The organism is Actinomyces urogenitalis, assembly GCF_002861525.1.
In the GTDB taxonomy this organism is placed as follows: Bacteria; Actinomycetota; Actinomycetes; order Actinomycetales; family Actinomycetaceae; genus Actinomyces; species Actinomyces urogenitalis.
On the sequence record NZ_PKHA01000008.1, the window covers coordinates 57,241 to 113,572 of the forward strand.

A 56,332-nucleotide genomic window follows, 5' to 3' on the forward strand; every position below is an offset into this window, starting at 1 on the left:
AGGGGACGGTAGACGACGTCGACCTCGGGCAGGTCGATCGGGTCGCCCAGGCCCCGCAGCTTCTCCACGTCCGCCTGGGTCAGGGGCAGCGGGGCTGAGGAGGCCAGGGCCCGCCACTGGTCGCGGGAGAGCTCGATGAAGGGGGAGGGTGCGCTCACGGCTCCAGTGTGTCCTATCGGGGTGCGTGACGCCTAAGCCTGCCCGCCACGCTGACAGCGCAGTGCGTTGATCGATGCCCTCGAGCGTGGTTGCATCGCTCCCATGTGCGGAATCGTCGGCCACACCGGTCCCCTTGCAGCCTCTGACCGCTCGCTTACCGTCCTGCTGGACGGCCTGGGACGCCTGGAGTACCGCGGATACGACTCGGCTGGGGTCGCGCTGGTCGGTCCGGGCGGCCTCGACGTCGTCAAGGCCGCCGGCAAGCTGGACAACCTGCGTGCCGCGCTGGCTGCTACCCCGCCTCACCCGGCCTCGGCCGGCATCGGGCACACCCGCTGGGCCACCCACGGCGGCCCGACCACCGAGAACGCCCACCCGCACCGCGCCGGCAGTATCGCGCTGGTGCACAACGGCATCATCGAGAACTTCCGCACCCTGCGCGCCGAGGTCGAGGAGGCTGGCCGCGTGCTGCTGTCCGCCACGGACACGGAGGTCGCGGCTCATGTGCTGGACATGGACTTCACTGCACGCCTGGCCCAGGTCCAGGCCACCGGAGAGGAACCGGGGGCTGACGTCGTCGCCGGTCTCCTCGTGGAGGCGATGCAGGCGGTCACCAAGCGGCTGGAGGGCGCGTTCACGCTGCTGGCGGTCACGCCCCTGGCCCCCGGCGTCATTGTGGCCGCGCGTCGCTCCAGCCCGCTGGTCATCGGCCTGGGGGAGGGGGAGAGCTTCCTGGGCTCGGACGTGGCCGCCTTCGTCGCCTTCACCAAGAGGGCTGCCGAGGTCGATGACGACCAGGTGGTGCTCGTCAGCGCTGACTCGGTGACGGTATGGGACGCGCAGGGCCGCCAGGTCACTCCGCGCACCTGGGAGGTGTCCTGGGACGCCTCGGCCGCGGTCAAGGGCGGTTACGAGACCTTCATGGACAAGGAGATCCACGAGCAGCCCACCGCGGTGGCGGACACCCTGCGCGGGCGCGTGGACGAGCGCGGCGAGATCGTCCTGGACGAGATGCGGATCGATCCCTCCGTGCTGCGCAGCGTGGACAAGATCATCGTCATCGCCTGCGGAACCGCTGCCTATGCGGGGCACGTGGCCAAGTACGCCATCGAACACTGGTGCCGGATCCCGGTGGAGATCGAGCTCGCGCACGAGTTCCGCTACCGCGACCCGATCGTGAGCGAGAAGACGCTGACGGTGGCCATCTCCCAGTCAGGGGAGACGATGGACACGATCCAGGCGCTGCGCCACGCTCGTGAGCAGGGATCCAAGGTCCTGGCGATCGTCAACACCTACGGCTCCACCATCGCGCGCGAGGCGGACGCCGTGCTCTACACCCACGCCGGCCCTGAGGTCGCGGTGGCCTCGACCAAGGCCTTCCTCGCCCAGATCACGGCCTGCTACCTGCTGGGCCTGTACCTCGCCCAGCTGCGGGGCAACAAGTGGCCGGACGAGGTGGCCGACTACCTGGGCAACCTCGGACAGATCCCGGCCAAGATCGAGCAGCTTCTCGACACCCAGGAGGACAGGATCAAGGCCCTGGGGGCTGAGCTGTCTGATCGCAGCTCCTTCCTGTTCCTGGGACGCCACGTGGGCTACCCGGTGGCCCTGGAGGGGGCGCTCAAGCTCAAGGAGCTGGCCTACGTGCACGCCGAGGGCTTTGCCGCAGGCGAGCTCAAGCACGGACCGATCGCCCTGGTGGAGGAGGGGCTGCCGATCTTCGTCATCGTCCCCACCCCGCGCCGCCCTGTGCTGCATGACAAGGTCATCTCCAACATCCAGGAGGTGCGTGCCCGCGGTGCGCGCACGATCATCATCGCGGAGGAGGGTGACGCCGCGGTGGACGCCTATGCCGACGACGTCATCCGGGTCCCGCGTACGCCGACCCTCATGTGGCCGTTGCTCACGGTGGTCCCGCTCCAGGTCTTCGCCGCCGCGCTGGCCGGGGCCAAGGGGCTGGACGTGGACCAGCCACGCAACCTGGCCAAGTCCGTCACGGTCGAGTAGGAGCTGGCCAGGAGAGCCGAGTGCTCCACTGTGCAGGTCGGTGGGTGAGGGTGCAGGACCGCGGTGCACACCCACCCACCGACCTGCACACTCGCGATGAGAGGGAAGCGGGCAGGCTCAGCCCTCGGCCAGGACGACGGCGGTGGCGGCCCCGCCGTCGTGAGACAGGCTGAGGTGCCAGCGTGAGGCGCCGAGCTCGGCGGCGAGCCCGGCGACGACGCCGTGCAGCGCCAGGCGCGCAGGCCTGCCCGGGGCGCTGACGACCTCGATGTCCCGGTAGCTCCAGCCGCTGGGGGCCTGGCGACCGCGCTGGGCGAGTGCGGAGCCGAGGACCTTGAGCACCGCCTCCTTGGCCGCGAAGCGGGCGGCCAGCGAGTCGGGGCGGGCGGCGCAGGCCTCGCGCTCGCGGTCGGTCAGGACCCGCTTGGCCAGCGCCGGCACAGCGCGTAGACGCGCCTCAAACCGTGCCACGTCCACCAGGTCGGTACCGATTCCTACGATCACCGCTCCAGGTAACCAGGTCTAAGGGTGTAGGCCAAGCGATGGGTGGGCTGTCTACGGGCGCCAGAGGGCTTGGTAATGTTATCAGCGCCGGCGCACCTTGGTAAACTTACCAACATGAGACGTCCCCTTGACTCGCCGTTCAGCCCAGGATCGGACACCGTCCCCCAGGTCTGGGCCGGCCGGGCCGCGCAGCTGAGCGACTGGCGTGACGTCCTGCGCCCGCGCAGGCTCGGTGGCATCGCTGAGCGGGGTCGCACGATCCTGGGCGAGGCGGGCACAGGCAAGTCCTCGCTCGTGCGCAAGATCGCGGCGGACGCTGCGCAAGGCGGGGACTGGGTCACCTCCCAGCTGCGTATCCCGGCTGGTGCTGATCCCCTTAAGCGGGTAGCCGTGGCCCTGATCGACCTGGCGCGCGAGGCGGGCCTGGCTGCGGCGCGGGAGGAGCGGATCAAACGTCTGCTCGGTCGGGTTGAGGCGGTCGCGCTCTCAGGCGTGTCCGTCTCGCTACGGGAGGCAGCCGGACCGGATCCCTACACCAGCCTCAGCGAGCTGCTCATCGAGATCGGGCGGGAGGCAGCCCGGCACAAGGACCGCATGGTCCTCCTCCACGTCGACGAGGTGCAGAACATCACCGACGACGCGGTGCGCTCCCAGCTGCTCATTGCCCTGGGGGACGCTCTCGTGCACGAGGAACGGCGCCAGGTGCCAGGCGGGGTTGAGCTCAGTCCTGCGCTGCCGCTGTCGGTCTACCTCACCGGCTTGCCCGAGTTTCAGGACACGGCGGGCTCCCGGACGGGCGCTACCTTCGCGCGCCGGTTCCAGACCACGACGCTGGGAGCCCTCGACGAGGCCGACCTGGCCCTGGCGCTGCATCCCTTCGTTGACGAGGGATGGGTCATCGCTGATGCGCACGGGCACAACCAGCGGATCCGCATGACGCCTACGGCCTGCCGCGCCCTGATCGACCTGTCCTGCGGCGAGCCCTTCCTGTTCCAGCTGGCGGGGGAGCGCGCCTGGTTCGCGGGGGTGGGGGACATGATCACGGCTGAGGAGGTCCATGAGGGCTGGCGCAGCGCCGCGGCGGAGGCCGAGACCCATGTCCAGCGCGTCCTCGCCCGCCTACCGGCCCGGGAGGAGCGGTTCCTCCGGGCGATGGCGGCACTGGACCCGCACGAGCGCACCCTGACGCAGATCGCGCGTCAGATGGGCCACGCGCATGCCAGCGAACTGGGAACGACGGCGCAGCGCCTGGACCTGACCCGCGGGATCGTTGAGCGCGGGCGTCCCTACACCTTCCGCCACCGGGCGGTCGAGGCCTTCCTCACCAGCTCGTGGCCCTGGGTCTAGCCCCTGCCAAGACTGGTGGCGGCCAGAGCCTGCCACAGCCTCACGTGAGAGGGGAGGATGAGCAGGTGCGTGAAACCTGCCCGACCCTCCACCCGATCACCGCCTACCCGGCCTCCGCCATCGCCGAGGCCGAGGCGCCGCTGACGGCGGGCACCGACCGCTACATGCGCGCCGCTGCTCACTACCTGTTGGCCGCCTCCAGGCAGGAGCTGGCGGCCCAGGCCGCTGGCGCCGTGCAAGCCGGTAGCGCCGTTCACAGGCTCGGCGGAGCCGCTGGCGCCGGGGTGGTCCTGCTGGTGGGCGGCGGACACAACGGCGGCGACGCGCTTTTGGCAGGCGCCGCACTACAGCGCGCCGGCGCGCGCGTGACCGCCCTGCTGGCCACCGAGCACCCGCACGCCGCTGCCCTGGCCCAGGCGTACGCCGACGGCGTGACGGTCCTGGCCGGGCAGCAGGCAGCCTCCTGGCTGCACGATGAGACCGCACTGCGCGGTCCGCTCTCCTTCCGGCTCGTCCTGGACGGACTGACCGGCATCGGCGCCACCGGAGCCCTGCGCGCCGAGGCGGCTGCCCTGGTCGAGCCCCTGATCGCCCGCGGAGGTCGCGGTCAGCGTGGTTTTCGCGTGCTCGCGGTGGACCTGCCTTCGGGGACCGGCGTGGACGAGGGCACCGTGCCTGGCCCGGTGCTCACCGCTGACCGGACCGTCACCTTCACCTGCCTGCGCGGAGCCCATCTCCTGCCGCCGGCAGCCCAGCACGTGGGTGAGGTCGAGGTCGCCGACCTCGGCCTGCCGGTGCCAGCCGGCGCCCCTCTGGTACAGCGGCCCAACGAAACCACGCTCGCCAGGATGGTCACGGTGCCCGGCGACGCTGACCACAAGTACACCCGCGGCGTCGTCGGCCTGTGGGCAGGAAGCCTGACCTATCCAGGCGCCGCTGTCCTGACCGCGAGCGCGGCGGCGCGCACAGGGGCCGGCATGGTCCGGCTCATCGCCCCACGCCGGGTGGAGGACCTCGTGCTCGCCCGTCGCCCGGAGGTCGTCCCGGCGGACGGTCGCTGCCAGGCGCTCGTCATCGGGCCGGGGACCGACCCGGGCGACGAGGAACGGATGGCCCAGCTGGCAGAGGCGCTGGAGCGCTCCGTTGACCAGGACCTGCCTGCCGTCGTGGACGCGGGGGCCCTGACGCTGGTGCCGTCCGTGCTGGCGGCCGGGACGATGGCGCCCGGCGGGCTGGGTGAGCGCAGGGTACTGACTCCCCACGCCGGCGAAGCCGCAGCGTTGATCAGCGAGCTCGGTGTGCGGCGCACCCGCCAGGAGGTCGAGGCGGCTCCGGCTGCCGCAGCCCGACAGCTGGCGACGCTGACCGGTGCCACGGTGGTGCTCAAGGGGACCCCGACGCTCGTGGCACGTCCAGCAGGGACGGATTTGGGGGCGACCGAGGCTGGGCTGCTGTCCCTGGACGCTGGTCCCGGCTGGCTGGCCACGGCCGGCAGCGGCGACGTCCTGGCTGGGGTCCTGGGCACCGTGCTCGCGGCTCGGGGAGCGCAGGAGGAGCAGGGCGGACAGAGGCTGGACCCCGCAGCCTGTGCCGCGCTCGCGGTCCGTCTTCACGCACGCGCCGGCTGGGCGGCGAGCCTGACCCGACAGGGGCTGGAGGCTGATGGCGAGTGCGAAGGCGCGCACGGAGGGCCGGTGACGGCCCTGGACGTCGCTGAAGCACTGCCTGGTGTCCTGGCGCGAATGGTTGCTCACAGCCTGACCCCCTGACGGCTCGCCCGTGGCGAGAGTGGAACAATGCCGTTCATGACTGTCGCGTCCTCCGCTGACTCATCCGCACCACAGACCTCAGCGCGCACCTGGGCGGCTGAGGTGAGGGCGCCCGGGGCTGCAACCGCCTGTGCCCTCATCGACCTGGAGGCCCTGGCCCACAACGCTCGCGTTCTTGCCAGTAAGGCCGGACGCGCATGGATGGCCGTGGTCAAGGCCGATGCCTATGGCCACGGTATCGAGGCGGTGGCGCGGACCTGTCTGGACGCCGGTGCCAGCTGGCTCGGCGTCGCCCAGCTCGATGAGGCGCTGCACCTGCGCGGTCTGCTTGACGCGGCTGGTGTCGCGCGCCCGCGCTCGGCCGACGAGCCTGCCTCCAGCCAGGCGCCACGCTTGCTGTGCTGGCTGGTACCCGTCCTGAGCCCGCAGCAGGCTGCCAGGGAAGGCTCGCCCCTGCGGGAGGCGCTGGCAGGAGACCTTGACCTGTCAGTCTCCACGCTCACGCAGCTCCAGGCCGTTCGCGCCGCGGCGCGTGCCCAGGGCGTCGTGGCCCGGATCCACGTCAAGGTGGATACGGGGATGTCCCGCGCGGGGGCGGTGCTGGAGGACCTGCCGGCGCTGGCACGCGAGGCCAGGGCCGCGCAGGACGAGGGGGAGGTCGACGTCGTCGGCCTGTGGTCCCATCTCTCGCGGGCTGACGAGCCGGACAGCGGGTCCACCGAGGACCACCTGGCGCGGTTCCGGCGTGGTGAGCAGATCCTCAACCAGGCGGGTCTGCACCCGGGCGTGCGCCACCTCTCCGCCACCGGCGGGCTGGAGTGGCACCCGCACGCCCGGCTGGACCTGGTGCGCATCGGCATCGGCCTGTACGGCTTCTCGCCCGAGCCTGCCGTCGCCACCTCCCAGGAGCTGGGGCTACGCCCGGTCATGCGCCTGCAGGCGCCGCTTGTCCAGGTCAAGCGCATTCCCGCTGGACAGGCGGTCTCCTACGGCGGGACCTGGAGCGCTCCGACCGACCGCTGGGTAGGCCTGGTGCCGCTGGGCTACGGCGACGGGATCCCGCGTGCCGCCGCCAGCACCGGCCCGGTCTGGGTGGCGGGCAGGCGCACCACCGTGGTGGGCAAGGTGTGCATGGACCAGGTCGTCATCGACCTCGGCCCGGCCACTGACGCCGCCGGTTCGCCGTTGCCCGTGCCGGCCGCGGCTGGCGACCTGGCGATTGTGTGGGGCGACCCCGACCGTGACGGTGAGGGGGTCCCCACCGCCGAGGACTGGGCGAGGGTGTGCTCAACGATCAGCTACGAGATCCTCACCCGCCTGGGGCCGCGTGTCCCGCGTGTCCCGGTCAGGTGAGGGCGGCTGGCCGCGGGACGCCTAGAGTGGAGCCGCCGGCAGGCCCGCCGAGCAGCCCGAGACCTCAGGAGTGGTGATGACCTCTCACGCAGCCCAGACCGTGACCGTGACGACGACGGACGCGGACGGCACCCGAGCCCTGGGTGCGCGCGTGGCCGCCTTGTTGCGCCGTGGCGATCTCGTCATGCTCTCGGGAGGGCTCGGGGCCGGCAAGACGACCCTGGCCCAGGGCATCGGCTCCGCCCTTAACGTGCGCGGACGAGTGTCCTCGCCCACCTTCATCATCGCTCGTGTCCACCCCGCCCTGGGAGAGGGGCCGGACCTCATCCACGTCGACGCCTACCGGCTGTCCAGTCTGGAGGAGATTGATGCGCTGGACCTGGACTCCTCCCTCCAGGAGTCCGTGACCCTGGTGGAGTGGGGCGAGGACAAGGTCGAGGCCCTGAGCGCCGACCGCCTGGAGATCGCCGTGGGACGCCCGCACGGTGGCCTTGCGCGCCCTGGCGGTGCGGAGGCCGACGGGGGACAGGAGACGGCGCCCTCGGACGCGGCTCACGGGGTCACTGACCTGGCCGAGGTCGACGACGGACGACGCACGATCACGCTCACCGCGGTGGGCCCGCGGTGGGCAGGTGTCGATCTCGACAGCCTCCTGGCCTGAGCGTCTGAGTCCGGCAAGGGCCTAGGCTGGGTCCCGTGCGCATTCTTTCCATCGACTCCTCGCTCGGAACCCAGCTCCTTGTCTGCGACGCGGACCCTGCCGGCCAGGCCCCTGACCAGGCCCTGCGCCTGACGGTTCTGGCCTCGCTCGACCAGGAGGACTCACGCCACCACGCTGAGTCCCTGGGCCCGATGCTCTCCCAGACTCTGTCGACCCCCGGCGTGGCGAACCAGCCCCTGGACGCCGTCGTTGCCGCGACAGGCCCGGCTCCCTTCACCGGGCTGCGGGCGGGGCTGGTGACTGCACGCACCGTGGGACGCGCCCGTGGACTGAGGGTCTACGGCATGCCGAGCCTGGACGCCGTCGCCCGCCGCGCCCTTGACGAGCTGGTGCAGGCTGAGGGCGAGGAGGCTGCCAGTCAGGCGGTGGTCCAGGTGGCCACCGACGCCCGCCGCAAGGAGGTCTACACCGCGCGCTACCGTGCCAAGGGTGCCGACGACGTCGAGCGGCTGGGCGAGATCGGCGTGATGGTGCCGGCTGAGCTCGCCGGCGTGCTGGAGGCTGACGCGGTGGCTTATGTGGCCGGATCTGGCGTCGGGCTTTACCCCGAGCTGGCTGAGGCTCGCACGGCGCTGGCGCCGGTCTCCGGTGACGCGCTGGCCCAGGTCCGTCTCGCGCTGGTGCGGCTCGCCCAGGGGCGTGAGCTGCCCACTGAGCCTCTCTACCTGCGCCACGCCGACGTCCAGATGCCCACCGCCACCAAGCGTCACAGGTGAGCCAGGTCACCGGCCCCGACCGGGGTGAGAGCCTCGCGCAGGCTCATCTGCGTGCGATGACGAGTGCTGACCTTGCGCAGGTGGCTCGCCTGGAGGGCGAGCTCTTTGGCGGCGAGGCCTGGAGCTCTCAGCTGGTGGCAGACGAGTTCGCCGCGGCCCAGGGGCCGCAGGCGGACCGTCGCTACGTCGTCGTCGAGGATGCAGCCGGTGGCCTGCTGGGGTACGCCGGCCTGTGGCTCGGCGACGGTCGCGGGGAGGCTGACCTGCTCACCATCGCCACCGTGCCGGCCGCACGACGCCGTGGCGTGGCCACGGTGATGCTCGCCGATCTGGTCGAGGTGGCGCGCGGTCGTGGCTGCCGCGCGGTGCTGCTGGAGGTGCGGGCCTCCAACGAGGCGGCCCAGCGCCTGTACGCCGGGCACGGATTCCGCCCCCTGGGTGTGCGCCGGCGCTACTACGTCGCACCGGTGGAAGACGCCGTGGTCATGCGCCTGGACCTGCGCGGTGGCCTGGGAGCTGTGGGCGCGGAGACATTTGGTGCGAGTGGTCTGACGAAATGATGCAGGACGTGAGGTCTTTTGACCTGACGAATGAGGCTGGCTCGCAGTGCGTATGAGGCCGGGCAGGGCCGGGAAGCACCGTCATGACGCCAATCTCGGATCAGGATGCTGAATCGGGGACATCGAATAGGACTATCGGCGCACTCACCCTGGATACGCTTCCGCCGTGGCCTCACAGACTGTTTCACCCAAGAAGAAGCGGACCGCCTTCTCGACCACTGTCTTTATGAAGCGCCTCATGGCGTGGTCGGGCATCGTCTTCCTGCTCTTCGTCATCTTCCATGCTTACGGCAACACCCACTACTTCCAGGGCGAGATTGCCTACGATCACTACGCGGTGTTCCTGCGGACCTTACTCCAGCCGCTGCTGCCCTACGAGGGCTTCCTGTGGATCATGCGCATCGCGCTGGTGGTGCTGCTGCTCGCGCACGCTGGCAGCGCCTTCCACCTGTGGCACCGCAACAAGAAGGCGCGCGGCAGTGACAAGTACGCCGTGAAGAAGCCGGGCGCGGAGTACTTCGCCTCGCGCTACGCCATGCGCACCATGCGCTGGGGCGGCGTCATCCTGCTGCTGTTCATCATCTGGCACATCCTGCAGTTCACCACCCTATCCGCCACTCCGGGCGGTGAGTACGTGCACGGTCGCGCGTACCAGAACATGTACTACGGCTTCCAGCTGTGGTGGGTCTACCTCATCTACCTGGTGGCGCTGGCCGCCCTGTGCCTGCACGTGTGGCACGGCGTGTGGTCGGCCCTGCAGACCGTCGGTGCCATGCGCGGCAACGTCATCCCCTTCGTCCGCGTCATCGCCTTTGTCGTCGCCTTCGCGCTGTTCGCCTGCTTCATGGCAGTGCCTACGGCGATCCTCTTCGGCTGGGTTGACGCGCCCATGGCCGCTGCCGACTACTACCCGCAGTTCTGCGACGCGATCGGCTCGGCTGCCGAGCAGTTCGCTGACCACTGCGCGGCCGTCGCCTACTGACTGATCGAGAGCGAGTGAATGATGACTGAACTCATCGAGGGCCTCTACACCGAGGGCGAGAAGATCGCCGATACCAAGGCGCCCCACGACGTCCCGATCGCCAAGCGCTGGGAGCAGCGCAAGTTCAACGCCAAGCTGGTCAACCCCGCCAACCGCCGCAAGCTCGACATCATCGTCGTCGGCTCCGGCCTGGCTGGTGGCGCTGCTGCGGCGTCGCTGGGCGAGCAGGGCTACAACGTCAAGTGCTTCTTCTACCAGGACTCCGCCCGCCGCGCGCACTCCATCGCGGCCCAGGGTGGTATCAACGCGGCGAAGAACTACCGCAACGACGGCGACTCGATCTACCGCCTCTTCTATGACACGGTCAAGGGCGGTGACTACCGGGCGCGTGAGGACAACGTCTACCGCCTGGCCGAGGTCAGCGCCAACATCATCGACCAGTGCGTGGCCCAGGGCGTTCCCTTCGCCCGTGAGTACGGCGGTCTGCTGGACAACCGCTCCTTCGGTGGCGTGCAGGTCTCGCGTACCTTCTACGCCCGTGGCCAGACGGGTCAGCAGCTGCTGATCGGCGCCTACCAGGCCCTGGAGCGCCAGGTGCGCGCCGGCACGGTCAAGGAGTTCCGCCGCCACGAGATGGTCGAGCTCATCATCGTGGACGGCAAGGCCAAGGGCATCATCGCCCGTGACATGGTCACCGGCGAGATTGAGACCCACCTGGCGGACGCCGTCGTGCTGTGCACCGGTGGCTACGGCAACGTCTTCTTCCTGTCCACCAACGCCATGGGCTGCAACGCGACCGCCATCTGGCGTGCACACCGCAAGGGCGCCTACTTCGCCAACCCCTGCTACACGCAGATCCACCCCACCTGCATCCCGCAGTCTGGTGACTTCCAGTCCAAGCTCACCCTCATGAGTGAGTCCCTGCGTAACGACGGACGCATCTGGGTGCCGAAGAAGGCAGAGGACTGCAAGAAGGACCCGAAGGACATCCCCGAGGAGGATCGCGACTACTACCTGGAGCGCATCTACCCGGCCTTCGGAAACCTGGTCCCGCGTGACATCGCCTCCCGTCAGGCCAAGAACATGTGCGACGAGGGTCGCGGCGTGGGCCCGGCCATCAAGGAGAAGGCGCCCGACGGCACCGAGCGCATGGTCTCGCGCGGTGTCTACCTCGACTTCTCCGAGGCCATCGAGCGCCTGGGCAAGGAGCAGGTCAGCGCCAAGTACGGCAACCTGTTCGAGATGTACCAGCGCATCACCGGTGACGACCCCTACGAGACGCCGATGCGCATCTACCCGGCCGTCCACTACACGATGGGTGGTCTGTGGGTCGACTACGACCTGGAGTCCAACATCCCGGGCCTGTACGTGGCTGGTGAGGCGAACTTCTCCGACCACGGAGCCAACCGCCTGGGTGCCTCGGCGCTCATGCAGGGTCTGGCGGACGGCTACTTCGTCCTGCCGGACACGATGAACGACTACCTGGCGGACATGCTCCGTGAGGGCAAGGTCGACCCCAACGCCCCGGAGATCGAGGAAGCCCGCAAGAGCGTCGAGGAGCGGATCTCCCGGCTCATGGCGCTGCGCGGCACCCGGTCCGTCGATGACTTCCACATGGCGCTGGGACGCATCATGTGGGAGTACTGCGGCATGGAGCGTCGCGACGAGGGTCTGCGTGAGGCCATCAAGCAGATCCGTGAGCTGAAGGAGGAGTTCTGGCGCGACGCCCGTATCACGGGCGAGGCGATGGAGCTCAACCAGACGCTGGAGAAGGCTGGCCGCCTGCTCGACTTCTTCGAGCTGGCCGAGCTGATGTGCATCGACGCGCTGCACCGCCGTGAGTCCTGCGGTGGTCACTTCCGCGCCGAGTCCCAGACTCCTGAGGGCGAGGCCCTGCGCCACGACGATGAGTTCCTGTACGTGGCCGCGTGGGAGTGGGGCGGCGAGAACCAGCCCCCGATCCTCCACAAGGAGGACCTCATCTACAAGGACATCGAGCTCAAGCAGCGGAGTTACAAGTGAACATCAAGCTCAAGATCTGGCGTCAGAAGAACCAGAACACCGAGGGGCACTTCGAGGAGTACTCCATGTCGGGTATCGAGGAGCACATGAGCTTCCTCGAGGTCCTCGACCTGCTCAACGAGCAGCTGTTCCAGGAGGGCAAGGAGCCCGTCGCCTTCGACTCGGACTGCCGTGAGGGCATCTGCGGTCAGTGTGGTGTGGTCATCAACGGACAGGCCCACGGGCCGATCCGCTCCACCACCTGCCAGCTGCACATGCGTCACCTGGCCGAGGACCCCTCCTTCAAGGACGGCGACACCATCACGATCGAGCCCTGGCGCTCGGCGGGCTTCCCGATCCTCAAGGACCTGGTGGTCGACCGTTCCGCCCTGGACCGCATTGTCCAGGCCGGCGGCTACATCTCGGTCAACACCGGTGCGGCCCCCGAGGCCCACTCGGTGCCGGTCCAGAAGGAGAAGGCTGACGCTGCCTTCGAGGCTGCGGCCTGCATCGGCTGCGGTGCCTGCGTGGCGGCCTGCCCGAACGCCTCGGCCATGCTGTTCACCGGTGCGAAGATCTCCCACCTGGGTCTGCTCCCGCAGGGTCAGCCCGAGCGTCTGTCCCGTGTGGTCTCGATGCTCAACCAGCACGACGCCGAGGGCTTCGGTGGTTGCACGAACATCGGTGAGTGCGCGGCCGTGTGCCCCAAGTCGGTGCCGCTGGAGGTCATCTCGCGTCTGAACCGCGACCTCGGCCACGCGCTGTGGAAGGGCCAGCACGCTCACGTGTGAGCCTGGCCAGGCGGGCCCCAGGCCCGCCTGACGGATCTGAGACGGCGGGGCCGTCACCCTCACGAGGTGACGACCCCGCCGTCGTGCTCGGGGTATCCGGGCTGATGGGCGTAGGGACTAGGCTGGCGGGCGTGAGCGAACCTCTGATCCTGGGAATCGAGTCCACCTGCGACGAGACTGGCGTGGCGCTAGTGCGAGGCCGCGAGCTGCTGGGGGACGTCGTGGCGACGTCGATGGATGAGTACGCCCGCTTCGGCGGGATCATCCCCGAGATCGCCTCCCGGGCCCACCTGCAGTCCTTTGTCCCCACGCTGGACGCCGCCCTGACCAAGGCGGACGTGGACCTGTCTGAGGTCGACGCCATCGCCGTATGCGCCGGCCCTGGCCTCATCGGCTCCCTCACCGTGGGCATCTCTGCTGCCAAGGCGCTGGCTGCCTCGCTGGGCAAGCCGATCTACGGCGTCAACCACGTCATCGGTCACCTGGCCGTCGACGAGCTGGTCGACGGCGCCCTGCCTGAGCGGGCTATCGGGCTCATTGTCTCCGGCGGTCACTCCAACATCGTCTCCATCCGCGACATCGCCACCAACGTGCGTGAGCTCGGCGGCACCCTGGACGACGCCGCAGGTGAGGCCTTTGACAAGGTGGGCCGTCTTCTCGGTCTGCCCTACCCCGGTGGCCCCCACGTCGACCGCCTGTCCCAGGAAGGGGACCGCGAGGCCATCCGTTTCCCCCGAGGGCTGGCCGCCGGCAAGGACAAGGAGCGCCACCGCTACGACTTCTCCTTCTCCGGCCTCAAGACTGCCGTGGCCCGTTACGTGGAGTCCCTGGAGGATGATGGCCAGGAGGTGCCTAAGGCGGACGTGTGCGCTGCCTTCTCCGAGGCGGTCAATGACTCCCTGACTGGCAAGGCCGTCCAGGCCTGCCTGGACGAGGGCGTGGACACCCTGGTCATCGGCGGTGGGTTCTCCGCCAACTCCCGGGTTCGCTCGCTGGCGGCCGAGCGTTGCGAGGCGGCTGGGATCACGCTGCGTCTGCCCCCGCTGCGCTACTGCACGGATAACGGTGCCCAGATCGCGGCGCTGGGCAGCGCGGCCGTGCGCGCCGGCGTGGAGCCCAGCCCCATGGACTTCGCTCCTGACTCCGGGATGCCCCTGGACACCATCATCGCCCTCTGACCCGGAGCAGCTCCAGCCGGCAGGGCTGGCGGAGCCGGCCAACGGCCTGCGGGCCGACGCCGTGCCTCAGGCGCTGGCGAAACGATGGCGGTGAGAGGCCGGCAGGGTGGAGGGGTGGATCGTCGAGGCCGTGGAGAGGACCTCGGTGGGGCTCAGGGGCCTGCCCGCCCGCACCTCGGCCTGCATGAGCTTGACGGCCGCCTGGTTGGCGCCGCCGGCAGCGCTGACCGCGGCGAGCTGACGCTGGTAGGAGGCTCCGGCGTCGAGCGTGGTTTGGATCGCTACGAGCTCACGGACGCACCCCAGTTCCTCGGCCACTGGCATGAGCTGCTCGACCATCTGGGCCACGGTGTCGCTGACCAGCTCCTCCTCGCCGTCGGAGCCGGTGATGAGGATGGCGTCCATGCCGTAGCGCGCTGAGCGCCACTTGTTCTCATCGACGTACCAGTCAGGCATGGCGTCGAGCTCTTCACCCCTGTCCAGCGCGCGGGAGAAGCTCTCGACCAGGCACTGGGTGAGCGCCGCGATGCTGGCGAGCTCAGTGAGGTTGGTGGCGGCGTCGCAGGCGCGTACCTCGATGGTGCCGAGCCTGGGGGGGGGAGGGGCGCACGTCCCAGCGCACTTCGCTGAACTCCTCGATGACGCCGGTGTGGATCATGTCCCCGGCGTAGGCCTCCAGATCCGCCCAGATATCAAGCTGGTGCGGGGCACCTGCGGTGGGCAGCTGCTGGAACATCATCGCCCGGTTGTCCGCGTACCCGGTGGCCTCCCCGGCCCAGAAGGGAGACGAGGCGCTCAGGCACTGCAGGTGCGCGGTCCGGGTCAGCAGCGCCTTGAGGATGGGCAGGGCCTTGTCCCGGTCCTCCAGGCCCACGTGGACGTGAGTGCCGAAGATGAGCATCTGGTGACCCCACAGGCGGGTGCGGTCCACGAGCCGGGAGTAGCGCTCGGCGTCGGTGACTCGCTGGACCAGGGGGTCAGCGAAGGGGTGGGTGCCGGCACTGACCAGGTCCACGCGCAGCGGGTCGACCACCGGCAGCAGACGGTCGTAGGCGAAGGCAATGTCTTCGACGCACTCGGCGATGGTGTGACGGGCTCCCGAGACCAGCTCGATGGTGTTGAGCATCATCTCGCCGTGGATATTCGGGTCCTGGCCGACGGCGCCCAGGATCTCGGCGGCGCACTGGCACAGGTCGAGGGAGTCCCGGTCCAGGAGCTGAAGCTCCCACTCAATACCGACGCCGGAGCGCGGTGAGGAGGCAAAAGACAGCTCCTGGCGGTGGTGATGGCGGAAGCGTGGTGCCGTGGTCATGGTGCGCCCTTCGTCAGGAAGGGTGCCAGAAGAAGTCCGACCCGCCGCGGCGGAACCGGGCCTGTCTAGGCCGTCCGCGGTCAGTCTAGGCCTGCGCTGCGTCCGCCTGCTCCAGCTGCTCGACCACCAGGACCACGCCCTTGGGGCCCGAGGCCTTGCCGCGGCCACGCCCCGGCATCGAGCCTAGCCGTGTCAGTACCCAGGTCTCGCCGTGGGGACCCTTGGGACGCAGTGAGGCGCGCAGGGCGTCGGGGGAGACCTCAACGCCGCGGCGGTGGATCTCCAGTCGCCCGATCTCCTTTGTGCGCATCCGCGCCTTGAGGGCCTTGAGGTGCAGGGGCAAGACCTCCCGGATACGCCAGCTACGCAGGAAGGGACGCAGATGCTCGGGAGCGGGAGCCGAGCCCGTGAGGTAGGCGATGCGTGGAGCCAGGGGCCGCGCCCCCAGCTGCTCGGCGATGAAGGCAACCAGCCCCGCACGGATGGCTGCGCCGTCGGGCTCGTGCAGCAGGGGAGCCAGGTCATCAGCTCCGGCCACGGCATCGGTCTGGACGGGAGCGGTCGAGGGGTCCACACAGCCCGGGTCGGCCAGGACGTGGGCGGTGGGGCCGCCTGGGCGGTGCGGGTCCTCGGTGAGGACGAGGGCGGAGCGGCCAGGGCCCTCGGGGGCCAAGGGGCCGCACCAGATCCCCGCCTCGACGACTTCTCCGCCCACGCTGACCCACTGCACGTGGGAGTCGGCCGGCAGGGCCGCGTGCTCGATGCCGGGAGCGACCTTGATGCCCAGGGCCTCGACCTGGTCGCGCAGCGCCAGGACCTGGCTGAGCCGAGGAGACCACTGCTCGGGGTCGGTCAGGCGCCAGCCACCGGCCCTCCTGGCGGGATCAGCGAAGACGGCGTCGACGCCGTGGGCGGCCAGGTCCACCTCCAGCGCGTCAGCGCACAGGACCTCGGCGTGGGAGAAGGCCATGAGATTGACCGTGGCCAGTGCCGCTGTCGCCTCATCGCGCTCGACGGCGAGAACCGGCAGGTCCAGGCCGGCCAGTGCCACGGCGTCCCCACCGATGCCGCAGCCCAGGTCCGCCACGCGGCTCACTCCTGCCTTGGCGTAGCGGGCAGCGTGGTGGGCGGACACGGCCAGGCGCGTGGCCTGCTCCAGGCCGTCTGGGGTAAAGAGCATCTGGGAGGCGAAGGGGCCGAACTTGGCCGTGGCGCGCTCGCGCAGGCGCTGCTGGGTCAGGGCTGCTGAGACCAGCTGCGGGCTGTGGCCGGCCTCGCGCAGCTCCTCGCCCAGGCGCAGGGCGGAGTCAGGGTCGTAAGGAGGCAGTGAGGACAGCAGCTGCCAGCCCTGCGGGGTGAGCAACGGGGCGAGGGCGGCGGCGTCGGGCGCGGCGGAGCGGGAGGAAGAAGCCATCGTCACGATGATCGCACGCCGATGGCGAACCAGGGCCCTCCCTTTGGCACTCGCGTTGACTGAGTGCTAACGCCGCGCGTAGATTCTCTTCTGGACGCGGGGCCGGCGAAGGCTCCGCGGCACGCGCCCTCGGCGCTGGCGGACCGACCCCCGCGACGGCGGCCCGGCAAGTCAGGACGCGGACCACAACACCATCCGTACGCTGAACAAGCGAGAAGGGGAGGACACCATGTCGATCTCCATCAAGCCGCTCGAGGACCGCATCGTCGTCCAGACGCTCGAGGCCGAGCAGACCACCGCCTCCGGCCTGGTCATCCCGGACACTGCCAAGGAGAAGCCGCAGGAGGGCAAGGTCGTGGCCGTGGGCCCCGGCCGCGTCGACGACTCCGGCAAGCGCATCCCGGTGGACGTCGCGGAGGGCGACGTCGTCATCTACTCCAAGTACGGCGGTACCGAGGTCAAGTACGCCGGTGAGGACTACCTCATCCTCTCGGCGCGCGACGTGCTCGCCGTCGTCACCAAGTGACGTCACGCTGACCGCCCTGGTGCGGCCACAGGTGGGGGAAGGAGCTACGGTTCCTTTCCCCATCGTCGTGTCTGGACGGGTGACAGCGTGGCCCTGGGGGGGGGGCGGTCATCGCGTGCCTTGGGCGCCGTGGCGTGCGAGTAGGCGGGTGGCCAGCGGGCTCCAGACACCCAGAACCGAACGGGCGCGGTGGGGTGTTACGGCAGCCGGCGTCCGGCCAGGACCTGCCGGCGCTCCTCCTCGGTCATCCCGCCCCACACGCCGTAGGGCTCGTGGGTCGCCAGAGCGTGCTCGCGGCAGCGCGCAAGTACGGGACAGGCGCGGCACACGGCCTTCGCGCCGTCGTCACGCCGACGGCGCGAGCGTCCCCGCTCTCCGTCAGGGTGGAAGAACTGGGCGGAGTCCATTCCCAGGCAGGCGCCCTGGTACTGCCACTCCCACAAAGCGGTCACGGGACCAGGCTGCCGCGACCGCTCAGGCATGGATGAGTCCCTTCTCAGTGACGACGGCGGACCCTGCCGTCACACCCGTGTCTTAGGGAACATTAGGGTGCTTTCGGGAGAACGGCAAGCATTGGTGTACCACTGAAGGGGCTGGGCGGTCTCAGTCTGCGGGATGCGGCACCTGCGGGGCACGCGCGCGTGAGCAGCCCGACGCTGGCGCGGGGTGCACGGCAGGCTCGCGGGGTCCTACCATGCACACTGTGAGCGACTCGATCACCAGCCCTGACCTGTATGCACCGACCGGACTGACCTACGACGATGTTCTCCTGCTGCCCAGGCTGACCGACGTCATCCCCTCCGAGGTCGACACGGCCTCCAGACTGACCAAGAAAATCAGCCTGTCCACCCCGCTTCTCAGCGCCGCGATGGATACCGTCACCGAGTCCGAGATGGCGATTGCCATGGCTCGCCAGGGCGGTATCGGCATCCTGCACCGCAACCTGTCCATCGAGGACCAGGCCCAGCAGGTGCGCCGGGTCAAGCGCTCAGAGTCGGGTATGGTCTCCGACCCCGTCACCGTGGGGCCGGACGCCACCATCGCCGAGCTGGACAAGCTGTGCGGCCACTACAAGGTCTCCGGCCTGCCCGTGGTTGACGAGGGCGGCAACCTGCTCGGCATCATCACCAACCGCGACCTGCGCTTCGTGCCGGCGGACACCTGGGGCACCCTGCGCGTGCGTGACTGCATGACGCCGCGCGAGCGCCTCATTACCGGACCCACGGGTATCTCTCGCGAGGACGCCAAGGCGCTCCTGGCCGAGCACCGTATCGAGAAGCTCCCACTGGTTGACGCCTCCGGGCGCCTGACCGGCCTCATCACGGTCAAGGACTTCGTCAAGACCGAGCAGTACCCTCACGCCACCAAGGACGAGGAAGGGCGCCTCGTGGTCGGCGCCGCCGTCGGCTACTGGGGTGACACCTGGGACCGCGCCGGCGCGCTGGCGGATGCCGGGGTGGACGTGCTCGTGGTGGACACCGCGAACGGTGGTGCCAAGCTCGCTCTGGAGATGATCTCGCGTCTGAAGAAGGACTCTGCCTTTGCCGGCGTGCAGATCATCGGCGGCAACGTCGCGACCCGCGAGGGTGCGCAGGCGCTTATCGACGCCGGTGTTGACGCGGTCAAGGTCGGTGTGGGCCCGGGCTCGATCTGCACCACCCGCGTGGTGGCGGGCGTGGGCGTGCCGCAGGTGACCGCCGTCTACGAGGCAGCGCGCGCCTGCACCCCGGCCGGTGTGCCGCTTATCGCCGACGGCGGTCTGCAGTACTCCGGTGACATCGCCAAGGCCATGGTCGCCGGTGCTGACACCGTCATGCTCGGCTCTCTCCTGGCCGGCTGCACCGAGTCCCCCGGTGACCTCGTCTTCGTCAACGGCAAGCAGTGGAAGCGTTACCGCGGCATGGGCTCGCTCGGTGCCATGAGCTCTCGCGGCCGCAAGTCCTACTCCAAGGACCGCTACTTCCAGGCTGATGTCTCGGGTGACGACAAGATCGTTCCCGAGGGCATCGAGGGCCAGGTGCCCTACTCCGGCTCCCTGGCCGACGTCGTCTACCAGCTGGTTGGTGGCCTGCACCAGTCGATGTTCTACGTGGGTGCACGCACCATCCCCGAGCTCAAGGAGAACGGTCAGTTCGTGCGGATCACGGCTGCGGGTCTGAAGGAGTCCCACCCCCACGACATCCAGATGACCGTCGAGGCGCCCAACTACGCTGGCCGCAGCTGAGGCGCGATTGCTAGCGCAGGTCTGACCTGGCGCAAGCCTCGCCTGACGCAGGCCCGGCACTGGCACCAGGTGGTGCAGGTGCCGGGCCTGCGCTTTGGATGCTCAGGATTCTGAGGCCAGGGGCCAGGAGGGATCGACGTCAGCCGGACGGCCCTGCCGGCGTAGCCAGTCGTTGAAGGACTGCGCCCACGCGCGGTGGCTGGAGGCCTGGAAGGACTGCAGCTGGCTCAGGCTCATCTGGGCAAGCTCAGGGTAGGCGTGGGCCAGGGCCTCCAGGACGTCGAGGGTGGCTGCGACGTCGACCTCGGCGGTGTGGAGAGCCTCATCGACCTGGACGCCGTAGACCTGGCACATGGCGTCCAGACGACGCTTGCCCTTGCGGAACCGGTCCACGGCCCGGTCTAGCACCAGGGGGTCCAGGACAGGAGCGAGGGGACCACCCAGGCGCTCGCGCAAGGTGGCCAGCCCATGGCGCGCCAGCTCGTGCTCCATGAGCGTGAGGTCAAAGGAAGCGTTGAAGGCCACGACCGGCGTCCCCGCACCCATGGCCTGAGCCAGGCGTTGGGCCACCTCCTCCAGGACCTGCGGGGCAGGGCGCCCCTCAGCCTGGGCCCGCTCGGTGGAGATGCCGTGGACAGCGCTGGCGCCGGGCGGAATCGGCACCCCGGGATCGGCCAGCCAGGTCACGACCTCCTGACGACGTGTACCCTCGCCATGGCGAGGGCCGCGCATGACCAGGGCGGCGGTGACGAGCCGGTCCTGGCTCGGGTCGACGCCGGTGGTCTCGGTATCGAAGCCCAGGAAGGGGCCATCGGTCCAGCTTGGGGCGGTGTGCTGCTCGCTCATGACCATGAGTGTGCCACCAGGGTCTGACGCAAACTCACCCCCAGGGCGGTTGGCCTGCTCGGTGGCCTACCATCCGTCTATGAGCGCAGAGGTCGAGATCGGGCGTTCCAAGCGCGCCCGCCAGGCATACTCCTTCGACGACATCGCCCTCGTCCCCGCGCGGCGGACCCGGGACACCCGAGACGTGCGTGTGGGCTGGCAGGTCGATGCCTACCACGTCGACATGCCGGTGGTGGCCGCGCCCATGGACTCGGTGATGAGCCCGGACACCGCCATCATGGTGGGGCGTCTGGGCGGCATTGGCGTGCTCGACCTGGAAGGGCTGTGGACCCGGTACGAGGATCCCGAGCCCGCCCTGGCGCGTATTCGTCAGGCGGCGCCGGAGCAGGCCACCCGCGTCCTCCAGGAGGTCTACCGGGCGCCTGTGCGCCCTGAGCTCATTCGCGAACGTCTGGCTCACATTCGCAAGGCCGGTGTGGTGGTGGCCGGCCGGCTCAGTCCTGCCCAGACCCTGCGTCACTGGCGTACCGTCGTCGAGGCCGGGGTGGATCTGTTCGTCATCCGCGGCTCGGTGGTCTCGGCCGAGCACGTGTCAGGCAATGCTGAGCCCCTCAACCTCAAGCGCTTCATCTACGAGCTCGACGTACCGGTGATCGTCGGCGGGGTGACTACCTACACTGCGGCGCTCCACCTCATGCGCACTGGCGCTGCGGCCGTCCTGGTGGGCCAGGGCGGCGGTGCCTCCTCCTCGATCCGCCAGGTTCTGGGCCTCCACATGCCCATGGCGACGGCGGTGGCTGACGTGGCAGCGGCGCGGCGCGACTACCTTGACGAGTCTGGGGGACGCTACGTCCACGTCATCGCCGACGGCTCGGTGGGTAACTCCGGGGACGTGGTCAAGGCCATCGCCTGCGGTGCAGACGCCGTCATGCTCGGCGCCGCGCTGGCACGCGCCCAGGAGGCCCCGGGCGGTGGGTACCACTGGGGTGCGGAGGCGCGCCATGACGCCCTTCCTCGTGGCTACCGCTCCTACGTCGGCACCGCGGGCACGATGGAGGAGATCCTGTGCGGGCCCTCGGACCGGGCGGACGGCACGCTCAACATCGTCGGGGCGCTGCGCCGGACCCTGGCCACCACGGGCTACGCCGATGTCAAGGAGCTTCAGCGCGTCGAGGTTGTCCTGGCCCCCTACGACCCGAGCTGAGCCGCGTCCCTCGCTGGCGGCAGGTGTGGGCGTCCTGACGTGGCTCAGCGCGCCCAATCGGTGCCATGTTGCAGGCGAGTCGGGTAGTGTCTTGGTCAACGTCAGCGTCCCCGCTGATGACCGCAGTTGTTGTCGGGACCGCCACCCAGCAGATCCCTGACCGTTTAGAAGGAGTCACCTATGGCACAGGTTACTGCCACCATCGCCTCCAAGGTTGGGCTGCACGCCCGTCCCGCCGCTACCTTCGTCAAGGCCGTTGCCGACTCTGGTGTCAAGGTCACCATCGCCAAGGAGGGTGGCGCTCCTGTGGACGCCGCCTCCATCCTCGGTGTGATGACGCTGGGCGCCGCTCACGGCGACGTGGTTGTCCTGGAGTCCTCCGACGCTGACGCCGACAAGGCTCTGGCCGACCTCAAGGCCCTCCTGGAGACCGACCTGGACGCCTGATCCGCCTGTTTCATTTCACGCTGCAGGGGCGCTCCCATGACGGGAGCGCCCCTGCAGCGTGTCTGGGACCTGCTGGAGACGGCGCGGGGCAGATTGCGTTTCCTGCGCTGAGCTTGTGCTGGAGTGGTGGGTGAGAGCCGGGTTGTGGGCTCGGTGTGGCTGCCTAGGGGCGTCGGTTGAGGCCCTGAACCGTCGGATTGGTCATGGTGCGCTTCCTGGATACGTCGGTTTAGGTGCTGAACAGTCGGTTCGGGTGTGGCGGGGATGGGGTTCGACTGTTCAGGGCCTGAAGCGACGGAGACGCGACGGAGACGCGACGGAGATACGGTGGCGTGCGGGCCGGGGCGGGTGGCGTGCGGGGACGGTGCGATGGGCTTTTGGTGCGTGCTTTGGTGAATGTGACGGTCTCTAGGGGAGTGCTAGGGCACGTACCAATGGCGTATGCACGCACTCATCGGGGGTGGCACGTACCAACGGGACTGGGACCCGGAGCGGGAGTACGCAGCTATGGGTGGAGGCACGCATGCATCACTGGAAGTACGCCGATATCGGGGAGTACGCGCTTCAATGGGGCTGGGGCTCGGCTGGGGGAGCGCGCAGCTATGGGTGAAAGCACGTCCGCATTGGGGAGACACGTACTAACAGGGCTGGCGCCTGGGTAGAGAAGTACGCCACGACGGCTCAAGCATGCGGCCGGCGGGTGGAAGCCCGCCACTACGGCAGAAAGGCGCACGCATCGGGGGATGTGCGTTCGAGTGGGGGTGGTGGGTTTGATGGCTGCGTCGGTTGAGGCCCTGAACCGTCAGTTTGGGGCTGGCGTGTGGCCTAGGAGCGTCGGTTTAGGCGCTTAACAGTCGGTTCGGGTGTGGCGGGGATGGGGATCGACTGTTCAGGGCCTAAAGCGACAGGGGAGTGCCAGGGCGCGCAGCTATGGGTAGAGGCACGCACTCATCAGGGGAAGCACGTCCCAACGGGGGCACTCTCAGAACCTGCTGTGCCCCGAGCCGAGAGTCAGGGCCTACTCCTCCTCAAAGGCACCATCCGTCCCGTGACCCAGGAGACCGCGGGCGCGCCTGGGCCTGGCTAAGACAGGCGCACCCGGCACCTAGCGTGAGGAGGCCAGGGCGAGCAGGATGATGCCGACCACGGCAAGGGTGATGCCAAGCGCGGTGGTGAGGGCCTCCCGCCGGGTCCGGGTCTCCCCAAGCAGGATGATGCCGCCCACCGAGGAGATGACGAAGGCGAGCTGAGACAGCGCGAGTGAGGTGGCCACACCGACCGTCGAGGTCGACAGCAGCAAGATGACGTTGCCAACGGCCCACAGACCGCCACCGATGGCGCTGGGGGTGAAGGCCTCGCCGACAAGCGGCTCCTCGCGCGGCAGGATGACGGTGAACACCGCGGCCCCCAGCAGCAGCCCGATTCCCATGGGGCCAACGGCGTCGGAGGAGGAGACGTCCACCAGGCGCAGCATGAAGGGGTAGATGCCGTAGAGCACGGAACAGATGATCGAGCAGATCAGCCCCTCGCGGTGCTGGGCCGGGGTGGGCCCGGACCCAGCACCCTTCTCCTGCCACGAGCACGAGGCAGCGCCAGCGATGATCGCCACGAGAGCCGTCAGCCCCAGCGGCATGGCGCCAGGGGCGCGCCACTCTCCCAGCAGGATGATGCCGGCCAGGGCGTTGATGATGATCTGTCCTGAGGCGTTGAGCGGCATCGTCCGGCTCACTCCCCAGGACTGGAAGGCGCGCAGGGTGAAGACGAGCGCCGTCGCCCACAGGACACCGGACAGCACTCCCCAGAACGTGGCGTGCAGGCTCCACGCACCACCGGTCAGCGGCGCGGCGACGACGCTCACGACTCCCGCACCGGCCAGGACTGCGACGTTCTGACGGCGTGGGCGAGCAGGCCAGGCGCCCATGATGAACTGCTGGGTGCCGAACAGGAAGCAAGGAAGGAGGGCGAGGAGGAAGGCCACGGGGTGACGTTATCCTCCCAGCGACCCGCGAAGAAAACTCGTTCGACCACGCGTGATCCCGGCTCGCTGCGTCGGCTGGCGCGGTGGGACCCGGAGGGCGGCGGGGCACCGTTAGGGTGGTGCCCATGACGATTATCGCGGCGGCGGACGGATCCGCCCTGGGCAACCCCGGCCCCGCTGGCTGGGCCTGGTACGTGGACGAGTCCTGCTGGGCGGCCGGAGGCTGGCCGGAGTCCACCAACAACAGGGGCGAGCTCACCGCCGTCCTGGAGCTTCTGCGTGCCACCGCCGCAGCGGGCCTGGCCGGCGAGGAGCTGCTCATTCAGGCCGACTCCCAGTACGTCATCAACTCCCTGACGAAGTGGCGCCACGGCTGGAAGAAGCGCGGCTGGCGCAAGGCCGATGGCAAGCCGGTGCTCAACGAGGACCTCATGAAGGCTCTCGACGCTGAGCTGGCGGGCCGCCAGGTGCGCTTCGAGTGGGTCAAGGGCCACGCCGGGCACCCGGCCAACGAGCGTGCTGACGACCTGGCTCGCGGCGCTGCCACGGCCTACCAGCAGGGAGGCTCCGTCCCCTCGGGACCGGGGTGGCCCGGCGTGGCCGACGGCGGCCGCAACGGGCAGGACGGGGACCTCGCCTCCCAGTCCTCGGGCGCTGCCCCGGCCTCGCCGCAGGCCCACGACACGCTTTTCTAACCGCTGACCGCTCACGCCGGGAAGGCTGTGAGCGGTCGCGCAGACGCAACGGCCCCCGACGATGCTCGTCGGGGGCCGTTGCTGTGGGGCGCGCCTCAGATGAGGGTCAGCGCCTGACGGGCGATGGCCAGCTCCTCATTGGTCGGGTAGACCGTGACGACGACGGCGGAGTCCTCGGTGGAGATGGTCGTGGGCTCCGAGATGCGCATCGGGTCCTTGTCCGGGTCGATCTTGATCCCCAGGTAGGCCAGGCGCTCGCACAGGCCCTCGCGCACGCCCTTGTCGTTCTCGCCGATGCCAGCGGTGAAGGTCAGGGCGTCCAGGCCGCCCATGACCGCGGTGTAGGCACCGACGTACTTGGTCAGGCGGTGGAGGTAGATGTCCATGGACTCACGCGCCTGCTTGTCACCGGCGTCGATGAGCTTCCAGACCTCGCGCATGTCCGACTCGCCGGTCAGGCCCTTCATGCCGGACTCGCGGTTGAACAGGTGGTCGATCTCGTCGATGCTCATGCCGGCCACGCGGGCCAGGTGGAAGACGGCGGCCGGGTCGATGTCACCGGTGCGCCCACCCATGATGAGGCCCTCCAGCGGGGTCAGGCCCATGGAGGTCTCCACGGCCTTGCCGTTCACGACGGCGGACACGGAGGCGCCGTTGCCCAGGTGCAGGACGATCTGCTTGAGGTCGTCACGGCCCAGGCGCTCGGAGATGGCCTGGGAGACGAACTGGTGGCTGGTGCCGTGAGCACCGTAGCGGCGGATGGAGTACTTGTCCGCGATCTCGCGGTTGAGGCCGTAACGGGCCGCCTCCTCCGGCAGGTCCTGGAAGAAGGCGGTGTCGAAGACGGCCACGTGCGGGACGTCGGACAGTAGCTTGCGGGCGACCTCGATGCCCTTGAGGTGGGCGGGGTTGTGCAGCGGGCCGAGCGGCACGAGCTCCTCGATCTTGGCCACGACCTCGTCGTCGATGAGGGCGGGGCCGGAGAAGTAGCGGCCGCCCTGGACCACGCGGTGGCCCACGGCCACGATGTGGGCGTCGGCCAGGGAGGGGCCGTGCTCCTCGAACAGGCGCAGGACCTCGGCCAGGCCGTAGCCGTGGTCGGGAACGGGCTCGTCCAGCTCGATCTTCTGGCCGGCGTGCTTGTGCGTGATAGCGCCGATCGAGTCGCCGATGCGCTCGACGATGCCCGAGGCCAGCGAGTCGCCGGAGTCGGGGTCCACCAGCTGGTACTTGATGGAGGAGGAACCGGAATTGATGACGAGGACGGTACGTGTGGTCATGGGGTGCCTTTCTGTGGGCGCTCGTGACGGATAGAAGGAGCGGGCGGGCAGCACGGGGACGCTGGTACGGACCGATCGGCCCGCGGCCAGCGCCCCGATGCCTCAGCCCTGTGCCTGGACGGCGGTGATGGCGACGGTGTTGATGATGTCCTCAACCAGCGCGCCTCGTGACAGGTCGTTGACCGGCTTGTTCAGGCCCTGCAGCACCGGGCCGATCGCCACGGCGCCGGAGGAGCGCTGGACGGCCTTGTAGCCGATGTTGCCGGCTGACAGGTCCGGGAAGATGAAGACGGTGGCCTTACCTGCCACAGCCGATCCCGGCGCCTTCTTGGCGGCCACGGTCGGGTCGATCGCGGCGTCGTACTGGATCGGGCCCTCCACGGCGAGCTCGGGAGCCTTGGCTCGCACGATCTCAGTGGCCTCGCGGACCTTGTCCACGTCCGCTCCCTTGCCGGAGGTGCCGGTGGAGAAGGAGAGCATGGCCACGCGGGGCTCGACGCCGAACTGGCGAGCGGTCTCGGCCGAGGAGATGGCGATGTCGGCCAGCTCGGCGGCGGTGGGCTCGGGGTTGACGGCGCAGTCACCGTAGACCAGGACCCGGTCCTCCAGGAGCATGAGGAAGACCGAGGAGACGATCGAGGTGCCTGGCTTGGTCTTGATGATCTGGAAGGAGGGGACGATCGTGTGGGCGGTGGTGTGAGCCGCGCCCGAGACCATGCCGTCGGCGTCGCCCATATGCACCATCATCGTGCCGAAGTAGGACACGTCCTGGACCTTCTCGCGCGCCTGTTCCAGGGTCACGCCCTTCTTGGCACGCAGGCGGGCGAACTCGGCGGCGTACTTCTCCAGCAGCTCAGGGTCGGAGGTGGAGACCACACGGGCGGCGACGATGTCCAGGCCCAGCTCGGTGGCGCGGGTGCGCACCGTCTCCTCCTCGCCCAGCAGGACGACGTCGGAGATGCCGCGGCGCAGGATGGCGTCAGCGGCGTGGAGGATACGGTCGTCGTCAGGCTCAGGCAGGACGATCGTGCGGCGGTCGGCACGGGCCCGCTCAACCAGCTCTGCCTGGAACATGATCGGCGTGACCACGTCAGAGGGCTCAACCTCCAGGGCGCTGAGCAGCGCCTCCAGGTCCGCCTCCTGCTCGAAGGTGGTCACGGCGACGTCGATCTTGCGGTCTGAGGCGTGGGCCAGGCTGCCAGTGACGGCGCCGGCGACCTTGGCGGCCTCGAAGGTGTCCAGGGCGGTGGTCAGTACTGGGATCGGCTGGTCCAGTCCCTTGAGCAGCTGCAGGACGTAGGGGGCCGGCTCGAAGCCGCCGTTGAGGACCAGGGCCGCCAGGTTCGGGAAGCCGGAGGCGGCGTTGGCGGCGGCCAGGGAGATGAGAACGGCCGAGCGGTCAGCCGGGGTGATGACGACCTGCCCCTCGACCAGGCGCTCCAGCAGGTGCGAGACGTCCATGGCCCCCACGAGCAGGGACTCGGCTTCGCGGTCCAGCAGGGCGTCGTCGCCGGCGATGAGGTTGGCGTCCAGGGCGGTGGCGATCTCACGCAGCGTGGGAGCGGTGAGGAAGGGGACGGCCGGCAGGGTCGTCGTCGTGACGCCGGGGACCTCGGCGATGGCGCTGGCCACCTCCTGGCGGGTCCCGGGCTGGCAGCGGTTGGCCAGCACCGCCACCGTGCGGGCGTGGTTCTCGGCGATCTCGGCGATGGAGACCTCCGCGGAGGAACGCACGTCAGCGGCGCTCTGGTCTCCAGAGACCACCAGCAGCACCGGGGCGCCGATGTTGGCGGCCACGCGGGCGTTGAGGGAGAGCTCGGGGGTGCCGGCGACGTCGTCGAAGTCAGAGCCGTCGATGATGACGACGTCGTGCTCGCGCGCCATGGCCCGGTAGGAGTCGACGATGCGGGTGAGGGCTTCCTCAGGGTCGGCGCGGAACTCGTCCCAGGTCACGCCCACGCAGGCGGCCGGGGAGGCGCTCGATCCTGAGCGGGACAGCAGCAGGCCCAGGACTGGGTCCTGCTCGCGGGTGGCCACGAAGGGGCGGAACACGCCCACCTTCGCGACGACCTTGGTCAGAGAGGCGATGAGGCCAAGGGCCACGGTCGTCTTGCCGGTTCCGGCACTGGGTGAGGCGATGTAGATACTGCGCGCCACGTTGATGCGTTCCTTCTGTGGGTCTCGGGGTCGAGCCGAGCAGGTCGGTATGGCCGATCCCGCCCACCATTGATTGTGCCTCGAAGGAGGCGTACGAGGTAAGCGCATGGTGGTCAACGGGCGAAGGTCACTGTGTGGCGGACAGCACAGCGAGGGGGTGGGTCGGTTGCTGGGCGGCAGCCAGCCCGGCTGCCGGGGGCTGGAGGAGCGGCGAGGCCGGGCTCAGGCCGACTCGCGCCTGACCAGGCTCATCTCCAGCACGATGTCTCGGGCTGGGGCGCCGTCGGCCATCTCCAGGGCCAGGGTGGCTGCCTGGCGGCCCTGCTCGACCAGCGGCTGGTGGACGGTGGTGAGCGTGGGGGTGGTCTCGGTCGCGATCCGGTGATCGTCGAAGCCGATGACGCTGATGTCCTCAGGTAGCCGTCTGCCGTGGCGCTGGAGGGCGGCCAGGGCTCCTGCCGCGATGCGGTCCGAGGCGGCGAGCACGCCGTCGATATGCGGGTCGCCCTGCAGCAGGGTCTCCATACGCTCCAGGCCGGAGACGACGTCCCAGGCTCCGTAGCTCACGGAGACCGGTGGGCAGACCGGATCAAGGATCTCCCGGTAGCCCATCACGCGGTCCACGGCTGCGGGATTGTCCTCGGGGCCGGACAGGACGGCGATCCGGCGTCGCCCGCAGGACAGGAGGTGGTGGGCCGCCATCCGGGCGCCGACGACGTCGTCAGCGTAGACGTGGGCCATGGCTGAGGTGCGCTCCCGGGCACCGGGCTGTCCGCACAGGACGGTCGGCAGGGCAGCCTCCTCCAGGCTGGACAGCAGCTCCTGGCCGATGTAGGGCGTCAGCGCGATGACGGCGTCGGCGTTGCCCTGGGCCAGTCGCCGCCGGGCGCGGGCCTGCTCGAAGCTGGTGGCGGCCTGCAGCAGGAACGGGGCGGTGGTGGTCTCGGCCAGCCCCTCGTGGATGCCGCGCACCACCATCGCGTAGGTAGGGTCGGCGAACATCTCGTCCAGGGGCTCGGTGAAGACGATGGCGATCGCCTCCGCCCTGCCCAGGGCCAGCGCCCTGGCCTGCGGGTTCATGACGTAGCCCACCTGCTCGGCCGCCGCGCGGACTCGCTCCTTGGTGTCCTCGGTGACCTTGGGGGACCCGTTGAGAGCGCGTGAGACGGTGGCCTTGGACATCCCGATGAGGTCGGCGACGTCCTGGAGAGTCGCGGCGGTGCGTCGGCTGGCGGTGCGTCGGGTCATGACTGGTTCTCCGGGCAGAGGTGGAACGGTGCGGCAAGTACGGGAAAGAGGAAGGTGCTATGCTCGTGTAACCGGTTGTATTCAATGAGGAAGGACAACGTATGCCGTGCCAGCGTGATTGGGAGAATCCTCGTGTGACGCACAGGCATCGTCTGCCGCCTCGAGCCGACTTCCAGGCCTTCGCGCCGTGGGAGGAGGCGGTAGCGGGCGCAGGACGTCGCAGCGAGCGCGTGCTCAGTCTCAATGGTCAATGGCGTTTCCACCTCCTCGACAGTCCTCTGCGCGTGACTGACCAACTCACCTCCTGCCTGCAGGAGGAGTGGGGGAGCGTCGAGGTGCCCCACATGTGGCAGCTCGACGGCTTCGGGAAGCTGCAGTACACCGACGAGGGCTTTCCCTTCCCGGTCGACCCGCCCCACGTGCCCAGTGACAATCCAACGGGAGTCTACCAACGCCTCTTTACCTACGAGCCCGAGCAGGCCGGTGAGCAGGTGCTCCTGCACCTGGGTGGTGTGGAGAGCTACGTCGAGGTCTACCTCAACGGCTCTTACGTCGGGATGAGCAAGGGCTCGCGCCTGGCGGCCGAGTTCGACCTCACCGGGCTCGTGACGCTGGGACCGAACCTGGTGGTGCTCTGCGTGGCACAGTTCAGCGACGGCACCTACCTGGAGGACCAGGACATGTGGTGGGCCAGCGGCGTCTTCCGCGACGTGTGGGTGGAGCGCCGCCCGCCGGCCCGCCTGGAGGACTTCACCGTCACCACGCACCTGGTCCGTGAGCGCGCCCAGGTGGACGTGGCCTGCTGGACCCAGGGCGCAGCGCGGGTGGAGTGCGAGATCTGGGACCACGGGACCCTTCTGGCGCAGGGATGGTGCACGAGCGAGGGCAGCGTGCGCCTGTGCGTGGACGCACCACGCACCTGGTCCCCGGAGGACCCCTACCTCTACGACCTGCGCCTGCGGGTGTGGGACGGGCAGACCCAGACCGAGGTGGTCCCCTATCGCCTGGGGCTGCGCGAGATCACGATCCGTGACGGCCTGATGTACCTCAACGGCCGCTACTTCATGATGCACGGTGTCAACCGCCACGACTTCGACCCGCGTCGGGGCCGTGCCGTGAGCGCTGAGCGCATCCGGGCGGACCTGGAGCTGATGAAGCGGCACAACATCAACGCCGTGAGGACCTCGCACTATCCCAACGACCCGCGCTTCTACGAGATGTGCGACGAGCTGGGTCTGATGGTGATGGCAGAGAACGACCTGGAGACTCACGGCTTCGCGCTGTGCGGGGACCTGGAGCGGCTCACTGACGATCCCGGGTGGCAGCCCGCCTTCGTTGACCGCATCGAGCGGCACGTCGTCGCCCAGCGTAACCACGCCTCGATCCTCATCTGGAGCCTGGGCAACGAGTCCGGGGACGGCTGCAATATCGCTGCAATGTACGAGCGGGCCAAGGCCCTGGACCCCAGCCGCCCGGTCCACTACGAGGAGGATCGCGACGGCCGGATCGTGGACGTGGTCTCCACCATGTACTCCCGCGTCTCGCAGATGAACGACCTAGGTGAGCGGCCCTGCGGCAAGCCCCGAGTCCTGTGCGAGTACGCCCACGCCATGGGCAACGGGCCTGGAGGGCTGTCGGAGTACCAGGAGGTCTTCCGGCGCTGGCCCTCGATCCAGGGCCACTTCGTGTGGGAGTGGATCGACCACGGTGTGCTCCAGGTTGATGAGGAGGGCCGCCAGTACTACGCCTACGGCGGGGACTTCGGGGATGAGCCGAACAACGCCAACTTCTGCATCGACGGGCTGGTCTTCCCGTGGCTGGAGCCCAGCCCCGGCCTGCTGGAGTACAAGCAGGTGATCTGTCCAGTGGGCGTCGAGCTGTCAGACGGCCAGGTGCGCGTGACCAGCCGTCGCTGGTTCACGGACCTGTCGGACGTCGAGCTGGAGGTGGGACTGAGGGACGACGGCGTCCTGCTCGCCTCCCAGCGGGTGCGTCCGGGTGCGCTCCTACCGGGTGAGAGCCTCACCCTCGCCCTGAGCCCTGAGCTGGCGGCCCGCCACGCCCGAGGCGAGGCGATCCTGTCCGCCAGCGTGTGGGGCACGGCGATCGCGGGCCAGGCGCCGTGTGAGCTGGGAGTCTTCCAGCAGGTCCTCACGCCCTGGAGCCCTGCCACGCTGACAGCGTCCTCGCACGAGCCGGTGACGGTCTTGAGCCGCGGTGAGCACCTCGACGTCGAGCGTGCTGGCACGCGCCTGACCTTCGACCGCGTCAGCGGCCAGCTGTGCTCCTGGCAGGTTGACGGCATCGAGCTCCTGGCCGGGCCGCCCGAGGTCGGCCTATGGAGCCCGGTGATCGACAACCACCGCCGCGAGGCGGAGACCCTGTGGTGGCCGCGCAACCTGCACCTGATGAGCCGCAGCCTGAGGCAGATGTCCTGGCACGAGGCGGGCGACGCCGTCGTGGTGGAGTGCCGGGAACGGATCGGTACGCCCTCCTACGACATCGCGATGACCGTGGACCTGCGGTGGACCGTCCGTCCCGACGGCGGCGTCGAGCTCGCTGTCCAGGGCAGGGCCGAAGGTGACTATGACGACCTCATTCCCCGCATTGGCCTGACCTGGACGCTCAGCGAGGATCTGCGCGAGATCGAGTGGTACGGACGCGGACCAGGGGAGTCCTATCCGGACTCCTGGACCGCCAGTCCGATCGGGCTGTGGGAGTCGGATGTGGAGAGCATGCTGACCCCGTACGTCCTGCCGCAGGGTAACGGCAACCACCAGGACGTGCGCTGGGTCCAGGCACGGGCCGGAGACGGCCATGGCCTGCAGGTGCGTGCCTGCTCCAGCGACCTCCTGGCCTTCTCCGCCTGGCCGTGCACCGCGCGTGACCTGGACCAGGCGCGCCACCTCAACGACGTTCCGCGCCGCGGACCGGTCACCCTCAACGTCGATCACAAGGTGCTCGGACTGGGGTCGAACTCCTGGGGCTCGGAGGTGCTGGAGCGCTACCGGCTCCGGTTCACCGACTTCAGCTTCCGTCTCATGCTTGAGCCCGTACGAGGAGGACACACAGATGCAGCTCATCACTGACTTCGACCAGGAGCAGGTGGCCTGGGGCTCGCCCCGGGTGTGGCGTGCGATCCGCCAGGCCGTGGGCAAGGCGCCCCGGATGACGCTGTCAGTGGCCTACTCGGTGGGTGACGTGCTCACCTACGTCACTGACCGTGCCAGCGCGCTCGCGGACGAGCGCTTCGTGGCACGACGCCGGTACTGGACCGTCCTGGCGTGCTTGGAGGGCCGGGTGAAGGTTGAGGTCGCGCCGCTGGCCGACCTCCAGGTGGACCAGGCCTATCGCGATTCCACGGACCGGGAGTACCTGCGGGGCCGGGGCGCGCAGGTGGTGCTTGAACCGGGGATGGGCGTCGGCATCCCGCCTCACCAGGCGGTGCGTGTCCTGCCCGGTGAGGCCAAGGTTGTCGAGCTCCACGTCGCCGTGGAGGGCTTCGCCCTGGCTCACTGAGCGCTGGTGGCACTGCCCGCCGGCGTCACTTGAGGCCCTCATCGGTTGGTTCCCATGCTGCCAGCACGGGAACCAACCGATGAGGGCCTCAAACAAGGTGTGGTCACGCCTCCTGGGAACGCCGCATCGCGATGTCGATCGCCAGCGCGGCAGACCAGCCGAATAGCACCGTGGCGCTGTCTGCGCGTTGACCGGTGTCCGGGGTGAAGTACTCACACGGACCGGCCGAGGCGACCAGCGCCAGGAGCTCGTCCTCGATCTGTCGTGCCAGGTCGAGGTAGCCGTGGCGGCGCAGCCCCTGGCAGACGAGCCACGAGGTGTTGACCCACACCGGGCCTCTCCACATGCGTGTGCGCGAGAACGACGGGTCGTCGATGGCCACGGTAGGGATCCGGTAGCGCGTGGCGAAACGGCCTCCCTCGGTGAGGTCACGGACCAGGGCCTCGACCATGTCCTGGGGCAGCTGGGGGACGAGCAACGGCATGAGTGAGACCACGGTGGCCGGAGCCAGGTCGCGCCCGTCCTCAGCCTGGGCCGGGAACATCTTCCTGTGCGGGTCCCAGCGTGCTACGAGCTGGTCGGTCAGGCGCTGGGCGCGGGCCTCTGCCTGGTGGGCTTCCGCCTCTGCACCGTCCTCGCGCTCCCATCGGGCCACGGTGAGCTCAGAGGCGATGAGGTAGGACGCAAGGTCAGGGGAGGCCACTAGGGCGTCGTCATCAAAGACGGGGCTGTCGTCGAGCCCCGAGGAGTAGGGGTGCAGGTAGCACGGCAGGCCCTGCCTGGAGGAGTGCTCATACCACCAGCGCAGGTTGGAGCGCACCGCCTCACCCAGCTTCTGGCGCACGCCGGCGTGCCCGTGGCTGGCCAGGGCGTCGACTGCCAGGGCCAGCAGGGGTGGCTTGGTCAGTGGTACCTCCTGCCCGTCGAGACTGGGCGAGGCCAGCTCGCGCAGCCGTGCCAGGTCCGCCGGCGGAAGGTCCGCGGAGGAGGCCAGCACCCCGCCGTCGTGGGTCACGTCCGGCAGCTGACCGTCGGACCGCTGGTAGCGCACGGCGAGCTGTAGCTGCTCGGCGGCGAGCTGTGGATCGCCCCACGCCAGGCCCAGGGCGATGAAGTAGGAGTCCCACTGCCAGGCGCCGAGGTAACCGATCTTGGACGGGACGACGGCGGTGGCTGGCGCGCCGGGGGTCTCCAACACGACGGTGTTGACGCCGAGCGTCCACCAGCACTGGCGCACCATCTCCTGCCAGCGCTCGTGCGGGCGTGGGCAGCGCGCCATCCAGCTGCGGGTGCGTTCGACTACCGCGTCGCGGGCCTCAGCAAGCTCGGGTTCGGGGGCCAGGTGGGCGTTCAGACCGGGATCCGCTGGCCAGCCCCCGCCCCGTTCCAGCACGACGGCGTCGCCCGGCCTGGTGACCAGGCTCGCCTGCTCAGTGCTCACCGTGCAGCCGGCCGGCAGGTGGGTCAGGACCACACTGCCGGCGGGGGTCAGTGTGAGGCTGGCGCCATTGGACATGATGAGCTCGGCCGGGGTGACGGCGCGGACGGTCGCCGGCTCGCCGTCGTCGGCCAGGCGGATCCTGGCGGCCGTAGAGGCCTCCTCGGGGCGTTCGTAGGCCGACTCGTAGACCACGAGGTCGGCCTCGTCGCGGTAGACGAGCAGGCGTGAGCCGATCGTGGTGAAGGGGACGCTACGCAGATCGACGAGGCAGTCAAGGAAGGTGGTGTCCATCGCTCAGCGCCCTCCCAGCCCGGAGGTGGCCAGAGACTCGATGATCTGGCGCTGGCCGATGAGGAAGGCGATGAGCATCGGGATAGTGGACAGCGACGTGGCGGCCATGACGATGCCGTAGTTCATACCTCCGAACTGCCCGTTGAACTGGCTGAGCAGCAGCGGGACGGTGAACAGCTCGGTGGAGTTGAGCAGGACCAGGGGAAGCAGGAAGTTGTTCCACGCGTCCAGGGCCACGATGATGCCCAGGGCTCCCATTCCCGGCCGGATCGCCGGGAGGATGACCTTCCAGTAGATCCGCCAGCGCGAGGCGCCGTCGATCATGGCAGCCTCCTCCAGCTCACGCGGGATCGAGGCGATGAACTGGCGCATGAGGAAGACCCCGAAGGGATTGACCAGGATGGCAGGGACGATGAGGGCCAGGTGAGAGTCCACCCAGCCGATCTTGGCCATGAGGAAGTAGAAGGGCACGAGCGTGACCTGCTTGGGCACCATCTGCATCGCCAGAAAGATGCCGAAGATGACCTTGGACCCCTTGAAGGGCAGGCGGCTGAATCCGTAGGCCGCCATCGAGGTGGTCAGCAGGGTTCCGGCCACCACGAGGACGGTGATGTAGAAGGAGTTGAGGTAGGCCCGGCCAAAGGGCAAGGCGTTCCAGGCATCCGGCCAGTTGGTGAAGATCCACGGGTCGGGCAGGGCTGACAGCGGGTCGGTCAGCAGCTGGCTGAGCGGCTTGAAGGAGGTGAGCACCATCCAGATGAATGGCGCGACCATCATCAAGCCAACGGCCAGGAGGACCAGGTGCTTGAGGGGCGGTACCAGGCTGCGCAGAGCGCGACGTGGAGCTGAAGAAGCGATCGTGCTCATGACATCAGCTTTCGTAGTGGACGAGTTTCTTCTGCGCGCCAAACTGGATGGCGGTGACCACGAGCGTCAGGGCCAGCAGCACCACGGAGGCGGCGCTGGACAGACCGAACTGGGACTTGGCGAAGCCCAGGTCGTAGATGTGGTAGACGATGGTGCGCGTGCCGTTGTCTGGGCCGGCGTTCTTGACCAGGACGAAGACGAGATCGAAGGTCTGCAGCGACGAGATACAGGCGACGATGCACTGGTAGAAGATGATGGGGGACAGCAGCGGCAGCGTGATCCGGAAGAAGCGGGCGATCGGGCCGGCGCCGTCGATCTTGGCGGCCTCCATGACCGACGGCGAGATGCCCTGCAGCCCGGCCATGAAGATGACGATGTTGAGGCCGACCGAGGACCAGATGGTCACGATGCACACGGAGATGAGCGCGAGCCAGGGGTGTCCGAGCCAGTCGATATTCTCCACACCGAAGACCGCCGAGATGACCCCGGAGATGACTCCGTCCTGGCGCAGCAGCTGCTGCCAGATCAGGGCGATGGCGACGGCGCTGGTGACCACCGGGGCGAAGAGCATGACCAGGTAGACCGAGCGGAAGCGGACCTTGTTGAGCACTGTGGCGCCCACGATCGACAGAAAGAGGCCGATCGGGACCGTCACGAGCATGATGACGCCGGTGTTGAGCACGGCGCGTCCTAGGTCGGGGTCGGAGAGCTGGTCGCGGAAGTTGTCCAGCCCGACGAAGCTTGGCATCCCGAAGCCGTTCCACTGGGTGAAGGCCAGGACGAAGGAGGCTGCGAAGGGAATGAGGGTGAACAGGCAGATGCCGAGGACCTGAGGGGCGACGAAGAACATCCCCCACCGTCGGTCGTTGCGGCGCCAGCGAGCCTCGGTGCTCTGAGGGCCGCGGCGTTGAGTGCCTTCAGGTTCTGCGGAAGCGGGTTGCTCGCCGGGGCGGGTGGCAGTGTCAGGACACGAGCTCATGGTCATGAGGCCTTCTCAGCCACCAGGGCGGCGATCGCGTCAAGGGTTTCCTGAGTGGTGGCCTTGCCCTGGTAGAGCGGCTGCATGTACTCCACGGCGATCTCGTTGGACAGGTCAGTGACGGCTGCCTCGACGGGGTAGTTGGAGAATCCGGCGTCACGCATGTCCAGCATGGTCTGGGCGTGGGCGGGGTAGCCGTCAGCCAGGACGATCTCGTCAGCGCCCGTGATCGAGGGTACGGCGTTGCCACCTTCGCTCAGGCGCAGCTCCTGGCCAGCGGCGCTGAGGTAGGTGTCGTAGAAGGCGAGGGCACCAGCCTTGTTCTTCGTCTTGGCGTTGATGGCGAGGTAGGAGGCAGCCACTCCTGTGGGCGCGGCAGCGCCGTCCGGGGTGGGCCAGCGAACGATGTCGTAGAGGTCCTTGTCCACGCCTGCGCCCTCGATCGTGCCGATGGTGTAGCGGCCTGCAGCGAGGAAGCCGAGCTGGTGGGTCACGAGCAGGCTGTCCTCGCCAGTGCCCTCGGGAAGCAGATCGGCCACGATGAGCTCGCCGCTGCGGAACCTCGTGGCGTACTCCTCCAGTGCTTTGACGCTGGCCGGATCCGTGTTGGCCACGTAGGTGTCTCCGTCGTAGACCTTGCCTCCCCCGCAGCTGATGATCGAGTCGTGGGTGCCCCAGTAGTTCCAGTAGCAGGCGCCGTTGAGGCCAGCTGCCTTGAGCTTGGCCGTCATGGCGAAGAAGGCCTCGGTGGTCCACTGGTCGGAGGCAGCGAGCGTGGCCGGGTCCTCGGTGATTCCGGCGGCCTTGAGCGCCTCCTTGTCGAACCACAGGCAGTCGGGGTTGCAGTCATTGGGCAGGGCGTAGAGAGCACCCTCGAAACGGGCGACGTCGAGCAGAGAGCTGTTGAAGCTGTCCAGGTCGAGGCTGGTCTCGCCCTCAATAGGAAGCAGGACGCCGTTACGGATGAAGGAGGCGATGCGGTCATCGCCCACGTAGAAGACATCCGGTGCCGTGCCTGAGGAGAGCTGGGTGAGCAGCTTGGAGTGGTAGTCGGAGTAGGACGCCGTGGGCTGGAAGACGAGCTCGACCTCAGGGTGGTCCTTCTTGAACTGCTCCTGGACGGCGTCGTAGCGCTTGAGCTCCTCGGGTGAGCCCCAGGTAGACCAGGTCACGGTGTTGGCGCCGGAGGATCCGGACGAGCCGGAGCATCCGGCCAGGACGGCGGCTGCCAGGCTGAGGCTGGAGATCTGGGCGAAACGGCGACGGGACAGGGTGTTCATGGTGTTTTCTCCTTCACTAGTCGACGGTGACGTTGTGAGATGTGACTGCGGCCTGGGTGGTCGTAGCCACGGGGGTCTGTGGGGTGCTGCGGGCGCCGAGGACCGTGGCGGCGAGGATGACGCCGCCTCCGATCAGCAGCCGCGCGCTCAGGTGCTCCCCGCCGAGCGCGATCGCGAAGAGGGAGGCGAAGACGGGCTCAAAGGTCATCATGAGCGCGGTCCGAGTGGCGCTGAGGTGCCGCTGGGCCCAGGTCTGCAGGAGCATGGTGGCGATACCGGCGACCAGCACGGTGTAGGCGATGGCACGCCATGCCACGGGGTCGGCACTCAAGTGAACGCCGCCGGGGATGGCTGCGACCAGGCAGGTCAGGGCGACGCCGACGAGCTGGACCGCGGTGAGGGCCAGCGCGTCCCACTGGGGTGCGAAGCGCTCTAGGACCACGATGTGCAGGGCGTAGAAGAAGGCTCCGAGCAGTGTGAGCCACTCGCCCCAGCCCATGGCGGCTGGACCGGTCAGCGTCAGTACACCCAGGCCGAGGCAGGCCAAGGCGACCGCAACCCATGCCTGGGCAGACAGGCGCACCTTGAGGAAGAGCCACAGGATGATGGGCGTGAGGACCACGTAGGTGCCGGTGATGAAGCCCGAGACCGAGGCGGAGGTGTGCTTGAGCCCATAGGTCTGGGCGATCTGTGCCAGCCCGTACAGGACGCCGAGCCCTAGTCCCGCGCGCCAGCCCCCGGCGGGCAGGCGGCGCAGACGCGGCCACAGGACGAGGGCGATGAGCGCTGCGGCGATGGTGAAGCGGATCGCGAGGAAGTCGATGGGCTCCATACGGTCGACGGCGTCCTTGATGATGAAGAACGTCGAGCCCCAGATCACGGTGATCGTGAGCACAGCGAGCGTCGCCAGACCTGAGCGTCGCATCCTCGCCTCCTTGCGATGTAAGCGGTTGCATTGAAGGATAGAGGCGCGTTTTCAGGTTGTCAATCACGGGAGCTGAGGCAGCCTCGTCTGCCCGGTCGTCAGGCGATCACGTGAGAGAGGCTGTGAGACAGGCGCTTGCGCGCGCAGACACCGAGCGAGGAGTATGACGGGGACGGGGCGAGCCGGTCGCTCCCGACTCGGGGTGCCCGCGGCCGCATCCCCACGAGCACAAGGCGTCACACGACCAGGAGGAGCCATGGGCAGCGCACCCCAGCGCGCCGTCACCCAGGAGCAGGTGGCTCGCGAGGCAGGGGTCTCCCGTGGACTGGTCTCCATGGCGCTGGCAGGCTCTCCCCGCGTCGCCCAGGCCACCCGAGACCACATCCTCGGCACCGCGGCCCGACTGGGCTACCGCGTCAACCGCTCCGCCGCAGCCCTGGCCTCCGGGCGCTCGGGGCTGATCGGCCTGGTCCTGCCAGACCTGCGTAACCCCTTCTTCGACTTCATCGCCCACGCCCTCCAGGTCGCGGCCCGGGAGCAGGGCCTGACCCTCGTCATCACCCTGGCCACCCAGGTCGGTGACGGTGAGGGCGCCGTGGACACCATGCTCGCCATGCAGCTCGAGGGGCTGGTGCTCGTCTCCCCGGCCATGCCCGACCCAGTGATCCGGGCCCTGGGCAGGGAGACGGCCGTGTGCCTCATCGGGCGCACCAGCGCCGGGGGCCGGGTGGACACGGTCCGCCTGGACGAGGAGGCTGCCGCGCTCGTCGTCGTCGACCACCTGCTGGGGGCCGGCACGCAGGACCTGGTCTACCTCACCCCGCCCGAGCACGAGGACCCCAACGCGACCGAGCGCGGCGGAGCCCTGGCGCAGGCCTGCCGTGAGGCGGGGGTCAGGCTGCACACGCTCCTCGCGCCGCGCGACGGGGGCGGAGGAGTCGGTCAGGCCCTGGCGCGCTGCGCCCAGGACGGGCGCCGGATCGGCGTGGTGGCACACAACGACGTCGTCGCCCTGGACGCGCTCGCGGCCCTGCGGGCCGTTGGAGGGTGGACGCCGCTGGTGTCCTACGACGACACCTACCTGGCTCGACGAGAGGAGTTCTCTCTCACCAGCGTCGAGCAGCCCGCTGACGCGATGGCCCGTGACGCGATCCGCCTGGTGTGCGAGCGGTCGGGCCGCCTCACCCTGCAGGGCCGGCAGGAGACGGGCGACGGCGTACCCGCTGGCCCGGAGGCGGCGTCGGGTCCTGGGCGCAGCCTCACCCTGGAGCCGGTGCTGGCGGTGCGGCGCTCCTCGACCCGGCCTGCCGGAGACCTCGCGCCCACCCTGCGCTGAGACCAGGGCGTCTGGGGCTGGAGGTGCTCGGAGCGACGCCGCCAGGCTGGCCGCGCGGCGTGCCACGCACGTGGCGGCAGGCGCTGCACACAGTCAAGGTCCTGGGCGCTCAGGATCGACGAGGTGGGTAAGAGCGTCCAGGAAGGTCTGGGACGACGGCGGTCGGCAGGGCCGGAGGCCTGTCTGGCCGCCGTCGTGGGCTGCTCACAGGGCCTTGGCGGCTGCCAGCAGGTTCGAGGCAGAAATCTGCAGGCCCTCGACGTTGCCGTACTCGGCGTCCTCATGCTCGATGTTGACATTCATGTTCGGGTCAGCCTGCTCGATCGCGCGCAAGAACTCGGCCCAGTAGTCGGTGTCGTGCCCCAGACCGAAGGCAACGAAGCGCCAGGCCGGGTCCTTGGGCCAGGAACTGCACCAGTAGCCGTAGGCCACCGGGACCTTGCCCTCGGCCTCGGCCGGGACGTGGCCGAAGTCAGTGTCGAGCACCCCGCGGTAAGCGGCGCCGGGGAAGATCTTGGTGTCCTTGGCGTGGACGTGGCCGATGAACTTGCCCAGGCGCTTGGTCGCGGCGATCGGGTCCATCTGCTGCCAGAACAGGTGTGAGGGGTCCATGTTGACGCGCAGGTTGGTCGCCCCGGTCTCCTCGACAAGGCGCTCGAAGGAGGGGACGTTGAACACGAGGTTGCGCGGGTGCAGCTCGAGGCAGACCTTGACGTCGTTGTCGCGGGCCAGGGCGTCGATCTCCTTGAAGAAGGGGACGACGACGCTCCACTGGTAGTCCAGGATCTCCATGTCGATCCCGTTCCAGGGATTGACGACCCAGGTGGGGTACCTTGCACCGGGGTCGGTGCCCGGGGTGCCGGACATCGTGACGATTTCTTTCACACCCAGGGCGCCAGCCAGGCGGATGGCATTGCGCAGGTCCTCGGCGTGCTTGAGACCCTCGTTCGGCAATGGCGAGGTCGGGTTACCGGAGGTGTTGAGGCCGGACAGGACCATGCCCTTGTCCTCGAAGATCCCCAGGTAGTCCTCGCGGGCAGTTTTGGACGCCAGCAGGGAATCGACGGGGCAGTGAGGGGAGGGGATGAAGCCGCCGACGTTGACTTCTGCGCCGGTCAGGCCAGCAGCCTTGAGGACGTCGAGAGTCTCGGGCAGGCTGTGGTCGCCCATGCAAGCGGTGTAGGCGCCGTAGGTCAGTGCCATGGTGGTCTTCTCCTAGAAACAGTCGTGGTGGGTGGTGATTACTTGTTGAAGCGGGAGACGTCGACGGCGGCGCCTCCATTGGCGGCGGACTCGGCCACGGCGTTGGCGATGAGCATCTCGCGATAGCCGTCGGCGAAGGTGGCGCAGCGCGGCAGGGAGTCGGCCTCGCTCACGCCCGCGACCTGCTGGAGGAAGGCGTAGGCCTGGTAGGTGAACTGCTCGATCTGGGTGCAGCCCACGCCGCCGAAGGCCATGGAGGAGCCACGCTCGAAGTAGGGGAAGGTGGGGTTGACCAGCACCCGGCGCGGGCCGGACAGGCCGGCCGGGGCGCAGGCGTCGTCGACCATGATCTCGCCGGTGCGGGACAGGTCCCAGGAGGCGCGGCCTCGCGAGCCGTGGACGTCGATCATCATGGCGTTGGGCATGCCCCAGGCGATGCGTGAGGCGGAGAAGGTGCCCACGGCGCCGTTGTCGAAGACGCCGGTGAAGGAGGCGACGTCGTCGTTGGTCACGGGGGCCGTCTCGGCGTCGGAGGTGTCCAGGGCGGTGCCGCGGGTCACGTGCCCCTTGGCGACCGGACGCTCCTTGATCGCGGTGACCATGGCGCCCCCGGAGACGGACACGAGGCGGCCACAGATGGTCTCAGCGGTGTCGATGAGGTGGGAGCCGACGTCGCCCAGGGCGCCCGAGCCCATGGGACCGGCGTAGCGCCAGGCCATCGGGGTGGAGGGGTCGCAGCCGTAGTCGCACCAGTAGCGGGCGTTGATGTGGTTGACCTCGCCCAGGTGGCCGGTGTCGACCAGCTTCTTGATCTCGGCCACGGCCGCGTTGCGGCGGTAGGTGAAGCCGGTGGAGGTGACGACCTCGGGGTGGGCGGCCTCGGCCTCGGCCATGGCCTTGGCGTTCTCGAGGGTGTCAGCCAGGGGCTTCTCACACAGGACGTGCTTGCCAGCGCGGATCATGGCTTCTGCGATCTCGCGGTGCAGGGCGTTGCCGACGACGATGGAGACCATGTCGATACTGGGGTCGTCAGCGATGTCGCGCCAGTCGGTGACGGCCTTCTCATAGCCGTAGCGCTCGGCGGCGTCGACGGCGAAGGGTTCGTAGGCGTCGGCGATGGCGGCGAGTCGGACCTTGGGTAGGCCCAGGTCGAAGACGGTGCCGACCTGCCTCCAGGCGTTGGCGTGGGTGGTACCGGCCATGCCGGCTCCGATGACGGCGACGGAGAGCGTTGTGTCCATGGTGTGTCCTCTTTGACGTGGTAGTGATGCAGGTTTCCACCCCGGCGTTAACGCGCGTTAACGTATGTGGCGAGTATAGACGCTCAGTGTTGACGCGCGTCAAGTCCATGTCGATGACAGCTTGAACGTGACGGTGAGCCTGACGGCGTACTTCTGGGGCGCCCGAGCGGAGGGGCGGGACTTTGCGGCGTACTTCCACGGTGGGGGCGTGCCTGCGCGGTCAGGGCGTTCTTGTGCTGTGAGGGCGCTCGCTACGACGTCGGAGCGGCACGTCTCATTTGCGGGCGTACGCCCTCATCTCACAAGCACGCCGTCATGAGGGGCGGAGAAACGTGGGATAATGGCGAAAACCATGGTAGCGATGCACAGGGAGGTGCGGGCTGTGTCCCGACCGAGACGATCGGTCACGATTGCCACCGTGGCTCAACGTGCAGGCCGCTCAATCTCGACGGTGTCTGCGGCATTGAATAATGCCTCTGGTGTCGCCGACTCGACACGCGAGGAGATCCTCAAGGTCGCCGAGGAACTCGGCTATGAGGTTGATCCTCGTGCCAGACTGATGCGAGCCGCTCACCCCGGGATTATCGGGGTCTCATATTTCCCTGGACAGGCTTTTCAAGCTGAGCTCGTCGATGGCCTCTATCAGGCGGCAGAACGTCATGGACACGGTCTGGGACTTGCAGCTTCGACGCCCCGTCACAGTGAGGTTGAAGGTATCCGCGCCCTGGTGCGCGATCGTTGTGAGGCGATCATCGTCGTCGATTCGCGTGTGCCCTATGAGGATTTGCGTAGCGCCGCTGGTGATGTGCCGCTCTTAGTGTTGTGTCGTCAGGGCCTGACCGACGACGTCGACGCGGTACGTTCGGCTGACGAGGCGGCGGTGGCTGAGCTCGTTGAACACGTGCTGAGCTCGGGTCGTACGGATCTGGTTTATGTTGACGGCGGTGCAGCCTCTTCGGCTGAGCTGCGGGCAGATGGATACCGTCGGGCGATGCAGGTTCACGGGCTTGCGGAGAGGATTGTGCCCGGAGGCGACGGGGAAGAAGACGGAATCCGTGCGGTTGCCGAGCTGGCTGAGCGCGATGAACTTCCACAGGCGCTGGTGCTGTACAACGACCATGCTGCGTTAGGGGCGTTGCTGGAGCTGCGCCGTCGTGGAATCACGGTGCCGCAGCAGGTTGCGGTGGCCGGCTTTGACGACGTCGCGCTCACGGCACTCAGCGCGGTCGACCTCACCACCGTGCACCAGGACGTCGACGCCATCGCGGACGTCGCGGTGCGCCACCTGGTGGAGCGCCTGGGCTGTGAGGACCCGGGCCGCGACCTGCCGGTGCCCGACGGCGTGCAGCGCCACGACCAGCCTGGGGGCGGGGTCCTCTTCACCGTCCCGGCCAGCCTGGTGGTCAGGGGCTCGACCGCCGTGCGGTGAGCCTGCCGGGTCCTGTGCCGCAGCAGACGGGTCCCGGACTCTCCCGGGTCCCTAAGCCTGCGCTGTGTGGTGCGTCGGGTCCTTGAGGGAGCGTGTCAGCAGGAGCAGGCGGATGTAGAGGTAGACGCACAGCGCGGCGCACAGCAGCGCTGGGTGCGTCAGCTCAAAGGTGTAGGAGCTCAGGACGTCGGTCATGTGCAACGTGGTACTGAACGTGTAGGCCACACCGCATGCGAAGGCCAGTGCCAGCTGGGGAGGGAGGAGCCCGATGAGGAGGATCCTCTGCGCGCGGGCACGCGACGTCACGACTCTCGCGCTCGCGTCTGCGACGCACGCCAGGGCAAGGCCGGTTCCAAGCGCCCAGGTTGCGGCGGAAAACGGGTTGACGCCGCTGGTCGCGCGGTAGGTCACGCCGAGGATGAGCGCCAGGCTAAGAACAAGAGCGGCTAAGGGGGGGCGCTGTGCGTGAGATCTGCATTGCGGGTCTCCGTTTCTAGTGAATGTTGGGGCTGCAGGTCCACTTCGTGCAGCATTTTCCAGCCCTGCCTGCAAGTGTCGTAACGAAACATGCGATCTTCGGAACTGCTCCGGGGAGAAACGAGCAGGCGTTTTCCAGCCATCCGGGTGCGATTGATTTGAGGCAGTTCAGGCTATAGTTTTCGCAGCGATGGACTAGGCCGGCAGGGCAGGTGCCGGTTGCTGCTGCGGGGGGAGATGCTTATAGAATTGTCCAGCGCAAACGCAGGCGCTTTCTCATAGGCGGAGACTGCATCGGGTTGCTCGATGATGAGTGAGGGGTTCTTGGGATCTGATGTGTCGATGATAACATCGACAAAAGGAAGTACGGCCGTTGCTCCAGTAGCATGATCCTGATCGAATCCTCCAACTCGGTACCCGTTAACTTCGTTCTGAAGGACGATCACTCGGTCGTAGGTTGAGTATTCTGCTTTGACTCCGGAGATGACGGCCCGCTCGTCGATAGCAGACGTGCTCGCACCATGGTCGCCGTCTGGTGACGTAGCAGCCTCTGTGAGGGACGTCCTAAGCAACTGAGTAGCTGCGACGAGTTCATCCCTGTCAAGAGAGTCAATCGCTGTCACTGCGTTGCAGTCAGATTGTGTCAATGTGTCCGCGCTGGGCGCACCGGTCGCGGGTGCGACTGTGAGCAGGCTCAGGCATTGCAAATGTGGTGAGGAATTTCATTGTTGCTTTCATGATGACCTCTGGGCAGGGAATGGGGGTGAGGAAGGTCTCACTAGGATATCTGCGCAATATGTGAGGTGCAACACGTAATTGACCTCGGAGGGGGGCGCTCGTGGCAGGCCGGAGGAGGCTGTGCGGCAGGGACGGCAGACAAGGCGAGACGGCGCCCGCTGGTGGCGGGCGCCGTCGTCACTGAGCCGGGAGAGGTAAGCTCCCGGCCACCTCGTGCCTGGGGCTCAGCCTCAGGCCAGGCGGACCGGCTGACCGGTCCTGGCGGACTTGGTAGCGGCCTCGGCCAGGCGCAGGGCCTCGACGGCGTCGTCGATGGTGGTCGGGGTCGGGGTGTCGGCCTCAACGGCCTCGATGAAGGCGCTCAGCTCGATGCGGTAGGCGTCGGCGTAGCGCTCAAGGAAGAAGTCGAGGTACGGCTCCTGGGCGTCGGTCACCTCGGCGTTGGACAGACGCACTGTGGTGGCGCGCACGTTCTCGGCGAACAGGGCGCCGCCACGGCCGGAGGCCTCCAGGCGCTGGTCGTAGCCGGAAGCGCAGTGGCGGTTGTTGATGATCGTTGCCACGGCGCCCGAGGTGGCACGCAGGGTGACGACGGCGGCGTCGTAGTCGCCGGTCTCCTTGATGGCCGGGTCGAGGTTCTGGCCAACCGCGTGGACCTCAACAATGTCGCCCAGGAAGAAGCGGGCGGTGTCAAAGTCGTGGATGGTCATGTCGCGGAAGATGCCACCGGAGACCTTGATGTACTCCACCGGCGGGGCGGCGGGGTCACGAGAGATGATGGTCAACTGCTCCAGGTCGCCGATGCGGCCCTCGTTGACCGCTGAGCGCACAGCCGCGAAGCTGGGGTCAAAGCGGCGGTTGAAGCCGAACATCACCGGGGTCGTGATGGCGTCGAGCTCGGTCTGAGCGGCGACGACGTCCTTCATGTCCAGGGCGATGGGCTTCTCGCACAGCACAGCCTTGCCAGCCTTCGCGGCGGCGAGCAGGTGGGGGATGTGCAGGGGGGTCGGGGAACCGATGACGACGGCGTCAACCTCGGGGTCGGCGAAGACGTCCTCGGCGTCCTTGCAGGAGCGAGTGCCGTACTGACTTGCCAGCTTCTCGGCGGCGTCGCCGAAGGGGTCGCAGACCAGAGCGAGGGTGGCCTGGGGGTGAGCGGCGATGGTCTTGGCGTGGACGTGGCCGATGCGGCCGGCGCCGATGAGGGCGATGTTCAGCATAGGAACTTCCTTGTTGTGTGTGCTGGTCGTGGACTGACGTATATTTCATGGCGATGATGACGCGCGTCATCGCCAGCTCTAAGAGAACCGCCTCCGTCGATGCGGTGTGAGCTCACAGGGCGGAGGCGGAACGAGGTCCGGGGCGGCTGGCTAGGCCAACCACCCCGGACCGGGTGCCTCACGGCTGGGGCATGATAACGTCGCGAACGAGGCCGTCCAGGTCCTCGTCGGACTTCATGAAGCCGCGCAGGGTGCGCACGGTGGCGCCGAAGGTCTCGAACTCCTCGATGGCCATGCCGTCAGGCTCGTAGGCGCGACGGAACTCGGGGATCTCGAGCAGGGCCTTCATGATCCTCGGATCGACCTCGTCGTCGATCTTGGAGACGACCTTGTAGCCGGAGTCGTTGATCAGCTTCTGCCAAGCGAAGGGCGGGGAGACAACCAGGTCACCGCCGACCAGCTCGGACCAGTGCATGACGTTGCGGAAGGCGGCCGACAGGACGCGGGCGCGCAGGCCACGGGCCTGGAACTCGTGGTAGGCGCGCTTGAGGGCGGCCACACCGGACCACTCGAAGATGCCCGGGTCGACGAACAGGCGCTCGCGCTTGGCGACGATCTTCATCCAGTCGTCAAGGCGGCCGCCCATGAGGGTGACGACAGGACCCATGGTGGACACGTCCTTGCCCTCGGCCTCACGGCGCTTGAGCCCGCGCTCGATGGCCTCTCCGGCAGCCACGGCCTGGGCGACGGTGAAGGAGACGGTGACGTTGATGGACACGCCGCGGTAGGTGGCGTCCTCGATAGCCTCGATACCGGTCTTGGTGGCCGGGATCTTGACGATGATGTTCTTGGCCAGCCTGGAGAACTCCTCGGCCTGGTCCGCCAGCGCCTTGGCGCTGCGAGCAAGGCGAGGGTCGGTCTGGACCGACAGGCGTCCGTTGCGGCCCTTGTGCTCCTCGAAGATGTCTTCGTAAAGCTTGGCGCCCTCGATGGACATCTCACGCACAACCTGCCAGCCGATTTCAGACTCAGACAGGGTCGGGTTCTCCTCGGCGATCTCCTTGATGCGAGGGATCCAGCGCTCCTTCTTCTGGTTGATGCAGGTGTAGGCGATGGTCGGGTTGCAGGTCGCGCCCACGCCACCGAAGGAGATCGACTGACGAAGCTCGTCGGGGTCGGCGGAGTCGTTCCACAGGACCGTCGGGGTGGTGCGGGCGGCCTCCAGCAGCGGGCCGGGGGTGTATTCAATGGTCATTGGCGCATCTCCTGGGGTGTGAGGCTCCGGTCGGCTCCTTCGCCGTGCCGGCCGATGGCTTCATTGAAATGCTTCCGAGCCCCATTCGTCAAGTTTTGTCTGGACAAATAGTGAAACGCTCGTCGAGGTGTCTGTCAGGGGCAGTGTGGTCTCAGCCAGTGAAGAGGGTGGTCTCGAAGGAGTATCGCGAGGCTCGGTAGATATGGGTGCCGTACTCGATGACCTCGCCGGTGGCGTCGTAAGCTGTGCGCGTAGCGGTCAGTAGGGCGGCGCGGCGGTGCTCGCCAAGCGCCTCGGCCTCCTTGGTGGTGGCGTTACGGGCTCCGATGACCTGAGTGGCTGAGACGGGCACGAGCCCGCTGGCGCGCAGGAGCTCGTACAGGCCGTTGCGCTCAAGGTCCTCCGCGGTGGGGGCTGAGGGGGCTGGCAGGAGGTTGGTCATCAGGGCGATCGGCTCGCCGTCAGCCTTGCGTAGCCGCCGGATTCGTACCACTTCGCAGTCGGGGGTGATCTGGAGGTTTGCTGCTTCCTCGGCGGAGGCGGGGTGGCGCTCATAGGAGAGCACGATCGTCTCGACCGTGTACCCGCTCTCGGTCAGGTCGGTGAGCAAGCTAGACAGCTGCATGGGTCGGTGCACGTGCCGGGAGGTGACGGTCGTGCCGGCACCTCGACGCCTGGCGACCAGGCCGCGGTCCGCCAAACGCTGCAGGGCCTGACGGGCGGTCGGGCGTGAGACGTTGAGTCGGCGGGCCATGGAGACCTCGTCCTCTAGGCGGGTGCCTGGCTCCAGGGTCCCGTCGAGGATGAGGGCTGCTAGTGGCTCGGAGATCTGCATGTGGAGGGGGATGTCGCTGTCGCGGTCGACGGTGACCTCGAGCTGGAAGGTAGAGCTGGGCATGAACGTTCCTTTGACGACCGGTGCGCTCGCCTCAGGGTGAGGCGGGACCGTTTCTCGGCGCAACGTTACGTGATAGCGCACAGTTCGTCAGGTCAATGGAGTCGGAGGAGGGTTGCGGTTGGTGTCGCCCCTGGCCTAGGGGCGCGGCTGTGATGGCATGCGCTCCTCTTTGTACGGACAAAGGCTTGACGAGTGTTCGTTCCGGGATGCAGGCTTGGGTGCAGACAGGCACCGGATCGCCCGCACACAACCCGCCCCCGATGATGTGGAAGGAAAGGCCATGACAGCCTCCGCCAGCACCCCACCGCTCGACGTCCTGACAATCGGACGCTGCGGTATCGACGTCTACCCGCTGCAGACAGGCGTCGGTCTGGAAGACGTCGAGTCCTTCGGAAAGTTCCTGGGAGGCAGCCCTACCAACGTGGCGGTCGCTGCTGCTCGCTACCGCCATCGCTCCGCGGTCATCACCGGAGTCGGTGACGACCCCTTCGGACGCTTCGTGCGCCGGGAGATGCGTCAGCTGGGCGTCTATGACGACTATGTCGTCACCAAGGCAGACTTCCTGACACCTTTGACCTTCTGCGAGATCTTCCCGCCTGACAACTTCCCTCTGTACTTCTACCGGGAGCCCTCTGCCCCGGACCTGGAGCTGACGCAGTCGGACATTCCAGCGGACGCGGTGCGAGAGGCGGAGATCTTCTGGATCTCAGCGACCGGACTGAGCAAGGAGCCCTCGCGCGCAGCTCACCACGCTGCCCTGGATGCCCGCGAGCGTAAGCGCCTGACCATCATGGATCTGGACTACCGTGCCAGTTTCTGGAACAGCGAGGAGGAGGCGCACGCCCGCGTCTTCGAGGCTCTGTCCAAGGTCAACGTGGCGATCGGCAACCGTGAGGAGTGCCGCATTGCCGTCGGTGAGACTGACCCGGAGCGTGCGGCCGACGCCCTGCTCGATGCTGGTGTCGAGATCGCGGTAGTCAAGCAGGGGATGTACGGCACCCTGGCCAAGACGCGCCAGGAGCGGATTGAGATGCCCGTGACTCCCGCTACGACCCTCAACGGGCTGGGTGCAGGGGACGCCTTCGGTGGCGCCATCTGCCACGGTCTGCTGTCCGGGTGGTCACTGGAGAAGACCATCTTTGCGGCCTCGACCGCTGGCGCGATCGTTGCCTCCCGGCTGGAGTGCTCGACGGCGATGCCCACCGAGCCTGAGCTGCTGGAAATGATGCGCACCTACCGTGACGAGTGTGCCCCGACCCTGACGGACCTGTGAGGAGGACGATGATGTCAAGGACACCGCTGACTGACCGGATTGTTGAGATTCGTACCCACTCCCCTGAGCGCGTCGCCGAGGTCATGGCGAGCCGACCGAGGGGAGCTATGCCCACCGGTGACGACAAGCTCCTCGTGATCGCCTGCGACCACCCGGCTCGCGGGGCGCTCGCGGCCGGGCCGGACCCGATGGCGATGGCCTCGCGAGAAGAGGTTCTGGCGCGCTGCGTCGAGGCCCTCTCCCGTCCTGGAGTGGGCGGTTTCCTCGGCACTGCCGATCTCATTGAGGACCTGGCGCTTCTGGGGGCTCTGGACGGGAAGCTGGTCTATGGCTCGATGAACCGGGGTGGTCTGGCCGGAGCGACCTTTGAGATGAATGACCGTATGACCGGCTACGACGCGCGCGGTGTGGTCGAGTCTGGTCTGGACGGCGGCAAGATGTTGCTCCGCGTCAACTACGAGGACCCGCGCACGGTTGACACTCTGGCTAGCTGTGCCGATGCCGTGGACGAGCTGGCCGAGCACCACGTCATGGCGATGGTTGAGCCCTTCGTCTCGCGCTGGGTCAAGGGACGGATCGTCAATGACCTGAGCCCGCAGGCCGTGATCACGTCCATGGCCATCGCCTCAGGCCTGGGACGTACCAGCGCCTACACCTGGCTGAAACTGCCGGTAGTGGAGGACATGGAGCGCGTGCTGGAGGCCTCCACCCTGCCAGCGCTTATCCTGGGTGGCGCCGTGTCCACCGACGCCGACGCCGCACGCGAGAGCTGGCACCGGGCACTGGCCCTGCCCACAGTCAAGGGACTGGTTATCGGCCGTTCCCTTCTCTTCCCGCCCGACGACGACGTCGCCGGGGCCGTTGACAACACAATAGGACTCTTCTCATGACTCTTGATATGCACGTACGTGCGGGCGAAACGGCGCACGACAACCTCGCGGTCGATATCTCCGCTGCGGACGCGGGCTGGGGATTCTCCGGCTTGCGCGTGGTTAACCTCGCAGCAGGCGAGTCTGCCACCCTGACGTCGGGCGACTGCGAGCTCCTCGTTCTGCCGCTGGAGGGCGGCGTGAGTGTTGAGGTCGACAGCGAGACATACCAGATCAACGGCCGCACCGGTGTTTTCGAGCAGATCACCGACTCGCTTTACATTCCGCGTCACAAGTCCTTCACGCTGGCCAGCGCCCAGGGTGGTCGCTTCGCCCTGCCGTCTTCGGTGGCAACCCGCGACCTGCCGGTGCGTTACCTTCCGCGTGAGAAGGCCACGACGGGCATCCGTGGCGCGGGCGACTGCTCGCGCCAGGTGACCAACTACGCCCTGAACAACGACGTGGAGACCTCTCACCTCCTGGTCACTGAGGTCATCACGCCTGGAGGCAACTGGTCCTCCTACCCGGCCCACAAGCACGAGGCCCACACGGCCGACGAGCGTGAGCTTGAGGAGATCTACTACTTCGAGATCGCCCCCTCGCCCGTTGGTGACCCGGGCTTCGGGCTGCACCGCACCTACGGCTCGACCCCGGACAAGCCGATCGACGTGTGCGTGGAGGTCCGTCACGGAGACGTCGCCCTCGTGCCCTACGGCTACCACGGCCCGTGCGTGGCTGCCCCGGGCTACGACATGTACTACCTCAATGTCATGGCGGGCCCGAGCGAGGACCTGGTGTGGCTGGCTCCCGACGACCCGACCCACCACTGGATCCGCGAGTCCTGGCAGGGGCAGGAGCCTGACCCTCGCCTGCCGATGGCCCGCTGAGCGTGCCGGACGCAGCATCTACCACCCTGACCACACCACGAGAGAGCAGATACATGAGCAACGAGGCCTACTCGGGCACCATCCGTCTGACGGTCGCCCAGGCGACGATCCGCTTCCTATCCAACCAGTACTCTGAGCGCGACGGCGTCGAGCACCGCCTCATCGAGGGCGCCTTCGGCATCTTCGGGCACGGCAACGTGGCCGGCATCGGCCAGGCGCTGCTACAGAACGAGATCGACCCCGCCCCGGGCGAGAACCCGATGCCCTACATCATGCCCCGCAATGAGCAGGGCGCTGTGCACGCGGCAGCTGCCTTCGCCAAGGTGCGCAACCGCCTGTCGACCTACATGGTCACGGCCTCCATCGGCCCGGGCTCGCTCAACATGGTCACCGGCGCCGCCCTGGCCACCACCAACCGCGTGCCGGTCCTCATCTTCCCCTCCGACCAGTTCGCCACCCGCGTGCCCGACCCGGTGCTCCAGCAGCTGGAGGACCCCACCACGCTGGACCTGACCGTCAACGACGCCTTCCGCCCGGTCTCCCGCTTCTTTGACCGCATCAACCGCCCCGAGCAGCTCATTCCCTCGCTGCTGGCCGCCATGCGTGTGCTGACCGACCCCGCTGAGACCGGCGCCGTCGTCATCGCCATGCCGCAGGACGTCCAGGCCGAGGCCTTCGACTGGCCGGTCGAGCTCTTCCGCAAGCGCGTGTGGCACGTGCGCCGTCCCCTCGCCGAGCCCGCTGCCCTGGCCCGTGCGGTGGCCAAGATCAAGGCCGCCAAGCGCCCGATGATCATCTCCGGCGGCGGCACGATCTACTCTGAGGCCTGCGAGGAGCTGCGTGCCCTCGCCACGGCGACCGGGATCCCGGTGGCTGACACCCAGGCCGGCAAGGGTGCCATCAACTTCGACCACCCCTGCGCCATCGGTGGCGTGGGCTCGACCGGAGGCGACTCCGGTAACCACATCGCCGACAAGGCTGACCTGGTCATCGGTATCGGTACGCGCTACTCCGACTTCACCACGGCCTCCAAGACGCAGTTCAAGGACCCGGGTGTGGAGTTCGTCAACATCAACGTCACTCCCTTCGATGCCGCCAAGCAGAGCGCCGAGATGGTGGTGGCCGACGCCCGCGAGGCACTGGTCGCCCTGACCGAGGCTCTGAAGGGTTACCACGTCGACGAGGCCTACACCGCTGAGATCGCTCGTGAGCGCAAGTCGTGGCTGGCTCGCACCAGCGAGTGCTACCACCTGGGCCACGGCCCGCTGCCGGCCCAGACCGAGGTCTTTGGCGCGCTCAACGAGATGCTCGGCGACGAGGACATCGTCATCAACGCCGCCGGGTCCATGCCTGGCGACCTTCAGGCCCTGTGGCAGGCCCGCACCCCGGTGCAGTACCACGTGGAGTACGCCTTCTCCTGCATGGGCTACGAGATCCCGGCCGGCCTGGGCTGCAAGCTGGCTCGCCCCGAGTCCGAGGTCGTGGCGATCGTGGGCGACGGCACCTACCAGATGCTCCCCATGGAGCTGGCCACCGTGGTCCAGGAGAACGTCAAGGTCATCTACGTCCTGCTGCAGAACTACGGGTTCGCCTCCATCGGTGCCCTGTCGGAGTCGCGCGGCTCCCAGCGCTTCGGGACCAAGTACCGCCAGCGCGGCGAGGGCACGCACCTGGCTGACGAGCAGAGGGTCAGGGGCGTGGACATCGCCGCCAACGCCGAGTCCTGGGGACTGAAGGTCTACCGCGTGAGCACCATCGAGGACTTCAAGGAGGCCTACGCCCAGGCTCACGCCGGCGAGGAGGCCGCTATGATCCACATCGAGACCGACCTCTACGGTCCCAACCCGCCGGCCTCCTCCTGGTGGGACGTGGCGGTCTCCCAGGTCTCGCGCCTGGAGTCCACCCAGAAGGCGTACCAGGACTACCTGGAGGACAGGAAGCCTCAGCGTCACTACCTGTGAGCCTGCTGCCGGGGCTGAGGGCATGAGGGCCCTCGCCCCTGGCACCGGGGAGGCACGCCCCTGTCCACGGCAGGAGGGTGGGTCCCGGTCATGACGGCGGGGCCGCGGCTCGTCACCGCGGCCCCGCCGTCATGCTGCGGGTGCTGGGCAGGTGCCTGCGAGCCGGCTGTGCGCTGGAGGGGAAATCCAGACATATTGTGCTGACAAAATGTGCCCATACGGGGGTCAAAGGGGTTAGGGTGGCACCGCACATGCACGACAGGTGCTTCGACCCCGCACCACGGTGAGGAACCCAGCCCTGTCCCGTGACGACTCAGGAGTCAACGACGATGAAGACGATTGCCCACTGGATCGACGGACGGTATGACGAGGGAAGCCCTGTCGGCCGTTTTGACGTCGAGAACCCCGGGACCGGTGAGGTCGAGGCCCAGCTCCTCCAGGCCTCCTCCGACGACCTGGACCGCGTGGTCGAGGTAGCCCGCAAGGCGCAGAAGGAGTGGGCCAAGGTCTCCCTGGCCAAGCGCACGGCCATCATGTTCAAGATGCGCCAGCTGGTCCTGGACCACCAGGACGAGATGGCCCGCCTGATCGTGGCCGAGCACGGCAAGAACTACTCCGACGCCGTCGGTGAGATCCAGCGCGGTCGAGAGACCCTGGACTTCGCCACGGCGATCAACCTCGCCCTCAAGGGCGAGCACTCCTTCGACATCTCCACCGGCGTGGACATCCACACCCTGCGCCAGCCGGTGGGTGTGGTCGCGGGCATCTGCCCCTTCAACTTCCCGGCCATGGTGCCGATGTGGATGCACCCCATCGCCATCGCCACCGGTAACGCCTTCATCCTCAAGCCCGCCTCCACCACCCCCTCGGCCGCCCTGCTGACCGCCGAGCTGTACAAGGAGGCCGGTCTGCCCGACGGCGTGTTCAACGTCCTGTCCGGTAACCGCGACCTGGTCACCGACATCCTGGAGCACCCCGGCATCGACGCCATCTCCTTCGTGGGCTCGACCCCGGTGGCCCACATCGTGCAGAACACCGGTGTCACCCACGGCAAGCGCGTCCAGGCTCTGGGCGGGGCGAACAACCACGCCATCGTCATGCCCGACTCCGACCTGGACTTCGCGGCCCAGCACATCTCCGCCGCCGCCTTCGGTGCGGCCGGTGAGCGCTGCATGGCACTGCCGGTCGTCGTCGCCGTGGGCGGCTGCGGTCCGGACCTGGCGCAGCGTGTCAAGGCCCACGCCGAGAAGATCAAGGTCGGCTACGGCATGGACGAGGGCGTGGAGATGGGCCCGGTCATCGACGCCAAGGCCAAGAAGCGCATCATCGGCCTCATCGACGACGCGCAGGCCAAGGGTGCCGAGGTGGTCCTGGACGGGCGTGGCCTCGTCGTCGAGGGCCACGAGCACGGCCACTTCCTCGGCCCGACCATCGTGGACAACGTGCCGCTGGACTCTGAGCTGTACTCCGAGGAGGTCTTCGGGCCGGTGCTTGCCATCGTGCACGCCGACACCTACGAGGAGGCCATCACGCAGGTCAACTCCTCGCCCTTCGGCAACGGTGCGGCCATCTTCACCAACGACGGCGGAGTCGCCCGCCGCTTCGAGCTCGACGTGGAGGCCGGCATGGTCGGCATCAACGTCCCGATCCCGACGCCGGTGGCCTACTACTCCTTCGGCGGGTGGAAGGAGTCGCTGCTGGGCGACACCCACATCCACGGTCCCGAGGGCGTGCGCTTCTACACCCGGGCCAAGGCCGTCACGAGCCGCTGGCCCAGCGAGAAGACCTACGCCGCCACCATGTCCTTCCAGCGCGAGGAGTAGGAGCAGACTGCGCCGGTCGGTGACGAGCGCCGACTGGTAGCGCGCAACCGGGGTGGGACTACCTGACGCCAGGTGGTCCCACCCCGGTTGCGCGCTACCCGGAGCGGCCCGTCAGGACTCCTAAGGTGACTTGCGACTCCTCTGACAGCACGCCTGCTGGGAGAGTAATGCGGGCCACGCCAGGACGCGTTGTGCGTCTTCTGGCCCCTTGCGGACAAGGATGTGATCTCAACGATCAAGAAGGTCGTCTCGGTCGCTGCTTCTGTCCTTATTGCTGTGGGTGCGCTAGGGGTTTCCTGGCTCTTCACGAACGAGGGTGTAGCGCGGGTCTAAACCCTCCGGCTTCGAGCAGCGACCGAGCGATGTAGTGGGTGAGGTTGCGGAAGCCGAGGGCGGAGCCGCGGAGGTGTTCGAGTCGCCCGTTGATGGCCTCGGTGGGGCCGTTGCTGGTGCCGGGGCGGTCGAAGAATGCGAGGATGTCGCCCGCCCGCTGCTTCATGGTCCGGCCGAGCTTGCGGACCTCGACGAGCGCCGCGGGAACGCCGCTGCTGATCGCAGCGATCACCTCCTGCATCATCGCTTTCGCTTTCTTCTTGTCGGGCTCCCGGTAGGCCGCGACGATGCGCTGGTAGATGCCCCAGGTCGCCTCGACCTCGACGTGCTCCTCGCTCGCGAACACTGCGTCCAGGCGTGCCCGCTGCCGGTCGGTGAGCAGGCTCGCCCCGGTGTGCAGGGTGCGGCGGGCTTTGTAGAGCGGGTCGCCCTTGAGCCCGCGGTGCCCGGTGGTGTCTTGCTGGACCCGACGCCGGCAGACATCCAGCGCGTCGCCGGCGAGGCGGACCACGTGGAACGGGTCCATGACGGGGACGGCGTCGGGGAGTTCCTCGGCGGCAGCGGTCTTGAACCCGGCGAAGCCGTCCATCGCGACCACCTCGATCCGCTTCGCCCAGTCCGCAGGGCGGGCGGCGAGCCACTGCTTGAACACCACCTTGGAGCGGCCC

46 protein-coding genes and 1 pseudogene (1 of these 47 cut by a window edge) are annotated in these 56,332 nt (G+C 68.3%); 25 read left to right on the forward strand and 22 right to left on the reverse strand.

The genetic code is table 11. The features are described from left to right. Positions 1–158, reverse strand: partial view of a type I pantothenate kinase gene (gene coaA, locus CYJ26_RS08035; protein WP_006548418.1) — the 5' portion only. 787 nt of this gene lie to the left of the window's left edge; the window shows 158 of its 945 coding nt (coding positions 1–158); the start codon lies at positions 156–158; its stop codon lies off the left edge, out of view. A 103-nt stretch (positions 159–261) separates the two neighbouring features. On the opposite strand from coaA, the gene glmS reads away from it, so the two are divergent. Beyond that, the gene (gene glmS, locus CYJ26_RS08040; RefSeq protein ID WP_006548419.1) at positions 262–2,166 is read left to right on the forward strand and encodes a glutamine--fructose-6-phosphate transaminase (isomerizing); all 1,905 of its coding nucleotides are present in this window, start codon (positions 262–264) and stop codon (positions 2,164–2,166) included. 117 nt (positions 2,167–2,283) lie between these two features. On the opposite strand, the gene CYJ26_RS08045 is transcribed toward glmS, so the two are convergent. Further along, positions 2,284–2,670, reverse strand: a complete 387-nt coding sequence (locus tag CYJ26_RS08045) for a holo-ACP synthase (protein ID WP_024034643.1) — start codon at positions 2,668–2,670, stop codon at positions 2,284–2,286. A 114-nt stretch (positions 2,671–2,784) separates the two neighbouring features. Between CYJ26_RS08045 and CYJ26_RS08050 the strand changes: the two genes are divergently transcribed. The 10 genes from CYJ26_RS08050 (at position 2,785) to tsaD (ending at position 14,088) form a co-directional block, all read left to right on the forward strand. Beyond that, positions 2,785–4,017, forward strand: coding sequence for an ATP-binding protein (locus CYJ26_RS08050; RefSeq protein WP_006548422.1), 1,233 nt, complete (start codon positions 2,785–2,787; stop codon positions 4,015–4,017). A gap of 65 nt (positions 4,018–4,082) precedes the next feature. Next, positions 4,083–5,786, forward strand: a complete 1,704-nt coding sequence (locus CYJ26_RS08055) for a bifunctional ADP-dependent NAD(P)H-hydrate dehydratase/NAD(P)H-hydrate epimerase (RefSeq protein WP_244902048.1) — start codon at positions 4,083–4,085, stop codon at positions 5,784–5,786. A gap of 27 nt (positions 5,787–5,813) precedes the next feature. Then, complete coding sequence (alr, locus tag CYJ26_RS08060) at positions 5,814–7,139, forward strand: alanine racemase (protein ID WP_101638247.1); 1,326 nt, start codon at positions 5,814–5,816, stop codon at positions 7,137–7,139. A gap of 76 nt (positions 7,140–7,215) precedes the next feature. Continuing rightward, complete coding sequence (gene tsaE / locus CYJ26_RS08065; protein ID WP_048684219.1) at positions 7,216–7,800, forward strand: tRNA (adenosine(37)-N6)-threonylcarbamoyltransferase complex ATPase subunit type 1 TsaE; 585 nt, start codon at positions 7,216–7,218, stop codon at positions 7,798–7,800. Positions 7,801–7,835: 35 nt separating this feature from the next. Further along, positions 7,836–8,576, forward strand: coding sequence for a tRNA (adenosine(37)-N6)-threonylcarbamoyltransferase complex dimerization subunit type 1 TsaB (tsaB, locus tag CYJ26_RS08070; RefSeq protein WP_048684220.1), 741 nt, complete (start codon positions 7,836–7,838; stop codon positions 8,574–8,576). Between the two features lie 56 nt (positions 8,577–8,632). Continuing rightward, positions 8,633–9,136, forward strand: a complete 504-nt coding sequence (rimI, locus tag CYJ26_RS08075; protein WP_048684297.1) for a ribosomal protein S18-alanine N-acetyltransferase — start codon at positions 8,633–8,635, stop codon at positions 9,134–9,136. Positions 9,137–9,362: 226 nt separating this feature from the next. After that, positions 9,363–10,118, forward strand: coding sequence for a succinate dehydrogenase cytochrome b subunit (locus CYJ26_RS08080; RefSeq protein ID WP_048684222.1), 756 nt, complete (start codon positions 9,363–9,365; stop codon positions 10,116–10,118). 21 nt (positions 10,119–10,139) lie between these two features. Next, positions 10,140–12,140 (forward strand): fumarate reductase/succinate dehydrogenase flavoprotein subunit, encoded by a 2,001-nt coding sequence (locus CYJ26_RS08085; RefSeq protein ID WP_048684224.1) that lies wholly within the window; start codon positions 10,140–10,142, stop codon positions 12,138–12,140. Further along, entirely contained in the window at positions 12,137–12,910 is a 774-nt protein-coding gene (locus CYJ26_RS08090) for a succinate dehydrogenase/fumarate reductase iron-sulfur subunit (protein WP_006548430.1), read from the forward strand. Before CYJ26_RS08085 ends, CYJ26_RS08090 begins: the two co-directional genes overlap by 4 nt. 131 nt (positions 12,911–13,041) lie before the next feature. Next, positions 13,042–14,088, forward strand: a complete 1,047-nt coding sequence (gene tsaD, locus CYJ26_RS08095; protein ID WP_034236238.1) for a tRNA (adenosine(37)-N6)-threonylcarbamoyltransferase complex transferase subunit TsaD — start codon at positions 13,042–13,044, stop codon at positions 14,086–14,088. 66 nt (positions 14,089–14,154) lie between these two features. Here tsaD and CYJ26_RS08100 read toward each other — a convergent pair. Both CYJ26_RS08100 and CYJ26_RS08105 read right to left on the reverse strand, forming a co-directional pair. Continuing rightward, a pseudogene (locus tag CYJ26_RS08100) lies at positions 14,155–15,400 on the reverse strand (glutamate--cysteine ligase). 85 nt (positions 15,401–15,485) lie between these two features. Beyond that, on the reverse strand, positions 15,486–16,814 hold the full coding sequence (locus CYJ26_RS08105; protein WP_101638258.1) for a class I SAM-dependent methyltransferase: 1,329 nt from the start codon (positions 16,812–16,814) through the stop codon (positions 15,486–15,488). Between the two features lie 229 nt (positions 16,815–17,043). Here CYJ26_RS08105 and groES point away from each other — a divergent pair, with 229 nt between their 5' ends. Next, complete coding sequence (gene groES, locus CYJ26_RS08110; protein ID WP_006548435.1) at positions 17,044–17,340, forward strand: co-chaperone GroES; 297 nt, start codon at positions 17,044–17,046, stop codon at positions 17,338–17,340. A gap of 197 nt (positions 17,341–17,537) precedes the next feature. Here the strand turns inward: groES and CYJ26_RS08115 are convergent, their stop codons facing one another. Further along, a complete protein-coding gene (locus CYJ26_RS08115; RefSeq protein ID WP_101638248.1) occupies positions 17,538–17,822 on the reverse strand; it encodes a WhiB family transcriptional regulator in 285 nt (94 codons plus the stop codon). Between the two features lie 212 nt (positions 17,823–18,034). On the opposite strand from CYJ26_RS08115, the gene guaB reads away from it, so the two are divergent. Continuing rightward, positions 18,035–19,564 (forward strand): IMP dehydrogenase, encoded by a 1,530-nt coding sequence (gene guaB / locus CYJ26_RS08120; RefSeq protein WP_180950874.1) that lies wholly within the window; start codon positions 18,035–18,037, stop codon positions 19,562–19,564. 102 nt (positions 19,565–19,666) lie between these two features. Here guaB and CYJ26_RS08125 read toward each other — a convergent pair whose 3' ends face one another. Then, positions 19,667–20,416 carry an exonuclease domain-containing protein gene (locus CYJ26_RS08125; protein WP_006548438.1) on the reverse strand — a complete coding sequence of 250 codons (750 nt, stop codon included), beginning with the start codon at positions 20,414–20,416 and terminating at the stop codon, positions 19,667–19,669. A gap of 73 nt (positions 20,417–20,489) precedes the next feature. On the opposite strand from CYJ26_RS08125, the gene CYJ26_RS08130 reads away from it, so the two are divergent. Next, positions 20,490–21,614 carry a GuaB3 family IMP dehydrogenase-related protein gene (locus tag CYJ26_RS08130; RefSeq protein WP_101638249.1) on the forward strand — a complete coding sequence of 375 codons (1,125 nt, stop codon included), beginning with the start codon at positions 20,490–20,492 and terminating at the stop codon, positions 21,612–21,614. A gap of 180 nt (positions 21,615–21,794) precedes the next feature. After that, on the forward strand, positions 21,795–22,061 hold the full coding sequence (locus CYJ26_RS08135) for an HPr family phosphocarrier protein (protein ID WP_006548440.1): 267 nt from the start codon (positions 21,795–21,797) through the stop codon (positions 22,059–22,061). A 1,105-nt stretch (positions 22,062–23,166) separates the two neighbouring features. On the opposite strand, the gene CYJ26_RS08140 is transcribed toward CYJ26_RS08135, so the two are convergent. Next, positions 23,167–24,039: a GRP family sugar transporter gene (locus CYJ26_RS08140; RefSeq protein ID WP_101638250.1), complete on the reverse strand. Its 873-nt coding sequence runs from the start codon at positions 24,037–24,039 to the stop codon at positions 23,167–23,169. A gap of 125 nt (positions 24,040–24,164) precedes the next feature. On the opposite strand from CYJ26_RS08140, the gene CYJ26_RS08145 reads away from it, so the two are divergent. Beyond that, positions 24,165–24,734: a ribonuclease H family protein gene (locus CYJ26_RS08145; RefSeq protein WP_006548442.1), complete on the forward strand. Its 570-nt coding sequence runs from the start codon at positions 24,165–24,167 to the stop codon at positions 24,732–24,734. Positions 24,735–24,829: 95 nt separating this feature from the next. On the opposite strand, the gene CYJ26_RS08150 is transcribed toward CYJ26_RS08145, so the two are convergent. The 3 genes from CYJ26_RS08150 to CYJ26_RS08160 form a co-directional block, all read right to left on the reverse strand. Then, positions 24,830–26,014, reverse strand: a complete 1,185-nt coding sequence (locus CYJ26_RS08150) for an acetate/propionate family kinase (RefSeq protein ID WP_034235786.1) — start codon at positions 26,012–26,014, stop codon at positions 24,830–24,832. A 102-nt stretch (positions 26,015–26,116) separates the two neighbouring features. Next, the gene (pta, locus tag CYJ26_RS08155) at positions 26,117–28,171 is read right to left on the reverse strand and encodes a phosphate acetyltransferase (protein ID WP_101638251.1); all 2,055 of its coding nucleotides are present in this window, start codon (positions 28,169–28,171) and stop codon (positions 26,117–26,119) included. Between the two features lie 222 nt (positions 28,172–28,393). After that, complete coding sequence (locus CYJ26_RS08160) at positions 28,394–29,419, reverse strand: LacI family DNA-binding transcriptional regulator (RefSeq protein ID WP_006548445.1); 1,026 nt, start codon at positions 29,417–29,419, stop codon at positions 28,394–28,396. Between the two features lie 134 nt (positions 29,420–29,553). Here CYJ26_RS08160 and CYJ26_RS08165 point away from each other — a divergent pair, with 134 nt between their 5' ends. Then, positions 29,554–32,508 carry a glycoside hydrolase family 2 TIM barrel-domain containing protein gene (locus CYJ26_RS08165; protein ID WP_161800707.1) on the forward strand — a complete coding sequence of 985 codons (2,955 nt, stop codon included), beginning with the start codon at positions 29,554–29,556 and terminating at the stop codon, positions 32,506–32,508. After that, positions 32,492–32,938: a NanQ anomerase/TabA/YiaL family protein gene (locus CYJ26_RS08170; RefSeq protein ID WP_006548448.1), complete on the forward strand. Its 447-nt coding sequence runs from the start codon at positions 32,492–32,494 to the stop codon at positions 32,936–32,938. Before CYJ26_RS08165 ends, CYJ26_RS08170 begins: the two co-directional genes overlap by 17 nt. 103 nt (positions 32,939–33,041) lie before the next feature. Here the strand turns inward: CYJ26_RS08170 and CYJ26_RS08175 are convergent, their stop codons facing one another. The 5 genes from CYJ26_RS08175 to CYJ26_RS08195 form a co-directional block, all read right to left on the reverse strand. Next, positions 33,042–34,670: an MGH1-like glycoside hydrolase domain-containing protein gene (locus tag CYJ26_RS08175; protein WP_006548449.1), complete on the reverse strand. Its 1,629-nt coding sequence runs from the start codon at positions 34,668–34,670 to the stop codon at positions 33,042–33,044. A gap of 3 nt (positions 34,671–34,673) precedes the next feature. Next, positions 34,674–35,537, reverse strand: a complete 864-nt coding sequence (locus CYJ26_RS08180; RefSeq protein ID WP_006548450.1) for a carbohydrate ABC transporter permease — start codon at positions 35,535–35,537, stop codon at positions 34,674–34,676. A 4-nt stretch (positions 35,538–35,541) separates the two neighbouring features. Further along, entirely contained in the window at positions 35,542–36,387 is an 846-nt protein-coding gene (locus CYJ26_RS08185) for a carbohydrate ABC transporter permease (RefSeq protein ID WP_006548451.1), read from the reverse strand. 131 nt (positions 36,388–36,518) lie between these two features. Next, positions 36,519–37,796, reverse strand: a complete 1,278-nt coding sequence (locus tag CYJ26_RS08190; protein ID WP_006548452.1) for an extracellular solute-binding protein — start codon at positions 37,794–37,796, stop codon at positions 36,519–36,521. A gap of 16 nt (positions 37,797–37,812) precedes the next feature. Next, entirely contained in the window at positions 37,813–38,721 is a 909-nt protein-coding gene (locus CYJ26_RS08195) for a DMT family transporter (RefSeq protein ID WP_006548453.1), read from the reverse strand. 256 nt (positions 38,722–38,977) lie between these two features. On the opposite strand from CYJ26_RS08195, the gene CYJ26_RS08200 reads away from it, so the two are divergent. Next, positions 38,978–40,057: a LacI family DNA-binding transcriptional regulator gene (locus CYJ26_RS08200; protein ID WP_006548454.1), complete on the forward strand. Its 1,080-nt coding sequence runs from the start codon at positions 38,978–38,980 to the stop codon at positions 40,055–40,057. A gap of 204 nt (positions 40,058–40,261) precedes the next feature. On the opposite strand, the gene CYJ26_RS08205 is transcribed toward CYJ26_RS08200, so the two are convergent. Both CYJ26_RS08205 and CYJ26_RS08210 read right to left on the reverse strand, forming a co-directional pair. Next, positions 40,262–41,260 carry a sugar phosphate isomerase/epimerase family protein gene (locus CYJ26_RS08205; protein ID WP_101638253.1) on the reverse strand — a complete coding sequence of 333 codons (999 nt, stop codon included), beginning with the start codon at positions 41,258–41,260 and terminating at the stop codon, positions 40,262–40,264. A gap of 38 nt (positions 41,261–41,298) precedes the next feature. After that, positions 41,299–42,501: a Gfo/Idh/MocA family protein gene (locus CYJ26_RS08210; protein ID WP_006548456.1), complete on the reverse strand. Its 1,203-nt coding sequence runs from the start codon at positions 42,499–42,501 to the stop codon at positions 41,299–41,301. A gap of 418 nt (positions 42,502–42,919) precedes the next feature. Between CYJ26_RS08210 and CYJ26_RS08215 the strand changes: the two genes are divergently transcribed. Continuing rightward, positions 42,920–43,930 (forward strand): LacI family DNA-binding transcriptional regulator, encoded by a 1,011-nt coding sequence (locus CYJ26_RS08215; RefSeq protein ID WP_244902049.1) that lies wholly within the window; start codon positions 42,920–42,922, stop codon positions 43,928–43,930. A gap of 51 nt (positions 43,931–43,981) precedes the next feature. Here CYJ26_RS08215 and CYJ26_RS10740 read toward each other — a convergent pair whose 3' ends face one another. The 4 genes from CYJ26_RS10740 to CYJ26_RS08235 form a co-directional block, all read right to left on the reverse strand. Further along, the gene (locus tag CYJ26_RS10740) at positions 43,982–44,125 is read right to left on the reverse strand and encodes a hypothetical protein (protein ID WP_156102124.1); all 144 of its coding nucleotides are present in this window, start codon (positions 44,123–44,125) and stop codon (positions 43,982–43,984) included. A gap of 1,250 nt (positions 44,126–45,375) precedes the next feature. Next, on the reverse strand, positions 45,376–46,365 hold the full coding sequence (gene iolG, locus CYJ26_RS08225) for an inositol 2-dehydrogenase (RefSeq protein ID WP_101638254.1): 990 nt from the start codon (positions 46,363–46,365) through the stop codon (positions 45,376–45,378). A 178-nt stretch (positions 46,366–46,543) separates the two neighbouring features. Next, a complete protein-coding gene (locus CYJ26_RS08230) occupies positions 46,544–47,620 on the reverse strand; it encodes a transaldolase family protein (RefSeq protein ID WP_006548460.1) in 1,077 nt (358 codons plus the stop codon). A 151-nt stretch (positions 47,621–47,771) separates the two neighbouring features. Beyond that, complete coding sequence (locus CYJ26_RS08235) at positions 47,772–48,518, reverse strand: GntR family transcriptional regulator (protein ID WP_101638255.1); 747 nt, start codon at positions 48,516–48,518, stop codon at positions 47,772–47,774. A gap of 280 nt (positions 48,519–48,798) precedes the next feature. On the opposite strand from CYJ26_RS08235, the gene iolC reads away from it, so the two are divergent. The 5 genes from iolC (at position 48,799) to CYJ26_RS08260 (ending at position 55,331) form a co-directional block, all read left to right on the forward strand. Further along, entirely contained in the window at positions 48,799–49,791 is a 993-nt protein-coding gene (iolC, locus tag CYJ26_RS08240) for a 5-dehydro-2-deoxygluconokinase (protein WP_006548462.1), read from the forward strand. Between the two features lie 11 nt (positions 49,792–49,802). Beyond that, complete coding sequence (locus CYJ26_RS08245; RefSeq protein WP_024035795.1) at positions 49,803–50,681, forward strand: Cgl0159 family (beta/alpha)8-fold protein; 879 nt, start codon at positions 49,803–49,805, stop codon at positions 50,679–50,681. Further along, complete coding sequence (gene iolB, locus CYJ26_RS08250) at positions 50,678–51,547, forward strand: 5-deoxy-glucuronate isomerase (RefSeq protein ID WP_101638256.1); 870 nt, start codon at positions 50,678–50,680, stop codon at positions 51,545–51,547. Before CYJ26_RS08245 ends, iolB begins: the two co-directional genes overlap by 4 nt. A 53-nt stretch (positions 51,548–51,600) precedes the next feature. Next, complete coding sequence (gene iolD, locus CYJ26_RS08255; protein WP_034235767.1) at positions 51,601–53,508, forward strand: 3D-(3,5/4)-trihydroxycyclohexane-1,2-dione acylhydrolase (decyclizing); 1,908 nt, start codon at positions 51,601–51,603, stop codon at positions 53,506–53,508. Positions 53,509–53,837: 329 nt separating this feature from the next. Continuing rightward, a complete protein-coding gene (locus tag CYJ26_RS08260; protein ID WP_006548466.1) occupies positions 53,838–55,331 on the forward strand; it encodes a CoA-acylating methylmalonate-semialdehyde dehydrogenase in 1,494 nt (497 codons plus the stop codon). Between the two features lie 304 nt (positions 55,332–55,635). Here CYJ26_RS08260 and CYJ26_RS08265 read toward each other — a convergent pair. Next, a partial coding sequence (locus CYJ26_RS08265) for an ISL3 family transposase (RefSeq protein ID WP_145990779.1) occupies positions 55,636–56,332 on the reverse strand: 697 nt, incomplete at its 5' end.

What these genes read in the sequence shown, in the direction of transcription:
- CYJ26_RS08190 (WP_006548452.1), bottom strand. Translation starts at nt 37,796, where the DNA reads ATGAACACCCTGTCCCGTCGCCGTTTCGCCCAGATCTCCAGCCTCAGC.
- CYJ26_RS08085 (WP_048684224.1), top strand. Translation starts at nt 10,140, where the DNA reads ATGACTGAACTCATCGAGGGCCTCTACACCGAGGGCGAGAAGATCGCC.
- iolG (WP_101638254.1), bottom strand. Translation starts at nt 46,365, where the DNA reads ATGCTGAACATCGCCCTCATCGGCGCCGGCCGCATCGGCCACGTCCAC.
- CYJ26_RS08175 (WP_006548449.1), bottom strand. Translation starts at nt 34,670, where the DNA reads ATGGACACCACCTTCCTTGACTGCCTCGTCGATCTGCGTAGCGTCCCC.
- CYJ26_RS08180 (WP_006548450.1), bottom strand. Translation starts at nt 35,537, where the DNA reads ATGAGCACGATCGCTTCTTCAGCTCCACGTCGCGCTCTGCGCAGCCTG.
- CYJ26_RS08230 (WP_006548460.1), bottom strand. Translation starts at nt 47,620, where the DNA reads ATGACCATTGAATACACCCCCGGCCCGCTGCTGGAGGCCGCCCGCACC.
- CYJ26_RS08185 (WP_006548451.1), bottom strand. Translation starts at nt 36,387, where the DNA reads ATGTTCTTCGTCGCCCCTCAGGTCCTCGGCATCTGCCTGTTCACCCTC.
- CYJ26_RS08135 (WP_006548440.1), top strand. Translation starts at nt 21,795, where the DNA reads ATGGCACAGGTTACTGCCACCATCGCCTCCAAGGTTGGGCTGCACGCC.
- groES (WP_006548435.1), top strand. Translation starts at nt 17,044, where the DNA reads ATGTCGATCTCCATCAAGCCGCTCGAGGACCGCATCGTCGTCCAGACG.
- CYJ26_RS08170 (WP_006548448.1), top strand. Translation starts at nt 32,492, where the DNA reads ATGCAGCTCATCACTGACTTCGACCAGGAGCAGGTGGCCTGGGGCTCG.
- guaB (WP_180950874.1), top strand. Translation starts at nt 18,035, where the DNA reads ATGCACACTGTGAGCGACTCGATCACCAGCCCTGACCTGTATGCACCG.
- iolD (WP_034235767.1), top strand. Translation starts at nt 51,601, where the DNA reads ATGAGCAACGAGGCCTACTCGGGCACCATCCGTCTGACGGTCGCCCAG.
- CYJ26_RS08160 (WP_006548445.1), bottom strand. Translation starts at nt 29,419, where the DNA reads ATGACCCGACGCACCGCCAGCCGACGCACCGCCGCGACTCTCCAGGAC.
- CYJ26_RS08130 (WP_101638249.1), top strand. Translation starts at nt 20,490, where the DNA reads ATGAGCGCAGAGGTCGAGATCGGGCGTTCCAAGCGCGCCCGCCAGGCA.
- CYJ26_RS08260 (WP_006548466.1), top strand. Translation starts at nt 53,838, where the DNA reads ATGAAGACGATTGCCCACTGGATCGACGGACGGTATGACGAGGGAAGC.
- CYJ26_RS08205 (WP_101638253.1), bottom strand. Translation starts at nt 41,260, where the DNA reads ATGGCACTGACCTACGGCGCCTACACCGCTTGCATGGGCGACCACAGC.
- CYJ26_RS08145 (WP_006548442.1), top strand. Translation starts at nt 24,165, where the DNA reads ATGACGATTATCGCGGCGGCGGACGGATCCGCCCTGGGCAACCCCGGC.
- CYJ26_RS08235 (WP_101638255.1), bottom strand. Translation starts at nt 48,518, where the DNA reads ATGCCCAGCTCTACCTTCCAGCTCGAGGTCACCGTCGACCGCGACAGC.
- tsaE (WP_048684219.1), top strand. Translation starts at nt 7,216, where the DNA reads ATGACCTCTCACGCAGCCCAGACCGTGACCGTGACGACGACGGACGCG.
- CYJ26_RS08245 (WP_024035795.1), top strand. Translation starts at nt 49,803, where the DNA reads ATGTCAAGGACACCGCTGACTGACCGGATTGTTGAGATTCGTACCCAC.
- CYJ26_RS08080 (WP_048684222.1), top strand. Translation starts at nt 9,363, where the DNA reads ATGAAGCGCCTCATGGCGTGGTCGGGCATCGTCTTCCTGCTCTTCGTC.
- CYJ26_RS08050 (WP_006548422.1), top strand. Translation starts at nt 2,785, where the DNA reads ATGAGACGTCCCCTTGACTCGCCGTTCAGCCCAGGATCGGACACCGTC.
- iolC (WP_006548462.1), top strand. Translation starts at nt 48,799, where the DNA reads ATGACAGCCTCCGCCAGCACCCCACCGCTCGACGTCCTGACAATCGGA.
- alr (WP_101638247.1), top strand. Translation starts at nt 5,814, where the DNA reads ATGCCGTTCATGACTGTCGCGTCCTCCGCTGACTCATCCGCACCACAG.
- rimI (WP_048684297.1), top strand. Translation starts at nt 8,633, where the DNA reads ATGACGAGTGCTGACCTTGCGCAGGTGGCTCGCCTGGAGGGCGAGCTC.
- iolB (WP_101638256.1), top strand. Translation starts at nt 50,678, where the DNA reads ATGACTCTTGATATGCACGTACGTGCGGGCGAAACGGCGCACGACAAC.
- CYJ26_RS08210 (WP_006548456.1), bottom strand. Translation starts at nt 42,501, where the DNA reads ATGGACACAACGCTCTCCGTCGCCGTCATCGGAGCCGGCATGGCCGGT.
- CYJ26_RS08115 (WP_101638248.1), bottom strand. Translation starts at nt 17,822, where the DNA reads ATGCCTGAGCGGTCGCGGCAGCCTGGTCCCGTGACCGCTTTGTGGGAG.
- CYJ26_RS10740 (WP_156102124.1), bottom strand. Translation starts at nt 44,125, where the DNA reads ATGACCGACGTCCTGAGCTCCTACACCTTTGAGCTGACGCACCCAGCG.
- CYJ26_RS08200 (WP_006548454.1), top strand. Translation starts at nt 38,978, where the DNA reads ATGGGCAGCGCACCCCAGCGCGCCGTCACCCAGGAGCAGGTGGCTCGC.
- glmS (WP_006548419.1), top strand. Translation starts at nt 262, where the DNA reads ATGTGCGGAATCGTCGGCCACACCGGTCCCCTTGCAGCCTCTGACCGC.
- CYJ26_RS08125 (WP_006548438.1), bottom strand. Translation starts at nt 20,416, where the DNA reads ATGGTCATGAGCGAGCAGCACACCGCCCCAAGCTGGACCGATGGCCCC.
- CYJ26_RS08150 (WP_034235786.1), bottom strand. Translation starts at nt 26,014, where the DNA reads ATGACCACACGTACCGTCCTCGTCATCAATTCCGGTTCCTCCTCCATC.
- CYJ26_RS08105 (WP_101638258.1), bottom strand. Translation starts at nt 16,814, where the DNA reads ATGGCTTCTTCCTCCCGCTCCGCCGCGCCCGACGCCGCCGCCCTCGCC.
- CYJ26_RS08195 (WP_006548453.1), bottom strand. Translation starts at nt 38,721, where the DNA reads ATGCGACGCTCAGGTCTGGCGACGCTCGCTGTGCTCACGATCACCGTG.